The sequence below is a fragment of the Rhizobium sp. 01L410 genome, assembly GCF_056400165.1.
In genome coordinates this window covers 113494-170897 of sequence record NZ_JBFTST010000012.1, presented here as the reverse complement: position 1 = coordinate 170897, position 57404 = coordinate 113494, and the positions used below count along the sequence as shown (strand labels likewise).

General features: G+C 61.5%; 50 protein-coding genes (2 of these 50 only partly in view). 30 read left to right on the top strand and 20 right to left on the bottom strand.

Annotation, left to right across the window (positions count from 1 at the left end; translation table 11 throughout):
* The 12 genes from AC1DV9_RS23720 to AC1DV9_RS23665 form a co-directional block, all read left to right on the top strand.
* A protein-coding gene (locus AC1DV9_RS23720) for a transglutaminase family protein (RefSeq protein WP_477950260.1) crosses the window boundary here: on the top strand, window positions 1-850 show its end. The gene continues 2474 nt to the left of window position 1, outside the view; only the last 850 of its 3324 coding nucleotides appear in the window; its start codon lies beyond the left edge, outside the window; its stop codon occupies window positions 848-850.
* Between the two features lie 11 nt (window positions 851-861).
* The gene (locus AC1DV9_RS23715) at window positions 862-3276 is read left to right on the top strand and encodes a circularly permuted type 2 ATP-grasp protein (RefSeq protein ID WP_477950259.1); all 2415 of its coding nucleotides are present in this window, start codon (window positions 862-864) and stop codon (window positions 3274-3276) included.
* Between the two features lie 4 nt (window positions 3277-3280).
* On the top strand, window positions 3281-4162 hold the full coding sequence (locus tag AC1DV9_RS23710; protein ID WP_310296978.1) for a transglutaminase family protein: 882 nt from the start codon (window positions 3281-3283) through the stop codon (window positions 4160-4162).
* Window positions 4163-4184: 22 nt separating this feature from the next.
* Window positions 4185-5240 carry a pilus assembly protein gene (locus tag AC1DV9_RS23705; RefSeq protein ID WP_310296975.1) on the top strand — a complete coding sequence of 352 codons (1056 nt, stop codon included), beginning with the start codon at window positions 4185-4187 and terminating at the stop codon, window positions 5238-5240.
* Window positions 5241-5472: 232 nt separating this feature from the next.
* On the top strand, window positions 5473-6660 hold the full coding sequence (locus AC1DV9_RS23700; RefSeq protein ID WP_477950258.1) for a pilus assembly protein TadG-related protein: 1188 nt from the start codon (window positions 5473-5475) through the stop codon (window positions 6658-6660).
* Window positions 6661-6937: 277 nt separating this feature from the next.
* On the top strand, window positions 6938-9400 hold the full coding sequence (locus tag AC1DV9_RS23695) for a glycogen/starch/alpha-glucan phosphorylase (RefSeq protein WP_112516797.1): 2463 nt from the start codon (window positions 6938-6940) through the stop codon (window positions 9398-9400).
* On the top strand, window positions 9397-11604 hold the full coding sequence (glgB, locus tag AC1DV9_RS23690) for a 1,4-alpha-glucan branching protein GlgB (protein WP_112385565.1): 2208 nt from the start codon (window positions 9397-9399) through the stop codon (window positions 11602-11604). The genes AC1DV9_RS23695 and glgB overlap by 4 nt, the downstream gene beginning before the upstream one ends.
* Window positions 11605-11626: 22 nt before the next feature.
* On the top strand, window positions 11627-12889 hold the full coding sequence (gene glgC / locus AC1DV9_RS23685) for a glucose-1-phosphate adenylyltransferase (RefSeq protein ID WP_477950257.1): 1263 nt from the start codon (window positions 11627-11629) through the stop codon (window positions 12887-12889).
* Between the two features lie 4 nt (window positions 12890-12893).
* A complete protein-coding gene (glgA, locus tag AC1DV9_RS23680; RefSeq protein WP_477950256.1) occupies window positions 12894-14336 on the top strand; it encodes a glycogen synthase GlgA in 1443 nt (480 codons plus the stop codon).
* Window positions 14337-14342: 6 nt separating this feature from the next.
* Window positions 14343-15974 (top strand): alpha-D-glucose phosphate-specific phosphoglucomutase, encoded by a 1632-nt coding sequence (locus tag AC1DV9_RS23675; protein WP_112385568.1) that lies wholly within the window; start codon window positions 14343-14345, stop codon window positions 15972-15974.
* A gap of 10 nt (window positions 15975-15984) precedes the next feature.
* A complete protein-coding gene (gene glgX, locus AC1DV9_RS23670; protein WP_477950255.1) occupies window positions 15985-17955 on the top strand; it encodes a glycogen debranching protein GlgX in 1971 nt (656 codons plus the stop codon).
* A 90-nt stretch (window positions 17956-18045) separates the two neighbouring features.
* The gene (locus tag AC1DV9_RS23665; protein WP_477950254.1) at window positions 18046-18531 is read left to right on the top strand and encodes a MaoC family dehydratase; all 486 of its coding nucleotides are present in this window, start codon (window positions 18046-18048) and stop codon (window positions 18529-18531) included.
* A gap of 14 nt (window positions 18532-18545) precedes the next feature.
* Here AC1DV9_RS23665 and AC1DV9_RS23660 read toward each other — a convergent pair whose 3' ends face one another.
* The 6 genes from AC1DV9_RS23660 to AC1DV9_RS23635 are packed head-to-tail and all read right to left on the bottom strand — an operon-like array spanning window position 18546 to window position 24514.
* Complete coding sequence (locus AC1DV9_RS23660; RefSeq protein ID WP_477950253.1) at window positions 18546-18944, bottom strand: VOC family protein; 399 nt, start codon at window positions 18942-18944, stop codon at window positions 18546-18548.
* 12 nt (window positions 18945-18956) lie between these two features.
* Window positions 18957-19505, bottom strand: a complete 549-nt coding sequence (locus AC1DV9_RS23655; protein ID WP_477950252.1) for a sarcosine oxidase subunit gamma — start codon at window positions 19503-19505, stop codon at window positions 18957-18959.
* The gene (locus tag AC1DV9_RS23650; RefSeq protein WP_477950251.1) at window positions 19498-22491 is read right to left on the bottom strand and encodes a sarcosine oxidase subunit alpha; all 2994 of its coding nucleotides are present in this window, start codon (window positions 22489-22491) and stop codon (window positions 19498-19500) included. Before AC1DV9_RS23650 ends, AC1DV9_RS23655 begins: the two co-directional genes overlap by 8 nt.
* Window positions 22488-22847: a sarcosine oxidase subunit delta gene (locus tag AC1DV9_RS23645; RefSeq protein WP_477950250.1), complete on the bottom strand. Its 360-nt coding sequence runs from the start codon at window positions 22845-22847 to the stop codon at window positions 22488-22490. Before AC1DV9_RS23645 ends, AC1DV9_RS23650 begins: the two co-directional genes overlap by 4 nt.
* 12 nt (window positions 22848-22859) lie before the next feature.
* The gene (locus AC1DV9_RS23640; protein ID WP_477950249.1) at window positions 22860-23261 is read right to left on the bottom strand and encodes a hypothetical protein; all 402 of its coding nucleotides are present in this window, start codon (window positions 23259-23261) and stop codon (window positions 22860-22862) included.
* Complete coding sequence (locus AC1DV9_RS23635; RefSeq protein ID WP_477950248.1) at window positions 23261-24514, bottom strand: sarcosine oxidase subunit beta family protein; 1254 nt, start codon at window positions 24512-24514, stop codon at window positions 23261-23263. Before AC1DV9_RS23635 ends, AC1DV9_RS23640 begins: the two co-directional genes overlap by 1 nt.
* Before the next feature lie 244 nt (window positions 24515-24758).
* Between AC1DV9_RS23635 and AC1DV9_RS23630 the strand changes: the two genes are divergently transcribed.
* Window positions 24759-25808, top strand: coding sequence for a FecR family protein (locus AC1DV9_RS23630; protein WP_477950247.1), 1050 nt, complete (start codon window positions 24759-24761; stop codon window positions 25806-25808).
* On the opposite strand, the gene AC1DV9_RS23625 is transcribed toward AC1DV9_RS23630, so the two are convergent.
* On the bottom strand, window positions 25805-27982 hold the full coding sequence (locus tag AC1DV9_RS23625; RefSeq protein WP_477950276.1) for a CHASE2 domain-containing protein: 2178 nt from the start codon (window positions 27980-27982) through the stop codon (window positions 25805-25807). The two genes, AC1DV9_RS23630 and AC1DV9_RS23625, sit on opposite strands and share 4 nt — an antisense overlap.
* Before the next feature lie 278 nt (window positions 27983-28260).
* Here AC1DV9_RS23625 and rpsU point away from each other — a divergent pair, with 278 nt between their 5' ends.
* From rpsU to AC1DV9_RS23600, 5 genes are all read left to right on the top strand, one after another.
* Complete coding sequence (gene rpsU, locus AC1DV9_RS23620) at window positions 28261-28473, top strand: 30S ribosomal protein S21 (protein WP_003585885.1); 213 nt, start codon at window positions 28261-28263, stop codon at window positions 28471-28473.
* A gap of 137 nt (window positions 28474-28610) precedes the next feature.
* Entirely contained in the window at window positions 28611-29483 is an 873-nt protein-coding gene (locus AC1DV9_RS23615) for a tetratricopeptide repeat protein (protein ID WP_112385578.1), read from the top strand.
* Between the two features lie 24 nt (window positions 29484-29507).
* Entirely contained in the window at window positions 29508-30572 is a 1065-nt protein-coding gene (locus AC1DV9_RS23610) for an NAD(P)/FAD-dependent oxidoreductase (RefSeq protein ID WP_477950246.1), read from the top strand.
* Between the two features lie 209 nt (window positions 30573-30781).
* The gene (locus AC1DV9_RS23605; protein WP_477950245.1) at window positions 30782-32440 is read left to right on the top strand and encodes a sensor histidine kinase; all 1659 of its coding nucleotides are present in this window, start codon (window positions 30782-30784) and stop codon (window positions 32438-32440) included.
* A gap of 62 nt (window positions 32441-32502) precedes the next feature.
* Window positions 32503-32985, top strand: a complete 483-nt coding sequence (locus AC1DV9_RS23600; RefSeq protein WP_477950244.1) for a DUF992 domain-containing protein — start codon at window positions 32503-32505, stop codon at window positions 32983-32985.
* 118 nt (window positions 32986-33103) lie between these two features.
* Here AC1DV9_RS23600 and AC1DV9_RS23595 read toward each other — a convergent pair whose 3' ends face one another.
* The 6 genes from AC1DV9_RS23595 to AC1DV9_RS23570 form a co-directional block, all read right to left on the bottom strand.
* Window positions 33104-34498 carry an NAD(P)(+) transhydrogenase (Re/Si-specific) subunit beta gene (locus AC1DV9_RS23595; RefSeq protein ID WP_310296923.1) on the bottom strand — a complete coding sequence of 465 codons (1395 nt, stop codon included), beginning with the start codon at window positions 34496-34498 and terminating at the stop codon, window positions 33104-33106.
* Between the two features lie 10 nt (window positions 34499-34508).
* Window positions 34509-34907: a proton-translocating transhydrogenase family protein gene (locus AC1DV9_RS23590; RefSeq protein WP_112385583.1), complete on the bottom strand. Its 399-nt coding sequence runs from the start codon at window positions 34905-34907 to the stop codon at window positions 34509-34511.
* Entirely contained in the window at window positions 34907-36055 is a 1149-nt protein-coding gene (locus AC1DV9_RS23585) for a Re/Si-specific NAD(P)(+) transhydrogenase subunit alpha (protein WP_477950243.1), read from the bottom strand. Before AC1DV9_RS23585 ends, AC1DV9_RS23590 begins: the two co-directional genes overlap by 1 nt.
* A 96-nt stretch (window positions 36056-36151) precedes the next feature.
* Window positions 36152-36376, bottom strand: coding sequence for an aa3-type cytochrome c oxidase subunit IV (locus AC1DV9_RS23580; protein ID WP_112385585.1), 225 nt, complete (start codon window positions 36374-36376; stop codon window positions 36152-36154).
* Window positions 36377-36554: 178 nt separating this feature from the next.
* Window positions 36555-37307 (bottom strand): N-acyl amino acid synthase FeeM domain-containing protein, encoded by a 753-nt coding sequence (locus AC1DV9_RS23575; RefSeq protein WP_310296916.1) that lies wholly within the window; start codon window positions 37305-37307, stop codon window positions 36555-36557.
* Window positions 37308-37450: 143 nt separating this feature from the next.
* Window positions 37451-39748 (bottom strand): putative bifunctional diguanylate cyclase/phosphodiesterase, encoded by a 2298-nt coding sequence (locus AC1DV9_RS23570; protein WP_477950242.1) that lies wholly within the window; start codon window positions 39746-39748, stop codon window positions 37451-37453.
* Between the two features lie 321 nt (window positions 39749-40069).
* On the opposite strand from AC1DV9_RS23570, the gene AC1DV9_RS23565 reads away from it, so the two are divergent.
* Window positions 40070-40609, top strand: a complete 540-nt coding sequence (locus AC1DV9_RS23565) for a TRAP transporter small permease subunit (protein WP_112516815.1) — start codon at window positions 40070-40072, stop codon at window positions 40607-40609.
* Between the two features lie 21 nt (window positions 40610-40630).
* Window positions 40631-42169, top strand: coding sequence for a TRAP transporter large permease (locus tag AC1DV9_RS23560; RefSeq protein WP_477950241.1), 1539 nt, complete (start codon window positions 40631-40633; stop codon window positions 42167-42169).
* A 220-nt stretch (window positions 42170-42389) separates the two neighbouring features.
* Here AC1DV9_RS23560 and AC1DV9_RS23555 read toward each other — a convergent pair whose 3' ends face one another.
* Window positions 42390-43496: a TRAP transporter substrate-binding protein gene (locus AC1DV9_RS23555; RefSeq protein ID WP_112385590.1), complete on the bottom strand. Its 1107-nt coding sequence runs from the start codon at window positions 43494-43496 to the stop codon at window positions 42390-42392.
* Window positions 43497-43789: 293 nt separating this feature from the next.
* Here AC1DV9_RS23555 and AC1DV9_RS23550 point away from each other — a divergent pair, with 293 nt between their 5' ends.
* A complete protein-coding gene (locus tag AC1DV9_RS23550) occupies window positions 43790-44560 on the top strand; it encodes a gamma-glutamyl-gamma-aminobutyrate hydrolase family protein (protein ID WP_477950240.1) in 771 nt (256 codons plus the stop codon).
* Here the strand turns inward: AC1DV9_RS23550 and AC1DV9_RS23545 are convergent.
* The 3 genes from AC1DV9_RS23545 to AC1DV9_RS23535 all read right to left on the bottom strand — a co-directional run bounded on the left by AC1DV9_RS23545 (window position 44557) and on the right by AC1DV9_RS23535 (window position 47189).
* The gene (locus AC1DV9_RS23545) at window positions 44557-45519 is read right to left on the bottom strand and encodes a 2-hydroxyacid dehydrogenase (RefSeq protein ID WP_477950239.1); all 963 of its coding nucleotides are present in this window, start codon (window positions 45517-45519) and stop codon (window positions 44557-44559) included. The two genes, AC1DV9_RS23550 and AC1DV9_RS23545, sit on opposite strands and share 4 nt — an antisense overlap.
* Window positions 45520-45534: 15 nt before the next feature.
* Window positions 45535-46557, bottom strand: coding sequence for a LacI family DNA-binding transcriptional regulator (locus AC1DV9_RS23540; RefSeq protein WP_112385593.1), 1023 nt, complete (start codon window positions 46555-46557; stop codon window positions 45535-45537).
* 119 nt (window positions 46558-46676) lie between these two features.
* The gene (locus tag AC1DV9_RS23535) at window positions 46677-47189 is read right to left on the bottom strand and encodes a MarR family winged helix-turn-helix transcriptional regulator (protein WP_477950275.1); all 513 of its coding nucleotides are present in this window, start codon (window positions 47187-47189) and stop codon (window positions 46677-46679) included.
* A gap of 72 nt (window positions 47190-47261) precedes the next feature.
* On the opposite strand from AC1DV9_RS23535, the gene AC1DV9_RS23530 reads away from it, so the two are divergent.
* The 3 genes from AC1DV9_RS23530 to AC1DV9_RS23520 all read left to right on the top strand — a co-directional run bounded on the left by AC1DV9_RS23530 (window position 47262) and on the right by AC1DV9_RS23520 (window position 50285).
* Window positions 47262-48053, top strand: a complete 792-nt coding sequence (locus AC1DV9_RS23530; protein WP_477950238.1) for a creatininase family protein — start codon at window positions 47262-47264, stop codon at window positions 48051-48053.
* A gap of 127 nt (window positions 48054-48180) precedes the next feature.
* A complete protein-coding gene (locus AC1DV9_RS23525; protein WP_477950237.1) occupies window positions 48181-49296 on the top strand; it encodes a CobW family GTP-binding protein in 1116 nt (371 codons plus the stop codon).
* The gene (locus tag AC1DV9_RS23520; protein WP_477950236.1) at window positions 49296-50285 is read left to right on the top strand and encodes a WD40 repeat domain-containing protein; all 990 of its coding nucleotides are present in this window, start codon (window positions 49296-49298) and stop codon (window positions 50283-50285) included. Before AC1DV9_RS23525 ends, AC1DV9_RS23520 begins: the two co-directional genes overlap by 1 nt.
* 23 nt (window positions 50286-50308) lie before the next feature.
* On the opposite strand, the gene AC1DV9_RS23515 is transcribed toward AC1DV9_RS23520, so the two are convergent.
* Window positions 50309-51274, bottom strand: a complete 966-nt coding sequence (locus tag AC1DV9_RS23515; RefSeq protein WP_477950274.1) for a serine hydrolase domain-containing protein — start codon at window positions 51272-51274, stop codon at window positions 50309-50311.
* 179 nt (window positions 51275-51453) lie between these two features.
* Between AC1DV9_RS23515 and AC1DV9_RS23510 the strand changes: the two genes are divergently transcribed.
* Window positions 51454-52410: an NAD-dependent epimerase/dehydratase family protein gene (locus AC1DV9_RS23510; protein WP_477950235.1), complete on the top strand. Its 957-nt coding sequence runs from the start codon at window positions 51454-51456 to the stop codon at window positions 52408-52410.
* Window positions 52411-52453: 43 nt separating this feature from the next.
* Here AC1DV9_RS23510 and AC1DV9_RS23505 read toward each other — a convergent pair whose 3' ends face one another.
* Together AC1DV9_RS23505 and odc2 are read right to left on the bottom strand one after the other, a co-directional pair.
* Window positions 52454-53044, bottom strand: coding sequence for a GNAT family N-acetyltransferase (locus tag AC1DV9_RS23505; RefSeq protein WP_477950234.1), 591 nt, complete (start codon window positions 53042-53044; stop codon window positions 52454-52456).
* Window positions 53045-53132: 88 nt separating this feature from the next.
* Window positions 53133-54266 carry an ornithine/lysine decarboxylase gene (odc2, locus tag AC1DV9_RS23500; protein WP_477950233.1) on the bottom strand — a complete coding sequence of 378 codons (1134 nt, stop codon included), beginning with the start codon at window positions 54264-54266 and terminating at the stop codon, window positions 53133-53135.
* Window positions 54267-54818: 552 nt separating this feature from the next.
* On the opposite strand from odc2, the gene AC1DV9_RS23495 reads away from it, so the two are divergent.
* The 5 genes from AC1DV9_RS23495 to AC1DV9_RS23475 form a co-directional block, all read left to right on the top strand.
* Window positions 54819-55034, top strand: coding sequence for an antitoxin MazE-like protein (locus AC1DV9_RS23495; protein ID WP_310296888.1), 216 nt, complete (start codon window positions 54819-54821; stop codon window positions 55032-55034).
* Window positions 55031-55357, top strand: coding sequence for a type II toxin-antitoxin system PemK/MazF family toxin (locus tag AC1DV9_RS23490; protein WP_112385724.1), 327 nt, complete (start codon window positions 55031-55033; stop codon window positions 55355-55357). The genes AC1DV9_RS23495 and AC1DV9_RS23490 overlap by 4 nt, the downstream gene beginning before the upstream one ends.
* A gap of 26 nt (window positions 55358-55383) precedes the next feature.
* Window positions 55384-56277: a LysR family transcriptional regulator gene (locus AC1DV9_RS23485; RefSeq protein WP_477950232.1), complete on the top strand. Its 894-nt coding sequence runs from the start codon at window positions 55384-55386 to the stop codon at window positions 56275-56277.
* Between the two features lie 102 nt (window positions 56278-56379).
* Window positions 56380-57021 carry a DUF1007 family protein gene (locus AC1DV9_RS23480; RefSeq protein ID WP_112385601.1) on the top strand — a complete coding sequence of 214 codons (642 nt, stop codon included), beginning with the start codon at window positions 56380-56382 and terminating at the stop codon, window positions 57019-57021.
* Window positions 57022-57041: 20 nt separating this feature from the next.
* Window positions 57042-57404: the start of a nickel/cobalt transporter gene (locus AC1DV9_RS23475; protein WP_477950273.1), read on the top strand. The gene runs 684 nt beyond the window's last position; the window shows 363 of its 1047 coding nt (coding positions 1-363); the start codon lies at window positions 57042-57044; its stop codon lies beyond the right edge, outside the window.

Genomic DNA, 57404 nt, shown 5'->3' with positions numbered 1-57404 from the left:
CGACAAGATGTTTTCGCCCGACGGCCCGACGGGGCGGCTCGGCCTCGTCGAGTTCCGCGGTTTCGAGATGCCGCCGAACGCCCGCATGTCGCTTGCCCAGCAGCTGCTGGTCCGCGCCCTGATCGCCCGCTTCTGGAAGAACCCGGCCGATGGCAGCTTCGTACGCTGGGGCACCTCGCTGCACGATCGTTTCATGCTGCCGCATTTCGTCTGGGCCGACTTCATGGACGTGCTAGCGGATCTCCGAGAAAACGGCTTCGATCTCAGCCCGGAATGGTTCAAGGCGCTGCTCGAGTTCCGCTTCCCCTTCTGCGGCGAGGTGGAATACGAAGGCTCGAAGCTCGAAGTCCGCCAGGCGCTGGAGCCCTGGCATGTGATGGGTGAAGAAGGCGCGATCGGCGGCACGGTCCGCTATGTCGACAGCTCGGTCGAGCGTCTGCAGGTTCGTCTCGAAACCAGCAACAGCGCACGCTACGCCGTGACCTGCAACGGCCGCACCCTGCCGCTGACGCCAACCGGCACGTCGGGTGTTTCCGTCGCCGGCGTCCGCTACAAGGCCTGGCAGCCGTCGTCGGGCCTGCATCCGGTATTGCCGGTCAACACGCCGCTGACCTTCGACATTTATGATACATGGTCGAAGCGTTCGATCGGCGGCTGTATCTACCATGTTGCCCATCCGGGCGGCCGCAACTATGACACCTTCCCAGTCAACGGCAACGAAGCGGAAGCACGGCGGCTCGCCCGGTTCGAGCCGTGGGGACATACCGCAGGCGGCTTCATTCCGCGTGCCGAAACGGGTTCGCAAGAATTCCCTCTGACGCTGGATCTCCGGCGTCCGGCAGGGCTTTAGGCTAGGTTTTAATGGGCAAGAAACCGGCAACGGAACGCAAGGCAATCGATACCCGCAGCGCCAGCGATGCGGCTCTCGACTATGCGCCCTTGCCCGGCGTTGCCGACGAGATGGTCGACAACACCGGTGCGATCCGCCCCGTCTGGCAGCGCTTCCTCTCCGCCTTCGGCCGCGTACCCAAGCCCGAACTCGCCGAACGCTTCGCCCGCGCCGACCGCTATCTGCGCGATGCCGGCGTCTTCTATCGGGCCTATGGAAGCAAGGGCACCGGCGAACGCTCCTGGCCGCTGTCGCATATTCCTGTGCTCATCGACGAGCGCGAGTGGCAGCAACTATCCGCCGGGCTGGTCCAGCGCGCCGATCTGCTGGAAGCGATCGTGGCGGATATCTACGGCAAGAACACGCTGGTGCAGGAAGGTTTTCTGCCGCCCGGCCTGATTGCCTCGAACCCGGAATTCCAGCGGCCGCTGGCGGGCGTGAAGCCGGCGACCGGCCACTATCTGCATTTCTGCGCCTTCGAGATCGGCCGCGGCCCGGATGGAAACTGGTGGGTTCTGGCCGACCGGACGCAGGCGCCGTCAGGCGCCGGTTTTGCACTGGAGAACCGCGTCGCCACGACGCGCGCCTTCTCCGATGTTTATGCCGAAACACCGGTGCACCGGCTCGCCTCGTTTTTCGGCGCCTTCCGCGACACGTTGCAGACGATGAAGCACTCCGGCGACGACCGCATCGCGGTCCTGACGCCGGGCCCGGCAAACGAGACCTACTACGAGCACGCCTATATCGCCCGCTATCTCGGCTTCATGCTGCTTGAGGGCGAGGACCTGACCGTCGTCAACGGCCGCATCATGGTGCGCACCGTCGCCGGGCTGAAGCCGATCGGCGTGCTCTGGCGGCGCCTCGACAGCGCCTATGCCGACCCGCTCGAACTGAACCAGAATTCGCATATCGGCACGCCCGGTCTGCTCGATGCCCTACGCGCCGAAACAGTGACGATCGTCAACGGCCTCGGCACCGGCATTCTCGAAACCCGCGCGCTGCTGGCCTTCATGCCCACCATCTGTCGCCGGATCCTCGGTGAGGACCTGCAGCTGCCGTCGATCGCCACCTGGTGGTGCGGGCAGAAGAGCGAGCAGGAGCATGTGGCCAAGCATCTCGAAAAGATGGTCATCGGCCCTGCCTTCTCGCGCGCGCCCTTCTTCGACGACGACGGCGAATCCGTGCTGGGGTCATCCCTGCGCGCAACGGCAAAGGACTCGATCTCCGACTGGCTGAGCACCGATGGCCCGAAGCTCGTCGGCCAGGAAGTCGTCACGCTCTCCACCACGCCGGCCTGGGTCGGCGGCAAGCTGACGCCGCGGCCTATGTCGCTGCGCGTCTTTGCGGCACGCACCGCAAATGGCTGGCAGATCATGCCCGGCGGCTTCGCCCGCATCGGCGCAAGCGACGATGTCGCGGCGATCGCCATGCAGTCCGGCGGTGCCGCCGCCGACGTCTGGATCGTCAGCGACAAGCCGGTCGAGCGCCACACGCTGCTGCCCGCCGAAGGCAGCTTCACCCGCAACATGCCGGGCAGTCTGCCGAGCCGCGCCGCCGACAATCTTTTCTGGCTCGGACGCTACATCGAGCGCGCCGAAGGAGCGCTGCGCATCCTGCGCGCCTGGCACGCTCGCTACGCCGAAGCTGCCGACCCGGACCAGCCACTGCTCGCTGATGTTTCAGAATATCTGGCGGCGCTGGACATCGACACCGAGGAACCGGTGCCGGAAACGCTGCTGCGCAACATCGACAGCGCCGTCTATTCCGCCAGCAACATCCGCGACCGTTTCTCGCCGGACGGCTGGCTGGCGCTGAACGACCTCGCCAAGACCGCTCGCCGCTTCCGCATGACCGTTGCCGCCGGCGACGACGCCAGCCACGCGATGACCATCCTGCTGCGCAAGCTCGCGGGCTTTGCCGGTCTGGTGCACGAAAACATGTACCGCTTCACCGGTTGGCGCTTCCTGTCGCTTGGCCGCTACATCGAGCGCGGCCTGCATCTGACCCGGCTGCTCGGCCACATGTCCGGCCCCGAGGCGCCCGACGGCGCCCTCGACATGCTGCTTGAGATCGGCGACAGCGTCATGACCCACCGCCGCCGCTACAACGTCAACACCGCACGGCTGACCGTCACCGACCTTCTGGCGCTCGATCCACTCAACCCACGCTCGATCCTCTTCCAGGTGAACGAGATCCACCGTGAAGTGGAGCAGCTGCCGAATGCCTTCATCAACGGCCAGATGTCGCCTTTCTACCGCGAAGCGATGCGCCTCCATTCCGGTCTTGCCGTGATGACGCCGGAGACGATGAACGGCGACGTCTACAAGAAGCTCGAGCGCGAGCTCGAAGCGCTCTCCGATCTTCTCGCACAAACCTATCTGGGGTGACGCCGTGCTTTACGACCTCACGCTTCACATGGGCTACAGCTACGACAGCCCGGCCTCCGGCGCCCGCCACATCATGCGGCTGATGCCCTTGTCTCTGCCCGACCGGCAGCGTCTGATCGCCGGCTCGATCACCATCTCTCCGTCGCCGGACGAGCAATCGCATTTCACCGATTTCTTCCGCCATCCGTCGACCTCCTTCCTGCTGCGCTCGCCGCATGAGACGCTGGATATCCGAATGCAGGCCCGCGTGCAGGTGGAAAGCCATTCGATCTCGGCCGATTTCTCGCCGACGCTGTCGGGTCTGCCGGAAGAAGTTGCCGGCATCTGGTCTCTCGAACCGGAATCCCCCCATCATTTCCTGGGCGACAGCCCGCGCCTGACGGCAACCCGCGCAATCTCCGATTATGCCCGCGAGAGTGCAGCGCCAGAGCGCACCGTGCTGCAGATCGCCACCGCGCTCTGCGCCCGCATCAACAAGGATTTCACCTACGACACCGAAGCCACCACCGTCGACTCCACGCCGCTCGATGCCTTCAAGCTGAAACGCGGCGTCTGCCAGGATTTCTCCCATGTGATGATCCTGGCGCTCCGCAGCCTCGGCATCCCCGCAGGCTACGTTTCCGGCTTTCTGCGCACCATTCCTCCCGCAGGCAAGGAGAGGTTGGAAGGCGCAGACGCCATGCATGCCTGGGTGCGCGTCTGGTGCGGCGAAACGCTCGGCTGGGTCGAACTCGACCCCACCAACAACATCCCCGCCAGCACCGACCACATCGTCGTCGCCTACGGCCGCGATTACAGCGACGTGGCCCCCGTGATCGGCGTACTGAAGAGCTATGGCGGGCAGCGGGCGGTGCAGGCGGTCGATGTGGTGCCGCTGAAGCAATGAGATGCGCACAGAATAGAACGCTTTGCTCTATTTTTACCGAGTTCGTAAGGCAATTAACAACTTAATTGATGCAGAGATTTGCTACCACAACCTTTTTGGCAAGGTAGCAACCATGAAGCCGTCATCATATTTCAAGCATTCGAAGATCGACGAATTGCTCCACGACCGGGGTGGGAACTTCGCGATGATGACCGGTCTTCTCGCCGTCCCGCTTATACTCGCGGCCGGTGTGGCTGTCGATTATTCCATGGCCGCGATGGAACGAACAAATCTGCAACAGATCGCCGATGGAGCGGCACTGGCCGGCGGCAAGATTTTCGATGGTACCAACCTCTCCGATGCCCAGGCTGCGGCGAAATCTTTCATTACGTCCTACGCCGACAAACTTCCGAAGGACGTTGCCTTCAACATCACAGCTAACGGACGAACGCTGCAGGTCGCGATGACCGGGACGGCAGCAACTTCCTTCATGAAATTCGGCGGCTTTAATTCGACCGCAGTTGGCGTAACCTCGGCAGCGATCAGTCCATTGAAACCCGAAAAGGTGACGTTCACGCCGACAAAGGCCCAAGGCTATTGGTATAAGCAGGTATCGGTGCGCGTCGTCCGCGAGGGCAGTACCGCGGAAACCGTTCTTGCTACGGTGGAATATACAACGACGACCCATGCAAATAGTGGCAGTGGCACAATGGTTGTTAAGCCGTCGTCTCAAATCGACCTTGGAAAATACACCAAGCTGGTACTTCAGATGGATATCAAGAAAGACGGCTGCCCGCTAAAGAAGCGCGCGGTCGTCAATGGCAATGACGTCAAATGCGAAAGCGACAGCGCCCAGACCTACAACAAGTACGATGCGACCATGCGCACCGACAATCCGCAAACGACCAACTACCTTTTCGTCGATGGTAAACAGCTTCCGCAGGGAGTTACTCAACCGCTTGAGTCCTATTTCGGCTGCTCAAAACCGCAGAGCCATGCATGGGAGGACGGCGGCGGCTGGGAACGTCAGGATTTCTTTTATACCGTTTCATCCGAGTGCAAGGCCGCCGACGGAGACTATGTACGGCTGACGCAATAAAGGCTGCCATAAATATTAATGCGGCAAAGTTCAATCTGCCGCAATTTCGCGAAGAACAGACGTTTCATGAAGTAGCGAATGTATCGAAATCTTGAGATCGTTAGAATTCTAACGATCATCTTAGGGACTGTGGTAATAATTCGGCGATAAGCATGAGGTCAGCATAATTTTCCTCTTGCTTCTAGGTGACATGATGTCTCCCATTTCCTCAGTGCATGCGCGCGCAAAACGCATGCTGCGCGACCGCTCCGGCAATTTCGGCATGATGACCGCCATACTTGTTCCGGTTGCTCTTGGTGCGGCAGGTGTCGCGGTCGATGTATCCAACACCGTCAATTCTCAGCGTCAGCTTCAGGAAGCTGCCGATTCCGCTGCCCTGGCAACAGCTGCAGCCCTTGCTGATGGAACGCTTGCGATCACTGGCGCGAGCGCATTTGCCAAGGATTTCGTGGCCGGGCAGATGTCGAACTACTTGTTGAACAACAACGTCGCGGCGACCGGCATCAAGGACAGCGTCAAGGTTACAGTCGATCAGGCAACCTCCGGCAAATCGACGACCTATAACGTCAACATCACCACAACATACAATCAACCCCTGAGTGGCCTCGCCAACTTCTTCGGCGTAAAATCCACCAACATCGGGGCCGCCAGCGCCGCACAAAGCGGCTCCGGTCCGGACCAGAATGCTCGCAATGCGCTCTCCATGGTTTTGGCGCTCGACGAGTCTGGCTCCATGGCGCAGGACACCGACACCGTGGAAAGCAAGACCTGCACGCGCACCAACAAAAAGGGCGAATGCAAGGAGTACACGACGACCTATGTATCCAAGATAGCGGCTCTCAAATCTGCCGCAGGGGCGCTTTTTGACGCACTCGACGGGGCGGACAAGGACGGAGATCTGGTCCGAACGGGCGCCGTCTCATACACCCACATTGTCATGGGCCAAACGTCACCGATCATGTCCTGGGGCACGGCAGCTGCACGTAAATATGTAGCAGGCATGCCCTCCGTGCCCGCAGGCGGCACGGATGCCAACGGCGCGATGGTGATTGCCGACAACGCTGTCAGAAAGCCGACTGATGGAAGCGATGCCGAAACCAAGGCGCATGCCGCCAAAAAGAATATGACGTCAGACAGATATCTGGTTCTAATGAGCGATGGCGAGATGACAGGCTATAGCAACACTTGGAACTCGTCCCTTGATCAGAAAGTTCGCGACAAGTGCGATGCTGCCAAGTCTGATGGCATCACCATTTTCACTGTTGCATTCATGGCGCCCGATAAGGGCAAGAAGTTGCTACAGTACTGCGCATCGTCGGCTGGCAGCTACTATGAGCCAAACACGATGGAAAAACTCGTGAAAGACTTCCAAAATATCGCTCAGACCGCAATGAAGACGACCACCCGGTTGATCAACTAGATATTGCTGTCGCCCGAAATTACAAAAGCCGCTCCGGAACAAACCGGGGCGGCTTTTCGTTGTGTGCTAATCCCCTGTATCAAATCGGGAAAATCGATTGAAATCAAGTCCCGGGATGAGGGCGAAGGTGAAGGTTCCGCAAATTTTTGCTTTGGTTAAATCCTTTGTTGCAAGTGCTTGGTAACGGTGCATAAACTGACAGTATTCGTGTGTGCGACAAAGCGATTACCTCAGGCATAACATACTGAAATCAAATCAAAATTGGCGAGACCTGACGATGACAACAGCTTCCAAGCCGACCATCCCCTCCCCCGCTCCTCGCAGCTCCCGGCCTGAAATTCTTGCGGAAGAAATTATTGAGCGCCTCACCTACCGCATCGGCAAGGATGCCAAAGTTGCCAAGCCGCACGACTGGCTGACCGCCACGATCCTCGTCGTCCGTGACCGGATCATCGACAAGTGGATGGAATCCACGCGCAAGGTCTATTCCACCGGCGACAAGCGCGTTTACTATCTATCCCTGGAATTCCTGATCGGCCGCCTGATGCGCGATGCCATTTCCAACATGGGATTGATGGAGGAAGTCAGCGACGCGCTGACCTCGCTCGGCGTCGATGTCAACGTCATTGCAGGACTGGAACCGGATGCCGCACTCGGCAACGGCGGCCTCGGCCGTCTCGCTGCCTGTTTCATGGAAAGCATGGCAACGGTCGATGTCCCGGCCTATGGCTACGGCATTCGCTATGTCCACGGCCTGTTCCGCCAGCAGCTTGCAGACGGCTGGCAGGTCGAGCTTCCGGAAAGCTGGCTCGCCCACGGCAATCCGTGGGAATTCGAGCGCCGCGAAAGCGCTTACGAAATCGGCTTCGGCGGCACGGTCGACGTCGTCGGCGATCATGATGGCGAGCCGCGTTATGTCTGGAAGCCGGCAGAGCGCGTCATCGCCGCCGCCTTCGACACGCCTGTTGTCGGCTGGCGCGGCAAGCGCGTCAACACGCTGCGCCTCTGGTCGGCCCAGCCAATCGACCCGATCCTGCTCGATGCCTTCAACGCCGGCGATCACATCGGCGCGCTCCGCGAAAGCAACAAGGCTGAAAGCCTGACCCGCGTTCTCTACCCTGCCGACGGCACGCCGGCAGGGCAGGAGCTGCGCCTGCGCCAGGAGTTCTTCTTCTCCTCCGCTTCGCTGCAGGATATCCTGCGCCGCCATCTTCAGCAGTATGACGATTTCACATCGCTGCCGGACAAGGTGGCGATCCAGCTGAACGACACGCACCCTGCCGTCTCGGTGGCTGAGCTGACGCGTCTGCTTTGCGATGTGCATGGCCTCGATTTCGAGCAGGCTTTCGAGATCGTCCGCGGCACGATTTCCTACACCAACCACACGCTGCTGCCAGAAGCGCTGGAAACCTGGCCGATCCCGCTCTTCGAGCGCCTTCTGCCGCGCCACATGCAGCTGATCTACGCGATCAATGCCAAGGTTCTTCGCGAGGCCCGCCGCGAGAAGAATTTCTCCGACACGGAAATCCGCTCGATCTCGCTGATCGACGAAAGCGGCGATCGCCGCGTGCGCATGGGCAACCTCGCCTTCGTCGGCTCGCACTCGATCAACGGCGTCTCGGCCCTGCATACCGACCTGATGAAGGTCACGGTCTTCGCAGACCTGCACAAGCTCTACCCTGATCGTATCAACAACAAGACAAACGGCATCACGCCGCGCCGCTGGCTGCAGCAGTGCAATCCGGGGCTCACGGGTCTGATCCGCGAAGCGATCGGCGACGAGTTCCTCGATGATGCCGAAAAGCTGAAGCCACTCGAGAAGTTTGCCACCGATCCGGCATTCCAGCAGAAGTTCGCGGCCGTCAAGCGCGCCAACAAGGTGGCTCTGTCCAACCTCGTCGCCAGCCGGATGGGCGTGAAGCTCGACCCGTCTGCGATGTTCGACATCCAGATCAAGCGCATCCACGAATACAAGCGCCAGCTGCTCAACGTCATCGAAGCCGTGGCGCTCTACGACCAGATCCGCTCGCATCCCGAGATGGACTGGACCCCGCGCGTCAAGCTCTTCGCCGGCAAGGCGGCGCCGAGCTATCACAATGCCAAACTGATCATCAAGCTGATCAACGACGTCGCCCGCACGATCAACAATGACCCGGCAGTCCGCGGCCTGCTGAAGGTCGTGTTCGTGCCGAACTACAACGTCTCGCTGGCCGAAGTCATGGTTCCCGCAGCCGACCTGTCCGAGCAGATCTCCACCGCCGGCATGGAAGCCTCCGGCACCGGCAACATGAAGTTCGGCCTCAACGGAGCGCTGACGATCGGCACGCTCGACGGCGCCAATGTCGAGATGCGCGACAATGTCGGCGAAGACAACATCGTGATCTTCGGCCTGCAGGCCGACGAAGTGGCGAAGGTGCGCAGCGACGGCCACAATCCGCGCGCAATCATCGAAAGCTCGCGCGAGCTGTCGCAGGCGCTTGCCTCGATTGCCGGCGGCGTGTTCTCGCCGGACGATCGCAACCGATATGCCCAGTTGATCGACGGCATCTACTCGCACGACTGGTTCATGGTCGCTGCCGATTTTGATGCCTATGCCGCCGCTCAGCGCGAGGTGGACCAGATCTGGAACAACAAGTCCTCCTGGTACACCAAGACGATCAACAATACGGCGCGGATGGGTTGGTTCTCGTCTGACCGCACGATTCGGCAATATGCCGAGGAAATCTGGAGAGCTGGATGAAAACGCCGAAAACTGCCCCTGAGGTAAAGCGTCCCTGGGAAATTTCGGCAGACGAAATCGCGGCGATCCTCGCTGGTTCGCACGCAAATCCATTCGCCGCGCTCGGCGTCCATCAGGCCGGCGATGGTTTCGCGGCCCGTTGCTTCATTCCCGGTGCGGAAGAAGTGACGGCGATGACACTCGACGGCACCGCCGTCGGCGATCTCAAGCAGCTTCATCCGGACGGCTTCTTCGCCGGACCGGTGAAGCTCACCAAGCAGCAACCCGTCCGCTACCGCGCCCGCCGCGGCGATGCCGAATGGGCGGTGACCGATCCTTACAGCTTCGGTCCCGTGCTTGGGCCGATGGACGACTATTATGTGCGCGAAGGCTCGCATCTGAGACTTTTCGACAAGATGGGCGCGCATTGGATCAAGCATGAAGGCGCGCAGGGCATCCACTTCGCCGTCTGGGCGCCGAATGCGCAGCGCGTCTCCGTCGTCGGCGATTTCAACAACTGGGACGGCAGGCGCCACGTCATGCGCTTCCGCTCAGGCGCCGGCATCTGGGAAATCTTTGCGCCTGACGTACCGACAGGCGTTCCCTACAAGTTCGAAATCCGCGGCAACGACGGCGTATTGCTGCCGCTGAAAGCCGACCCCTTCGCACGCCGCAGCGAGCTGCGCCCGAAGACCGCCTCCGTCACCGCTCCCGAACTTCTTCAGGATTGGGACGATGAAGCCCATCTCAAGCACTGGCGCGAAACCGACAAGCGCCGCCAGCCGATCTCCATTTACGAGGTGCATGCCGGTTCATGGCAGCTTCGCCAGGACGGTACGTTCCTGTCCTGGGACGAGCTTGCCAACACACTGATCCCCTATGTCGTCGATATGGGCTTCACCCACATCGAATTCCTGCCGATCACCGAGCATCCGTACGACCCCTCCTGGGGCTACCAGACGACAGGTCTCTATGCGCCCAGCGCCCGCTTCGGCGAGCCCGAAGGCTTTGCCCGCTTCGTCAACGGCTGCCACAAGGTCGGCATCGGCGTCATCCTGGATTGGGTTCCGGCCCATTTCCCGACGGATGAGCACGGCCTTGGCTGGTTCGACGGCACGGCGCTCTACGAGCATGAGGATCCGCGCAAGGGCTTCCATCCGGACTGGAACACCGCGATCTACAATTTCGGCCGTACCGAAGTCCTGTCCTATCTCGTCAACAATGCGCTTTATTGGGCCGAGAAGTTCCATCTCGACGGCCTGCGCGTCGATGCGGTCGCGTCGATGCTGTACCTCGACTATTCGCGCAAGCATGGCGAATGGATTCCCAACGAATATGGTGGCAACGAAAACCTCGAGGCGGTTCGCTTCCTCCAGGATATGAACACCCGCATCTATGCCGAACATCCAGGCGTCATGACCATCGCCGAGGAGTCCACCTCCTGGCCAAAAGTCTCCCAGCCTGTCCATGAGGGCGGCCTCGGCTTCGGGTTCAAGTGGAACATGGGCTTCATGCACGACACGCTGAGCTACATGAAGCGCGAGCCGGTTCATCGCCAGTTCCACCACAACGAGCTGACCTTCGGCCTGCTCTATGCCTATTCCGAAAACTTCGTCCTGCCGCTGTCGCATGACGAAGTGGTGCACGGCAAAGGCTCGCTGATCGCCAAGATGCCGGGCGACGACTGGCAAAAGTTCGCGAACCTGCGCGCCTACTACGCTTTCATGTGGGGATATCCCGGCAAGAAGCTGTTGTTCATGGGCCAGGAATTCGCGCAGTGGAGCGAATGGAGCGAGGCGACGTCGCTCGACTGGAATCTCCTGCAATACCGCATGCACGAAGGCATGCGCCGCCTCGTCCGCGATCTCAACTTTACCTACCGCTCGAAGCCGGCGCTGCATGCCCGCGATTGCGAAGGCGAAGGTTTCGAATGGCTGATCGCCGACGACCAGGAAAATTCGGTCTTCGCCTGGCTGCGAAAGGCGCCGGGACAGAAGCCTGTTGCGGTGATCACCAACTTCACACCCGTTTATCGCGAGAACTACGCTATCCGCCTGCCGCTTGAGGGGCGCTGGCGGGAAGTTCTGAACACCGATGCCGACATCTACGGCGGCAGCGGCAAGGGCAATGGCGGGCGCGTGCAAGCCGTCAATGCCGGCGGCACAATTGCCGCCACGATTACCTTGCCGCCGCTGGCGACGATCATGCTTGAACCCGAGACTTGAAGACTGGTGGGAGGAGTAGACTATGGTAGAGAAGCGCATTCAGCCACTTGCCCGCGATGCAATGGCTTACGTTCTGGCAGGCGGTAGAGGAAGCCGTCTGAAGGAACTCACCGACCGCCGCGCCAAGCCCGCGGTGTATTTCGGCGGCAAGGCCCGTATCATCGACTTCGCGCTGTCCAATGCGCTGAATTCAGGTATTCGCCGCATCGGCGTGGCGACGCAGTACAAGGCGCACTCCCTGATCCGCCACATGCAGCGCGGCTGGAACTTCTTCCGTCCGGAACGCAACGAGAGCTTCGACATCCTGCCGGCCTCCCAGCGCGTTTCGGAAACGCAATGGTATGAAGGCACGGCGGACGCCGTCTACCAGAACATCGACATCATCCAGGACTACGGCGTCGAGTACATGGTTATCCTCGCCGGCGACCATATCTACAAGATGGACTATGAATACATGCTGCAGCAGCATGTGGATTCCGGTGCCGACGTCACCATCGGCTGCCTCGAAGTGCCGCGCATGGAAGCCACCGGTTTCGGCGTCGTGCATGTCGACGAGACAGACCGGATAATCGATTTCGTCGAAAAGCCTGCCGATCCGCCAGCCATTCCCGGCAAGCCGGACAGCTCGTTTGCCTCGATGGGCATCTATGTCTTCCACACGAAATTCCTGATCGATGCATTGAGGCGCGATGCGGCCGATCCGAATTCCAGCAAGGATTTCGGCAAGGACATCATCCCCTACATCGTCAAGAACGGTAAGGCCGTCGCCCATCGCTTCGCCAATTCTTGCGTCCGCTCAGACTTCGAGAACGAGCCCTACTGGCGTGACGTCGGAACGATCGAAGCCTACTGGCAGGCCAATATCGACCTGACGGCGATCGTTCCCGATCTCGATATCTACGACAAGTCCTGGCCGATCTGGACCTATGCGGAAATCACCCCGCCGGCGAAGTTCGTCCATGACGACGAAAACCGCCGCGGCTCGGCAACCTCCTCGGTGGTTGCCGGCGACTGCATCATCTCCGGTGCCAGTCTCAACAAGAGCCTTCTCTTCACAGGCGTGCGCGCTAACTCCTATTCGAAACTCGAAGGTGCCGTCGTTCTGCCGAGCGTCAAGATCGGCCGTCGCGCCCAGTTGAAGAATGTGGTGATCGACCATGGCGTCGTCATTCCGGAAGGCCTCATCGTCGGTGAGGATCCGATCCTGGATGCCAAGCGCTTCCGGCGCACCGAGAGCGGCATTTGCCTGATTACGCAGCCTATGATCGATAAGTTGGATCTTTAAACATATGAAAGTCCTTTCGGTTTCGTCCGAAGTCTTCCCTTTGATCAAGACAGGGGGGCTCGCCGATGTGGCGGGCGCCCTGCCCATCGCTCTCAAGCGGTACGGCGTCGAAACGAAAACCCTCATGCCCGGCTACCCCGCCGTCATGAAGGCCATTCGCGATCCCGTCGTCCGCCTGCAGTTCGATGATCTCCTGGGAGAGCCAGCGACGGTTCTGGAAGTGCAGCACGAGGGTCTCGATATCCTCGTGCTCGACGCTCCCGCTTATTACGATCGCCCGGGTGGTCCCTATCTGGACCAGACCGGCAAGGACTACGCTGACAACTGGCGGCGCTTCGCCGCTCTGTCTCTGGCCGGCGCCGAAATAGCCGCAGGACTGATGCCGGACTGGCGTCCGGATCTCGTCCACGCCCATGACTGGCAGGCGGCGCTGACGCCTGTCTATATGCGCTACTACCCGACACCCGAACTGCCGAGTGTCCTGACTGTTCACAACATCGCCTTCCAGGGCCAGTTCGGCGCAGAAGTCTTCCCCGGCCTCCGCCTGCCGCCCCATGCGTTCTCGACCGAGAGCATCGAGTATTACGGTCATCTCGGCTACCTGAAGGGCGGGCTGCAGACCGCCTGGGCGGTCACCACGGTGAGCCCGTCCTATGCCGACGAAATCCTCACGCCGGAATTCGGCATGGGGCTCGAGGGCGTCATCGCCAGCCGCCGCGATGCGCTGCACGGTATCGTCAATGGCATCGACGCCGACATCTGGAACCCCGCCACCGATCCCGTCGTCCACACCCACTATGGTCCGACGACGCTGAAGAACCGGGAAGAGAACCGCAAGTCGATCGCCGAATTCTTCTGGCTGCATGACGACGGCGCGCCGATCTTCTGCATCATCAGCCGCCTCACCTGGCAAAAGGGCATGGATCTCATCGCCGCAACGGCAGACGAAATCGTCGCACTCGGCGGCAAGCTCGCGATTCTCGGTTCCGGCGATCCGGCGCTTGAAGGCTCGCTTCTGGCCGCCGCCGCCCGCCATCCCGGCCGCATCGGCATCTCGATCGGCTATAATGAGCCAATGTCGCATCTCATGCAGGCCGGTTGCGACGCCATCATCATTCCGTCGCGATTCGAGCCCTGCGGCCTGACGCAGCTCTACGGCCTGCGCTACGGCTGCGTGCCGATCGTTGCGCGCACAGGCGGCCTCAACGACACGGTAATCGATGCTAACCATGCCGCGCTTGCGGCTAAAGCTGCGACAGGAATACAGTTTTCTCCCGTCACGGCTGAAGGTATGCTACAGGCCATCCGCCGCGCGATGACACTCTATGCGGATCAAAAAGTCTGGACCCAACTGCAAAAGCAGGGCATGAAATCGGATGTCTCGTGGGAGAAGAGCGCCGAACGCTACGCTGCCCTGTATTCAAGCCTCGCCCCGAAAGGCAAGTGACAGAAAATGAACAAGTCCGTATCCACCACGCCCTTCCAGGATCAGAAACCCGGCACCTCGGGTCTCCGCAAGAAGGTCCCGGTCTTCCAGCAGCCGAACTATGCTGAGAACTTCATCCAGTCGATCTTCGATTCGCTGGAGGGATACCAGGGCAAGAGCCTCGTCATCGGTGGTGACGGACGTTACTACAATCGCGAAGTCATCCAGAAGGCGATCAAGCTCGCTGCTGCCAATGGCTTCGGCAAAGTGATCGTCGGCAAGGGCGGCATTCTCTCGACACCTGCAGCGTCCCACATCATCCGCAAATACAAGGCTTTCGGCGGCATCATTCTCTCCGCCAGCCACAATCCCGGCGGTCCGACCGAAGACTTCGGCATCAAATACAACGTCAACAATGGTGGCCCGGCGCCCGAAAAGATCACCGACGCGATCTATGCCCGCACCAAGGTGATCGACAGCTACAAGATTGCCGACTTCGGCGACGTCAATATCGACCGCATCGGCAAGGAAGAGCTTCCGGGTGGCATGATTCTCTCGGTCATCGATTCGGTCGAAGACTACGCCGCGATGATGGAAGAGCTGTTCGATTTCGGCGCCATCCGCAATCTGATCAGCCTCGGTTTCCGGATCGCCTTCGATGCGATGAGCGCTGTCACCGGCCCCTATGCCAAAGAAATCTTCGAAAACCGTCTCGGCGCGCCGCTGGGCTCGGTCCGCAATTTCATGCCGCTTCCCGATTTCGGCGGCCACCATCCGGACCCGAACCCGGTTCACTGCAAGGAACTCTACGACGAGATGATGGGCGACGATGCGCCCGATTTCGGCGCGGCATCCGACGGTGACGGCGACCGCAACCTCATTGTCGGCCGCGGTATCTTCGTGACCCCATCAGACAGCCTGGCGATCCTCGCTGCCAACGCGCATCTGGCGCCCGGTTACTCCGGCGGCCTCGCCGGTATCGCCCGCTCGATGCCGACATCGGGCGCGGCTGACCGCGTTGCCGAAAAGCGCGGCATCGGCATGTATGAAACGCCGACCGGCTGGAAGTTCTTCGGCAACCTGCTCGACGCAGGCATGGCGACGATCTGCGGCGAAGAGAGCGCCGGCACCGGCTCCAACCATGTTCGCGAAAAGGATGGCCTGTGGGCCGTGCTGCTCTGGCTGAACATCCTCGCCGTGCGCGGCGAAAGCGTTCAGGACGTCGTCACCCAGCATTGGCAGACATACGGCCGCAACTACTATTCGCGCCACGACTATGAAGCCGTCGATACCGATGCCGCAAATGGCCTGATCGACAATCTGCGCGCCCAGCTTCCTACCTTGCCCGGCAAGGTCTTCGGCAGCCTGACTGCCGAGAAGGCCGACGATTTTGCCTATCACGATCCGGTCGACAAGTCGGTCAGCGAGCATCAGGGCATCCGTATCCTGTTCAAGGGCGGCTCCCGCGTCGTCTTCCGTCTCTCCGGCACTGGTACGTCTGGCGCAACCCTGCGCGTCTATATCGAACGTTACGAGCCGGATTCGAGCCGGCACAACATCGAAACGCAGGAGGCGCTGGCCGACCTGATCGCCGCCGCGGAAGCCATCGCAGACATCCGCAAACGCACGGGCCGGGACGCACCTTCCGTCATCACCTGACCGGGGGCACATGCGGGCGGACAACAGGGCAAAAGGCGGCGCCGTTCTTTTCGAGACCGGCGTCGAGTTTACAGTCTGGTCGCAACATGCCGCAGAGATCCAGCTCTGCCTCTTCGACAAGAGCGGCAACAAGCAGGTCGCGCGCCTGCCGATGGCGCGCGAGGATGGCTACATCCACCGCCTCTTCGTCGATAACCTGAAGGAAGGCGCACGCTACGGCCTGCGCGCCGACGGCATCTATGCGCCCGACAACGGCCTGTGGTTCGACCCGTCGAAGCTGCTCGTCGATCCCTACGCCAAGGAGCTCGACCGTCCGTTCCGCCATGATCCGCGCCTCGGCACCTTTGGTGAAGAGACCCAGGACTTGATGCCCAAGGCGATCGTCACCCGCGATCAGAAGGCAAAGCCCGGAAAACCGCTGTTCCGTCCCGGCGGCTTCATCTATGAGGTCGCGATCAAGCCCTTCACCATGCAGCATCCGGATGTGCCTGAGAAGCAGCGCGGCACCGTTGCCGCCCTCGCCCACCCGTCCATTATTGCGCATCTCAAGCGGATCGGCGTCGATGCGGTCGAGCTAATGCCGATCACCGCCTGGATCGACGAACGCCACCTGCCGCCGCTCGGACTGACCAACGGCTGGGGCTACAATCCCGTTGCCTTCATGGCGCTTGATCCCCGCCTCTGCCCCGGCGGCATGGCCGAGCTGCGCGATACTATCGCCAAGCTGCATGCCGAAGGCATCGCCGTCATCCTCGATCTCGTTTTCAATCACACCGGCGAAAGCGACCGCTACGGCACGACGCTGTCGATGCGCGGGCTCGACAACCTCTCCTTCTACCGCCACCTGCCGGGCCGCCCGGGCGAGCTCGTCAACGATACTGGAACCGGCAACACAGTCGCCTGCGATCACCCCTATATCCGCCAGCTGATCATCGACAGCCTCAGGCATTTCGTTCTCGGCGCTGCAATCGATGGCTTCCGCTTCGATCTCGCTCCCGTGCTCGGCCGCACGGCCTCCGGCTTCGAAGGTCAAGGTGAGACACTGTCGGCGATCCTAGCCGACGACGTGCTCGCTGATCGCGTCATGATCGCCGAGCCCTGGGATATCGGTCCCGGCGGCTACCAGCTCGGCAATTTTCCGGCACCCTTCCTCGAATGGAACGACCGCGTCCGCGACGATATCCGTTGCTACTGGCGTGGCGACGACTGGAAGACCGGGCCACTGGCAACCGCACTTGCAGGCTCGTCCGACATCTTCGGCCGCGACGGCCGTCAGGCAACCCGCAGCGTCAACTTCCTCGCCGCCCATGACGGCTTCACGCTGAAAGACCTCGTCTCCTATAATGGCAAGCACAACGAGGCAAACGGCGAGGACAATCGCGACGGGCACAACGAGAACCATTCCTGGAACAACGGCGTCGAAGGCGAGACGAAATATCCTGATATTATCGCAAGGCGCCGCGCCGACCTGATGGCGCTGATCGCAACGCTGTTTGCCAGCCGCGGCAGCATCATGCTGACCGCCGGTGACGAGGGCGGCCGCAGCCAGCGCGGCAACAACAACGCCTACTGCCAGGACAACGAGATCACCTGGGTGGATTGGAAGACGCTCGATGACGAGTTGATCGCCCACACTGCCTTTGTCTCCGCGCTCAGAAAGCGTTTCGCGGTCTTCTCCGAAAGCAGCTTTTTCACCGGCAACGGTGACGTCAGCTGGCTGTCTCCTTCAGGCCAGCCGATGACCACTGGCGAATGGGAAACACCCAACCTCTCTTCTTTCGGCATGATGCTGGCAACCCGCGACGGCACGGCGCGAAAGATCGTCCGGCTTTCCGTGCTGTTCAACCGTGCAAGCACACCCGTATCGTTCACACTTCCGGCTGGGGCCGCATGGCGCGAACTGACGCGTTCCGGCAGCAAAAAAGTCGATCAGACGGTATCGCTTCCGGCCCGTAGCGCTATGTTCTATCTGGAAAATTGAGCTGGCCGGTCATCAGGCGCGAATCCTTGTCGCAACCGTCACAAAGGCGCGATAAGGCTTGATGCTCGCGGCTGTTTTGACGAGGATTGTATGGGTAAGGAAATTGCGCTCGCCGACGTGAAAGGTCTCGTCGGCACCAAGACCGGGATCTCCGATTGGATCACGGTCGACCAGACGATGATCGATGCCTTTGCCGGCGCCACCAACGACCACCAGTTCATCCACACCGATCCCGAACGCGCAGCCGCCGAAAGTCCCTACGGCGGAACGGTCGCTCATGGCTTCCTGACGCTGTCGCTGCTCTCGGCGATGAACTTCGACGCTCTGCCAAAGATCCGCGAACAGACGATGGGCATCAACTACGGTTTCGACAAGGTCCGCTTCATGTCGCCGGTGAAGACAGGCGCGCGCATCCGCGGCCATTTCACCCTCGCCGACGCCCGCCTGCGCGGCGCGGCAATGATGATGACGACCTACGAAGTATCGGTCGAAATCGAAAACGAGAAGAAACCGGCGCTGACGGCCAACTGGATTACCATTGCCCAGTTCGACCCGAAGGACCGGCCGGCGGCGTAAGGCCGGCGCGGCTCTTACTCAGCTGAATTCAATACGGCTTCCAGATGATGGCCATCAGGGTCGACGATAAAGGCTGCATAGTAATGCTCGCCATAGTCGGGTCTGAGGCCAGGGCGTCCATTGTCGCTGCCTCCGTTCGCCAAGGCCGCCGCGTGAAATAGCGCGACGGCGTTGCGATCGGGTGCTGCAACCGCCAGGTGGAAGCCCGGACCGGGAGGACGCTGCCGTTCACAGACATGCTTCAGCGCCAGCTTGTCGCCACCACCCGGCACACCGTAGCCAACCGCCTGCCCGGTCTCCCCCGGCCGGAGATCTTCCCAAACCCGAACGTAGCCGAGCGGCTGAAGAACAGCATCATAAAATGCCGCCGAACGTTCGATGTCCGAAACGCCGAGGGAGATATGATGCAGCATCGGCAATCCGCCCTAGTGCCCAGCGTCCTCGGCACCTTCGCTGAGAAGACCGAAGACGAAGGTTGCGAAGGAGCGCCAGCATTCGACGCGGAACGTATCGTCTTCTGTGCGGAAGAGGATGATTTCGGCCTTGCCGAAGATGGTGCGCGAGCAGGCTCCGACCGGGAAGGTTGCGAGCGACAGATCCTGGGGGCAGCCGGAGGCGAGAGCCAGCTCGGCACCCGGACCCGAGACGATAATGCCGACATTGCGGTGCGAAACGTCGGTTGCCGAATGCATCTCAGAGACACCGGACAGAGCGGCCATCAGGTCGGCACCGCTTTCGTCAATGGCAAGCCATTCGTCCGGTCCGATCCACAGCACCGAGCGTCCACCGGAACGGCCGGATGTCTTCGGCACGTTCGGGATGGTCACGCCAAGCGCTGCCGACAGCGCCTGAAGCGAAGCCTGCGGTGCGCGCAGCGCTATCCGCGTTGCAGGTGCCGCCGAGGTCAGCCGGACGGCCGAGGAGCCGCCATGACGGCCGGCTAGAACGGATCTGCGAATTGCGGTCTCAGCCATTGATCCGGCCTCCTTCCTTGTCAAAGAACACCATATCCGTCACCTCGACGGCAATGGTCTTGTCGGGCATCGGTATGTAGAGCGTCTCGCCCATCCGCGCCCTGCCGCCGGCAACGAGCGCGAAGGCGATCGAGCGGCCGCAATTTTCCGACCAGTAGGACGAGGTGACATGCCCGAGCATGGTCATCGGCTTCGGTTCGTTCGGATTGGCAACAACCTGCGCACCTTCCTCGAGAACAACGTTCGGATCCTTTGTCACGAGGCCGACCAGCTGTTTGCGGCCTTCCTTCGTGAGGTCGATACGCTTCAGGCCGCGGATACCGACGAAGTCGGTCTTCTTCTTGGAAACCGCCCAGGAAAGACCGGCATCGTCAGGGGTGACAGTGCCGTCGGTATCCTGGCCGACGATGATGTAGCCCTTTTCGGCGCGCAGCACGTGCATGGTTTCCGTACCGTAGGCGCAGGCGCCGAGCGGCTCGGCATTGGCCCAGATGGCTTCGAGCACGGCCTGACCGTAATCGGCAGGAACGTTGATTTCGAAACCGGCCTCACCGGTGAACGAAACGCGGAACAGACGGGCCGGAACGCCCATGACCGTGCACTCGGCAACGCTCATATGCGGGAAGGCTTCGTTGGAGATATCGACGCCCTCGACGAGCGGCGCGATGATCTCGCGTGCCTTCGGGCCCTGAACCGCAATGACCGCCCACTGTTCGGTCACCGACGTCAGCCAGACGTTCAGATGCGGGAATTCCGTCTGCAGGTAGTCTTCCATATGGTTGAGAACGCGCGGCGCACCGCCCGTCGTCGTCGTCACATGGAAGCGATCCTCGCTCAGGCGGCCGACGACGCCGTCGTCGTAAACGAAGCCGTCTTCGCGGGTCATGATGCCATAGCGGCACTTGCCGGGCTTCAGCGTATCCCAGGCGTTGGTATACATCAGATTCATGAACTGGGCGGCATCGGGGCCGACAACCTCGATCTTGCCGAGGGTCGAAGCATCGAATATGCCCGCGACTTCACGTGCCGTCCTGCACTCGCGCGAAACGGCCTGATGCATGGTTTCGCCCGCACGCGGATAGAACCAGGCGCGTTTCCAGTTGCCGACATCCTCGAACACCGCACCCTGCGCCTCTTCCCACTGGTGAAGCGGCGTCTTGCGCGTAGGGTCAAACAGTTCGCCACGCGAATGCGCGATCAGCGTACCATAGGTGACAGGCGTATAGGGCGCGCGGAAGGTCGTGAGACCGACCTGCGGGATATCCTTGCCCAGCATTTCGGCGGCGATCGCCAGGCCGTGCATGTTGGACAGCTTGCCCTGGTCGGATGCCATGCCATTCGTCGTGAAGCGCTTGATATGCTCGATCGAATGCATGCCTTCGCGAACGGCAAGGCGGATGTCCTTGGCGCAAACGTCGTGCTGGAAATCAATGAAGGCCTTGGCACTGGTATCGGGGCCGGCACCTTCAGCGGCGCCGATCATTCCGCCGGTCCACTGGAAGGCCTGCTCGGCAGCGATGCTGATCTTGCCGCTGCCCTGCTTGCCGGATGCCTGTGCCATCAGTTCACCGGCGGCAAGCGATTCTTCGATCGTCTGCTGCAGATCGTCGGTGCCGTTGCAGGCGCCGACTGAGAGGCATTCCTGCGCATAGGTGCCCGGCAGGAACCGCTCGGTCTCCACGTCGAACTTCACCTTGCCGCGAGACTGCGAGAACAGATGCACCGAGGGCGTCCAGCCGGCGGACACCAGCAGCGCGTCGATGGCGATCTTGCGCGGCGAGCTGCCGCCATTGCGGGCAACGGTCATCGAGGAGACGCGCAGCTTGCCGGCGGTATCGAGCACCGCATGGCCTGCCAGAACCTCGATGCCGAGCGAACGGGCTTCGGCCAGAACGGCGGCGCCCGGCTGCGGGCGGCAATCGACGATCGCCGCGATCGCGACACCGGCGCGCTTCAGATCGAAGGCAGCCTCATAGGCCGAGTCATGCGCGGTGTAGACGCCAACCTTCGCACCGACAGCCACGCCGTACTGGTTGAGGTACATGCGCGCGGCAGATGCCAGCATGATGCCCGGGCGGTCGTTGTTCGGGAACACCATGTGGCGCTCGATCGCACCATTGGCGAGGATAACCCGCTTGGCACGCACCTGCCAGAGGCGCTCGCGCGGCAATTCGCGGCCGGGGTTGGAAACGTGGTCGGTAACGCGCTCGGCAAGCGCCACGAAATTGTGGTTGTAGTAGCCGAAAGCCGTCGTGCGGGTTAGCACCTGGACATTGTCCATCGCCCGGAGCTTGGCAGCCGTCTGCTGCGCCCAGGTATAGCCATCGACGCCATCGATCTTGACGCCGCTGTCATAACGCAGCGCGCCGCCGACATCCGCCTGCTCGTCGCAGAGGATGACGTTTGCGCCAGCTTCGGCCGCAGCAAGAGCTGCCGAAAGACCGGCAACGCCGGCACCGGCGACCAGCACGTCGCAATGCGCGTAGCGGCTGGCATAGTGATCGGGATCGGCCTCGGCCGGCGCGACGCCGAGACCGGCAGCCCGGCGGATCATCGGCTCGTAGACATGCTTCCAGGCAGCTTTCGGCCACATGAAGGTCTTGTAGTAGAAACCGGCCGCGAAGAACGGCGACATCAGATTGTTGACGCCGCCGATATCGAAGGCGAGCGACGGGAAGCGGTTCTGCGACTTGACGATCATGCCGTCGAAGACTTCCTGAACCGTGGCGCGCACGTTCGGCTGCTTGCGGGCACTGTCACGCGCAACGTCGATCAGCGCATTCGGCTCTTCCGCACCGGCAGACAGGATGCCGCGCGGACGGTGGTACTTGAAGGAACGGCCGACCAGATGCACGCCATTGGCAATCAGCGCCGAAGCGACGGTATCGCCCTCAAGCGCCGTGTAGCTCTTGCCGTCGAAGGTGAAGCGGGCGGTCTTGGCTGGCGTCAGACGCCCCTTGCCTGCAATACGGTTCGCGCCGCTCATTTTGCGTCTCCATCTCGGTTGTCTTCGACAACCACGGCTTCATAGGTTTCGACGGGGGCGTGCGGAACGGCGGCAGCGCCGATCTCAGGCTTCGGCTCGCCTGCCTTGTACGTCTTGATGAATTTGTCGCTGATCGTGTCGCGCGCCGCATTGAAGAAGCGGCCGCAACCGTTCATGTGCCGCCAGCGCTCGAAGATCAGTCCCTTCGGATTGCTGCGCAGGAAGAAATACTCTTCAAACGCCTCGTCGGAGATCGACGCGATGTCGGTTGGGCGGGCGATATGCGCATCGCCGGCGCCGCGGAATTCGAGCTCGGAGCGCTCTTCCTGACAGTAAGGGCAGTAGATCAGTAGCATGTGATACCTGTCTTAGAGTTCCGATCCGGAAACAATGGTTCCGGGAGGTTGATTGCAAAGCCGCCTGCCAAGCGCGACATAGGGGCCGATCCGTTTGAGCAGCTGCTCGAAATTCTCATAGGGCTTCAACACATCCGTTATGCCGATATTCGCGAAAGCCATTCCGTATAAGTCCGTATCGATCACGTAAGCCCTGTCTTTCGAACCGCCCTCTGACGGCAGGAAATAGACCGCCGGCTGGTGGAAAACGAAGGCGCAGGCCAGCATTCCGCTATCCGCCACAAAGGGCCAGTCCTTCTCGCCCCCTGCCCGCTCGATCTTCTGAAGCCGGAAATCCCCGGCTTCCGGCACGACATTGCCTGCGGGCACCGCCCCCATGACAAGTCCCGCCGAAAGGAGGACTTCCACAATCATCAGTGCGCCACGGCGGCAGCCGCTGCCTCGTCGATGAGGCGGCCGGTCCGGAAGCGGTCAAGCGTCAGCCCGGCATTGAACTTGTGCGCCTCGTCGCGGGCGATGAGATGCGCAAACAGGTTTGCCGAACCCGGCGTTGCCTTGAAGCCGCCCGTACCCCAGCCGCAGTTGACGTAGAGGCCCGGTACCGGCGTCTTCGACTGGATCGCCGAACGATCCGGCGTGTTGTCGACGATACCGCCCCACTGGCGCATCATCTTGACGCGGCGGAACATCGGGAAGAGTTCGCAGATGGCATCCAACGTATGGGTGATGATCTGCAGGCCACCGGTCTGCGAGTACGAATTGTATTGGTCCGTACCGGCGCCGATGACCAACTCGCCCTTGTCCGACTGCGAAATATAGGCATGCACGGTGTTCGACATGACGACGCAGGGGAAGATCGGCTTCAGCGGCTCGGACACCAAGGCCTGAAGCGGGCTGGACTGCAGTGGCACGCGCACGTCGGCCATGTTCATGACGACGGTGGAGTGGCCGGCGGCGGATACACCGATCTTCTTCGCACCGATGTAGCCACGGTTTGTCTCGACACCGGTGACACGGCCATCGGGGCCGCGGCGGATGCCGGTGACTTCGCAATTCTGGATGATGTGGACGCCGCGGTCCGAGGCGGCGCGTGCGTAGCCCCAGGCAACCGCATCGTGACGGGCCGTACCGCCGCGGCGCTGCAGGGCGGCGCCGTTGATCGGGTAGCGGGCGCTCGCGGAAATATCGAGCGGCGGGCAATAGGCCTTGGCCTGCTCCGGCGTCAGCCATTCATTGTCGATGCCGTAGAGACGGTTCGCATGAATATGCCGCTTGAAGGACTGCTGGTCGTGAACATTGTGCGAGAGCATCATCACGCCACGCGGCGAATACATCACATTGTAGTTGAGGTCCTGGGAGAGGTTCTCCCAGAGCTTCATCGAATGCTCGTAGATGTGCATGCTCTCTTCATAGAGATAGTTCGAGCGGATGATGGTCGTGTTGCGGCCGGTATTGCCGCCGCCGAGCCATCCCTTTTCGAGCACCGCGACATTGGTAATGCCGTGCTCCTTGGCAAGATAATAGGCGGCACCGAGACCATGACCGCCACCGCCGACGATGATGACGTCGTATTCCGCGCGCGGTTCAGGCGAAGTCCACTGCTTCTCCCAGCCCTTGTGGGCTCGGAGGGCTTCTCTCGCAACGGCAAAGACCGAGTATTTCCGCATCCGCCATCATCTCCTTAGGGACAGGCATTCTTCTTCGTGGCCATACAAATCGCAAATCCAAAAGCGGCACAACGTTTCTTTTGCGACGCGGAACGGCTTTTGTTTGACATGCGCGAGATCGTACCGCGTGCCTGAGACCGTCCGGTTCCGAGTAAATGCAGTCTCTGCCTGGGGTTAGCCCAAGAGGGCAGGCAGACCGTGCGGCGCAGAACATGCTAATATCCATATATGTGAGGGATATTTCATGTGGTTTTCGCGATGTGCTGCAATTGCGGCACTCGGTTTTGCGTCATTGATCCCGGTAACGGCCGCGGCGGCGGAAGCCGTGGGCGAAGCTGTGGAGATCAAGACCGCGGTAACCGGCGAACAGGGGCCACTCGAAGTCAACTCCGCCGTCTATCGCGACGATCGCATCCGCACGTCGCAATCGGGCCTGGGGCAGTTCGTCTTCCGCGACGGAACGAAACTTGCTGTCGGCTGGGGCTCATCCGTCGTCATCGACCGCTATGTCTTCGACGACAGCGATTCCGTAAAGCGTCTTAGTATCAAGGCTGCAAAGGGCACGTTCCGCTGGATCAGCGGCAGCTCCAAGTCCTCGGCCTACCAGATCCTAACCCCTGCCGGAACGATCGGCGTCAGGGGCACCGCCTTCGATTTCTTCGTCGGTCCGGATGGCACGACGGCCGTCGTGCTTCTGAACGGCGCGGCGCAATTCTGCGGACCTGGCGGCTGCCGGCAGCTGACGCGGCGCTGCGACTGCGTGATCGCCGATCGCAGCGGTGGCATGACCGACGTCAAGCATGTCGATCGCAGCGTGCTGCAGACGCTCGGCACCAATCGCGCCCTTCCGTTTCTGTCCGGCAGTCAACGTCTCTCGGGCATGCTCGGCACCAGCTGCGGCATGAGCGCCGCATTGCAGGACCGGCGCGACCCGGTGGCCCCCGCTCCCCGCCTGGCGCCGCCGCCACCGCCTCCGCCGGTTCCACCGGAGAAACCGTCAAACCCGGATAAGCCTCACAAGCCCCATAAGCCGGACAAGCCGGACAAACCGGATAGGCCCCACAAACCGGACAAGCCTGACAAACCGCACGGGCCGGACAGACCCGACAGACCGGATCGGCCAGACAGGCCTGACAGACCGGATCGACCGGATAGCCCGGGTGGTCACGATCACGGCGGCGATGATCACGACCATGGCCGCGGACACGGTACCCGCGACCACGATGGCGATCGCGGTGACAGGGGCGGCAACCGGGACGGAAGGGATCGCGGCAACTGGAGCCGCGGCCGTTAGGATTGGATGATCTGCCGTTTATGCGGCGCCGGTGGCGCATCACGGAAATGATCGGCACGGCGGGCGAGCTTGCGGTAGAAATCCGGCAGATGCGGCGACACGGCCCTGGCTTTCAGCCTGATCGCGCCGGCGATCCGCCGGAGCGCTGGCGAGCGGCTCCGCAACGCCGAGAGCAGTTCCGCATGCAGCAGACGCAATTCGGTGAACTCGGCCGACCCGGCAAGCGTCGGGCCGCCGACGACGGCGAAGAGTTCGGTCCGCGTGCTTTTCCCCTTCAGCCCCACCGCGCCAGCCTCCAGCAGCGCCATCTCGCGCTGGCGCTTGGCGGTTTCCTCCGAAATCAGAATGTCGAAACCGACCTCCTTGCAGGAGGATTCGATACGCGCCGCGACATTGACCGCGTCGCCGACTGCCGAATAGTTGAAACGCGTTTCCGCCCCCATGTTGCCGACGCAGGCGACACCGGTGTGGATGCCGATGCCGATGCCAACTTTCTGATCCGGGCCGAAACCGAAGGCATCCTCGGCGTTCAGCCGGGCCAGCGTCTCGCGCATCGCCAGCGCCGCACGCACCGCCTTCGCCTCGTGGTCGGCGACATCGACGGGCGCATTCCAGAAGGCCATGATCGAATCGCCAATGAACTTGTCGAGCGTGCCTTCGTTTGCGATCACGTGGTAGCTCAAGGCATCGAGCAGCGTATTCAGAAAGTGGACGACAGCGGTCGGCGGAAGCCGCTCGCTGATCTCAGTGAAGTCGCGGACATCGACGAACATCACGGTCAACTCCCGGTCGTCGCCACCGAGGCGCAGCGCATCACGCGTGTGCTCTATTCTATAAAGCAGCGACGGCGAGAGATAATGACCGAAGGCGCGGCGCACCTCCCGCCTCTCCCGGTCGATGACGAGATTACGGAACGATGTCGCCGCGAAATGCGTGATCGAGCCGCCGAGGATTGGCGCCAGCGGATCAAGCAGCAGGCCGAGCGCCGAGAAGCAAAACCAGGACGCGACCAGCGCCAACGCGGTGATCGCGAGCCCGCAGGCGAGCGCGACGGCCGGGCTGACAAACGTGGTTATGAATACCAGCAGCGTCCCGAGTACGGCGATCGCCAGAATCTCCAACCCATCAGCCCAATCCGGCCGCGACAGGAAGTGACCAGAGAGGATCTGCTCCACCGTCTGCGCATGCAGCGATACGCCGGGCACATTTTCGCCGAGTGCCGTGGTGCGGATATCCTGCAGGCCGGCAGCAGATGTGCCGATGAAGAGAATGCTGCCGTTGATCGCCTCGGCGACGGCGGGCGGCGGACCGGTGCCATCGAGGATCAGCCGCGCAGAGATATAGCGTTCCGCCCGGTCGGGCGTGACGTAAAGCCAGAGTTCGCCTGCGACCGTCACCGGCACGACGAAATCACCGATCTTCGCCGACGTCATGACCCCGGCAACCGCGGGAGCCCCGGCCAGCACATAGGTCGATGCGCCCTGCGCCACCCGCAACGCTTCCATTGCGAGATTGGGATAGAACTGGCTGCCATCGCTGAGGAACAGCGGGACGGCCCTCACCACCGGCGAAGGATTGCCCGGATTGAGGCTGATGTGGCCGATCCCGGCGGCATTCTTCTCCAGCCCCGGCCGAAGCGGCGTTGCCGCCGCAAGATGCGGAAGTGCCGCCGCCGGATCTTCACCGGTAAAGGCAAAACCAGCCTTCACCGGCGGACGGTAGTGACCTTCGTTCGAAAGACCGAAGCCAAGCACAACGGGCCTGGAAGCGATCGAAGCGGCGAAGATCTGGTCGTTGTCGGGCAATTTCGCGATCACGGCCGGGTCGATGCCTTCGGCGTCCGCGGCGATCGCCCGCGGTGAAAGCCGGTCCGGCTCGGCAAACAGCATGTCGAAAGCGATCGCGGCGGCACCCATTTCGGAAAGACGCTCGACCAGATGCGCGAGCCGGTCGCGCGGCCAGGGCCATTGCCCGAACTCCTTGAGCGACGCCTCGTCGATATCGATCACGTGCACAGGCACGGGCTCGAATGGCCGCGGCGCGATCCGCTGATACTCATCGAAAGTGACATCCCGCGCCTGCCGCAGCAGCGAAGGGTCGCCCGCCCGAAGGGCCGTCAGCGCCGCGACGATCAACAGACCGATGAGAACGCCGATTTGCTGCGTACGCGTCATGAACATGCAGCGCTCTTGAGATGGAGCCACGCGGCGGCAGCGAATTTACGACGCTTTCGCATCAATGGCCACTCGCCCTTATGGATGGGTAGGCGGTGCGGCTGGCGGCTCTATCCGCCATTTTTTCCACACCAGTCCACATCCCGGCTGGACTTCCAGAAAGCGATCTGATATCCCGCATCACCAATCGCAAGGCTCTCGCCGCGCGAACGTTATGTTTTTGCCTCTGGCGCTGCGTCGCCTCATGGCGCAACCAAAACCAAAGGAACGTGATTCTCGTGCAGGTACTCGTCCGCGATAACAATGTTGACCAGGCTCTCCGCGCTCTCAAGAAGAAGATGCAGCGCGAAGGTATTTTCCGCGAAATGAAGATGCGCGATTACTACGAAAAGCCGTCGCAGAAGCGCGCTCGCGAAAAGGCTGAAGCCGTTCGCCGCGTTCGCAAGCTGGCTCGCAAGCGGGCACAGCGCGAAGGTCTGGTTGCACGCTAAGGCGTGTCCGTCGTTATTTCGACGTTTTCAGATGCATGTTGGCGGGGGCGATTGGTGTCGCCGCCGCCTTTTTAATTTGCCGCTGAAGATCGCATGTCCGTTCGCCTTCGGACATGACGCATGGGGAAAGCGCACGAATGGCTGATTTCTTGTTCTCTTCGTCCCGGTCCTTGCGCGCGCCCAAGGCGCCGCTACTGCCGATGTTGGCGGTTCTTGCCGCGGTCGGCCTTGCCGGCTGCCAGACCGAAAACACCTCCGATGCCGTTATCCGCATCGACAAGGCCCAGGGCTCGGAAGGGAACATCGCCTCGTTGACTTCGGTCATCAACGCTAATCCACGCGATCCGGAAGGCTACAACGTCCGTGGTTCGGCCTATGGCCGCGCCGGCCAGTTCAAGGCTGCACTAAACGACTTCAACACGGCCCTGCAGATCAACCCGCGCTTCTTCCAGGCCTATGCCAACCGCGCGCTTGTCTATCGCAACATGGGCCAGCAGCAGCAGGCGATCGGCGACTACAATGCCGCCCTGCAGATCAACCCGAATTACGACGTCGCCTATATCGGCCGCGGCAATGTCTACCGCCAGGCAGGCCAGGATGATCCGGCTTTCAACGACTTCTCGAAGGCGATCCAGCTCGGCACCACCGACGGGCGCGCCTATCACAATCGCGGCCTGATCTTCCAGAAGCGCAATCAGCAGGACAAGGCGATCGACGACTTCTCGAAGGCGATCTCGCTTTCTCCGAATTCGCCCGAGCCGTATAACGGCCGCGGCATCTCCTATATCGCGCTGAACGACGACGATAACGCTTTCGCCGATTTCAACCACGCGATCGAGCTCAACGGCAACGTTGCCGAATCCTGGGCCAACCAGGCGCTGGTCTACGAACGCCGCGGCGACAAGGACAAGGCGATGCGCAGCTATCGCCACGCTGTCGGCCTCGACCCGAAATACCAGCCGGCGCGAGACGGCATGGCCCGGCTCGGCGCTCCCAGCAGCAACGGCTGATCCTGAAGCATCGGAGACGGCACCATGGCGGCGAAACAACATGTGATCGTCGCCGGTGCCGGCATCATCGGCGCCTCCATCGCCTGGCACCTTACCCGCGACGGCGCCGACGTCACTGTGATCGCCGAAGACACCGGCGGTGTTGCAACACCCAATTCCTTCGCCTGGATCAATGCCAGCTGGGGCAATCCCGAATTCTATTTCCGCTTCCGCCGCCGCTCGATGACAGAGTGGAAGCGTCTGGCCACCGAACTACCCGGCCTGCCGCTTTCCTGGTGTGGCGGCATATGCTGGGATCTGCCTGAAGACGAGCTGCTCGCCTACGAGACCCAGCATGCGCAGTGGGGCTATGGCATCGAGCGAATCGGCAAAGCCGGGATCGCCGCCCGCGAACCCTTTCTGACGCAAATCCCCGATACCGCGCTCAGCATCGCCGAAGAAGGCGCCGTCGAACCGGTCGCGGCCGCCCGCCTGATGCTGGCCGATGCCGGGGCGCGCGGCGCAAAATTCGTCACCGCCGCCGTCCGCGGCCTCCTGAGACGTGGTGAAGGCATTGCCGGCGTCGTCACATCTGCAGGGATCGTCGAGGCCGACCACGTGGTTCTGGCCGCCGGAGCAGGCGCTGTCCCGATTGCCGCTTCGGCAGGGATCACGCTGCCGATCGATGCACCTGCAGGATTGATCGTTCATTCCCGGCCATTCGAAAAGCGCCTGAACGGCCTGGTCATCGCGCCCGAGCTCCACATGCGCCAGACCGCCGAGGGCCGCATCATCGCCGGCAGCGACTTCGGCGGCAGCGAGCCCGGCGCGGATCACAAATCGACCGCCGCCACATTATTCGCCAAGGTGAAGGCCAATCTCGCAAGCAGCGAGAACCTGACCATGGAACTCTTCACCGTCGGCTACCGTCCGACGCCAAAGGATGGTTTTCCGATCATCGGCAACGGCGGCTGCCCGAGGCTTTATGTCGCCGTCATGCATTCGGGCGTGACCTTGGCACCGCTTGCCGGGCTGCTGGCAGCAAGCGAAATTCTCACCGGCGAGACCGAAAGCGACCTTGAGCCGTTCCGCCTGGCGCGTTTTGCGTGAGCGTTGGTACGAAATGCGACAAAGCCGTCACCTTCATTTAGGAGGTTGCAACCCCATCCCCCACCCCCTAACATGACCCTGCATCGATAGCAGGCTATCGGGAATCAGAACGCGTTCAGGGCGATGGCGGCAATGCAGTTTTCTGCTTTCCTATCTGTTGGAAAAAGTTCCGGATTCCGTCTGTGCCGGTCAGGTGGAAGAGCCTGCCGATGAGCCTGCGTTCCCGCATGTTTCCAAAGGCCACGATCGGCACCTATCTGGTTGCGATGGCCGTCGCCATCGCCGTGCCGATCTTCGCCTTCGTGACGCTTCTGCTGCTGCAGCTCGAGGACAACCAGCGCGACACGCTGCGCCGCGAGACAGCGCAGGATGCGCTTGCGCTTTCTCGCTCCGTCGACCGGCAATTGCAGGACATGGCCACCACGCTCCGCCTGCTCGCCACCTCGCCTGAGCTTGAGCACAGCGATTACGCATCCTTCCACCAGCGCACCGAAACGGCGCTGCGCGGCGATACGCTTTATGTCATCGCCACCGACAAGGACGGCCAGCAGCTGCTGAATACCCGTCGCGATTTCGGCACGCAGCTCGGCAAGATGAGCAATCTCACGGCGCTCAAATACGCCATGGATAGCGGCCGGATCGAGGCCTCCAACGTTTTCCAGGGCAGCACCAGCGGCGAGTGGGTCTACAACGTGACCATGCCGGTCCAGACCGGCAACGCAGCGGCGCTGATCATCACCCAGAACGCCAAGGACCTGGCGAAGATGCTGCAGCCGGAAGGCCTTGCGGCCGGATGGTCGGCAGCCGTCATCGACCAGTCCGGGCACGTCGTCGCCTCCGGCGGGCCATTCGCCATCGAACCAGGCACCGCCTTCGACCCCCGTATCCTGCCCTCGCTGATCGCGTCCCGCGGCGTCTTCGAGGACCGCAAGATCCTGCCCGACCAGTTGCTCGGCTACGCGCAGATCCCCGGCTGGTCATGGAAGACGGTAATCTGGGGGCCGATCTCCACAGCGCAGGCATCGATCCTGACGACCTGGCGCTTTCTGATCATAGGCGGCATTGCCCTCCTCGCCGTCGCCGTTTTCGCCGCCTATGCCGTGGCCCGCCAGGTGCGCACGACAATCCGCGATATCGCCGAGATGGCAAACCGCATGGGCGAGGGCCACATCGTCGCGCCGATCGACACCAGCGTCGTCGAAGCCAACCAGGTGGCCGTGGCGCTGTCCAACGCCTCCTTTGATCGCAGCCAGACCGAGGACCGCCTGCATTTCGTCATGAACGAGCTGGTTCATCGCACCAAGAACCTGCTAACGCTGGCCCAGGCGATGATGCGCCAGCTTGCGAAGCAGGCCGACAGCGTCGAGGGTTTCCAGGCAGCCGTTGCCGAGCGGTTGGATGGCTTGGTGCGGTCGATCGAGCTCCTGACCAGCGAACAATGGGCCGGCGCCTCGCTGCGGCGGGTGGTGGATATCCATCTCGACGCCTTCCCGCAGGCCGTCGAGCAGATCGAGATCGTTGGCAAGGACTTCATGCTGAAGCCCGAGGCAGTCCAGAATCTCGGCCTGACGCTGCATGAACTGGCGACCAACTCGGTGAAATACGGCGCATTGTCGATCCCCGAGGGACGCGTGACCTTCTCCTGGCAGGAGGTCGAAGTGGAAAACCAGACGGAACCGATGCTGCGGTTCATCTGGCGGGAATTGAGCGGACCTGCGGTGAAAGTGCCGGAGCGCTCCGGATTCGGCACGACCGTCATCAAGATGCATGCGGCAGCTGCCTTCCGCGGCACCGTTCAGGTCGATTACCTGGCGGAAGGACTGCTCTGGGTGCTGACGGCAACGCGCAGCACGCTGGCCCGCGATTAGAGCCGGCGGGAACAATCAAAAGCGCCGCCCGTTTCGAACAGGTCATTCAAGGGAGAAGGACCATGTTCAAGCAAACGATGATCGCAGCCGCCGCGCTGACCGCTGCAGCCTGCGCAACACCGGCGGCAGCTGCAGACTATGTCAGCCTCGGCCGCCTCGTCTGCGGTTCGGACGGCGGTCAAGGCCTCATCATCAAGTCCGAAAAGAACCTGATCTGCACCTACACGCCGGCAGGCGGCGGCGCGAAGGCCATCTATGCAGGCAAGATCGAGAAATACGGCATCGATATAGGCCAGACCGGCAAGAGCGTGATGATCTGGCAGGTGCTGGCCAAGACAGGCACAGACTTCCCGCAATTCGCGCTCGCCGGCGAATATTACGGCGTCGGTGCCGATGCCAGCTTCGGCGCTGGGGCCGGCGCCAAGGTGATCGCCGGTGGCACAAACCAATCCTTCATGCTGCAGCCGCTGAACGTCCAGGCCCAAGAGGGGCTCAATCTCGCTGTCGGTGTGGAGAAAATGACGCTGGCGCCCGCTGCGACCTGATCACGGGTTCAGCAGCGAGGAAAAGGCCTGCTCCGGCAGGCCTTTTCTGTGCGGTCATCCGCCAAAACAAAGAGCCCGGCGAAACCGGGCTCTTTCCGCATAGTCACGTTTAAATCAATCAATGCCCGATCGATTTGTTGATCTCTTCGGTAACCTTCTTGGCATCGCCGAGCAGCATCATCGTGCCGTCCTTGTAGAACAGCGTGTTGTCGATGCCGGCATAGCCGGAGCCGAGCGAGCGCTTGACGAAGATGCAGGTCTTGGCCTTGTCGACGTCGAGGATCGGCATGCCGTAGATCGGCGAGGTCTTGTCGTCGCGTGCCGCCGGGTTGGTGACGTCGTTGGCGCCGATGACATAGGCGACGTCGGCCTGTGCGAATTCCGAATTGATGTCCTCGAGCTCGAAGACTTCGTCATAGGGAACATTGGCTTCGGCAAGCAGCACGTTCATATGGCCGGGCATGCGGCCCGCCACCGGATGGATCGCGTACTTCACCTCGACGCCTGCCTTCTTGAGATTGTCGGCCAGCTCGCGCAGCGCATGCTGGGCCTGTGCCACCGCCATGCCGTAGCCCGGCACGATGATCACCTTCGAGGCATTGGCCATCAGATAGGCGGCGTCCTCGGCCGAGCCGAGCTTGACCGTCTTGTCGGAATTGTCGGCCGCACCGCCCGATGTCTCGCCGCCGAAGCCGCCGAGAATGACCGAGATGAAGGACCGGTTCATGCCCTTGCACATGATGTAGGAGAGGATCGCACCCGACGAGCCGACCAGCGCGCCGGTGATGATCAGCGCCAGATTGCCGAGCGTGAAACCAATGCCGGCCGCCGCCCAGCCCGAATAGGAATTCAGCATCGAGACGACGACGGGCATGTCGGCGCCGCCGATCGGCACGATCAGCAGCACGCCGAGCGCCAGTGCCAGCACGATGATCGCCCAGAAGTCGAAATGGCTTTCGGTGACCGCGAGACCGATGATGAAGAAGACAATCAGCACCAGCAGCGCGGCGTTGATGACGTGGCGGAATGGCAGCATGATCGGCTTGCCGGACATCCGCCCGTCGAGCTTCAGGAAGGCGATGATCGAGCCGGTGAAGGTCAGCGCGCCGATAGCCGCACCGATCGCCATCTCGACACGCGCTTCGGTATGGATCGAGCCGATATCACCGATACCGAAGGAGAGTGGCGTATAGAGCGCCGATGCTGCAACGAGCACGGCGGCGAGGCCGACCAGCGAGTGGAAGCCGGCAACCAGCTGCGGCATCGAAGTCATCGGAATGACGCGGGCGATATAGGCGCCGGCACCGCCGCCAATCGCCAGGCCGAGCACGATCAGCACGAAGCCGATGAAGGACGGCGTTGCCAGAACCAGCGTCGTGAGGATGGCGATCCCCATGCCGATCATGCCGTAGAGATTGCCCTTGCGGCTGGTGGCCGGATGGGAAAGACCGCGGAGCGCCAGGATGAACAGCACGCCGGAGACGAGGTAGAGGAAAGCTGCGATATTGGTCATGCGTCCGGCCTCACTTGTCCTTCTTGCGGTACATCGCCAGCATGCGCTGCGTGACGAGGAAGCCGCCGAAGATATTGACCGAGACGAGAACCAGCGCCACGAAGCCGAAGCCGGTTGCCAGACCGCTGGCCGAAATGCCGACTGCAAGCAGAGCGCCAACGACGATGACGGAGGAGATGGCGTTGGTCACCGCCATCAGCGGCGTGTGCAGCGCCGGTGTTACCGACCAGACGACATAGTAGCCGACGAAGATCGCCAGCACGAAGATCGCCAGCTGGAAGACGAAGGGATCGATCGCCCCGCCTGTCGCAGCACTCGCGACTTCAGGCGCATGCGCGGCAGCCGTTGCCACCGCCGTCACGGCCTGGTCGAGCTGCTCGAGGGCCTTGTCCATTGCTTCGCTGGCCATCAGTTATCCCCCTTCTTGGCGCCGCCGAATGCCGGATGCACGACATCGCCGGCATAGGTCAGCATCGTCGCCTTGATCAGCTCGTCGTCGAGATTGATGACCACTGTCTTCGTGTCCTTGTTGACCATGGTCTCCAGGAACGTCAGAAGGTTCTTGGCATAGAGCGCCGAGGCACTGGCCGCGACGCGGCCTGCCATGTTGGCATAGCCGATGACCTTGACGCCCTCGACCTCGGCCACCTGATCGGCCACAGCACCCTCGATATTGCCGCCGCGTTCGACCGCGAGATCGACGGCGATGGCGCCCGGCTTCATCGCCTTCAGCATCTCGCGCGTCACGAGGCGCGGTGCCGGACGGCCCGGGATCAGCGCCGTGGTGATGACGATGTCCTGCTTGGCGATATGCTCGGCAACCAGCGCTGCCTGCTTCGCCTGGTATTCTTTCGACATTTCCTTGGCATAGCCGCCAGCCGTTTCGGCAGCCTTGAACTCGTCGTCCTCGACGGCGATGAACTTGGCGCCGAGCGAGGCGACCTGTTCCTTGGCGGCCGGGCGAACGTCGGTGGCAGAAACGGCAGCGCCGAGACGGCGCGCCGTGGCGATCGCCTGCAGACCGGCAACACCGGCGCCCATGACGAAGACCTTGGCGGCCGGCACGGTGCCCGCCGCCGTCATCATCATCGGCATGGCGCGGTCATAGACCGCAGCTGCCTCGATGACCGCCTGATAACCGGCGAGATTAGCCTGGGAGGAGAGCACGTCCATCGACTGGGCGCGGGTGATGCGCGGCATCAGTTCCATGGCGAAGGCGGAAAGACCGGCACTTGCCATGCCGGCAATCGCCTCGTCACGGCCGTAGGGATCCATGATGGCGATGACGACAGCACCGCTCTTGTATCCGGTAATCTCGGCTGCAGCCGGGCGGCGCACCTTCAGGATAACGTCGGCCGAAGCGGCATCGGCAGCCGTGCCGATCCTGGCACCGGCAGCCTCGAATTCCCCGTCCGGGATACGCGACAGGCCACCCGCCCCCGCCTCGACGATCACGTCGAAGCCGAGGCCCTTCATCTTCTTGACGGTCTCGGGTGACGCCGATACGCGCGTCTCCAAGTCCGCCGCTTCACGCGCGACGAATACGATAGTGCCCAACTGCCCCCTCCTCCGGGTCAGCCAGACCGCCGCGGGTCTCCCCGCTTATGGCCAAGCGTCAGAAAATCTTTGGAAAATCGCCCCTCCCTGCCGCGATCAACGCAGCAGGACCAGACCGGCGACGAGAATGATAAGGAAAACCAGGATGCCGCCGAGCAGGCCGCCACCGGTGAAGAAACCAGCCGTCATACCGAGCAGCAGGGCGACGAGGAACATCGTGCCGTACTTTGCGGCGGCGATGAACGTATTGTACGTGGCCTCATGTTCCTTGTAGTCCATCGGCGCGCCAACTTCGACGGGTCCGGTGTGATGTTCGGCCATGAATATCGTCTCCCTCAAATGCCCGGTCCGCACAGTGCGGCAGACCGCCTGAATGCCATGATCAGCAGCGCTTGCAGCGGATCAATCCCTGTTCAGGGCTTACACAAAGCTTCGGGAAAGCGCAATGCATGACAATGCCGCATGCAGTACGCGGAAACGGCTTTCTTGCGCCATAGCCTCAGAGCGGCAGATCGGTGCCAAGCTCGCCCTCGGGCACGAAGCGCGCCGTTGGGATGATGGTCAGCGCCGGCGGCCCATGATCAGCGACCCGGCCGAACATCATGCGCTGCTCGCTGGCGCTCGACATAAAGAACGGATAACGCGTCAGCAGCTTGCGTCCGACTTCGAGCACATTGGTTGCCATCAGCGTCAGGTCGAAGCCGTAGATATCGGCCATCCGCGACGCGACGACGGTATCGGCATAGAAAACCCGCTTGTAGAAGGCAGCATGGGCCGGGCGCACATGCTGCAATACGCGGTCGGCGCGGAAATGCGCAGCCGCAACGATGTTCGGGCGCAGTGTCAGATAAGGCAGCCAGGGAAGCTCGGCGGCCGCTTCGGGGTCGGCCGCAAACCGGGCCGGATCGATCAGTGTCATTCCGGCATCGAGAAAGGCATCCATTTCGCCGGGAAAGATGCCGCCCGACTGCGACACGCGATGATCGGGCGTCACGTGATGAATGCGGATCGTGCTGACCAGTTCTTCATAATAATACAGCCCGAAAACATAGGCTTGACGGTCGAAATCGACGTCATCGATCAGCGTGGTGGCCGCGACCGGCAGCACTTCGCGCGCCTTATAGGCCCGGAAGCGCAGGCGCTCCACATCTTCCATGTCCTCGGTGCTTTCAATGCGCCGGTATTCGACATGGTCGAGTATTTCCATCAGCTTCCTGCTGAAATCGCTGGTCGTCGAAAAACCGTCTGCCATCGTGCTCACCGCTTGTTAACAGATCATTAAGCATACCGCCCGTTCTCGCGCAATGATTGCAGACAATGTCAATCACATTTGAATCGTTAAGGTTAACGGCCACGAGGAATCCGGCCGCTATACCCCTGAATTCTGAGGGGAAATCAGGCGGCGCCGGTCTTGCGGCGCGCTGCTGGACGCAGATTCGCGGAAAGAATGCCGATGTTCTGCGATGGAACAGGCTGCGAGAAGACGTAGCCCTGGATCAGATCGGCGCTGCGCTGCTTGTTGAGGATGGCAAGCTGATCTGCCGTCTCGACACCCTCGACAACGATCTTCAAACCAAGCTCGCGCGCCAGATTGACCGTGCCACGCAGCAGCTTCAGCCTGCGGGTATCCTGCACGATGTTGCGCACGAAGGAACGGTCGATCTTGACGATATCGAGCGGCAGCGTGTCGAGATAGCTGAGGCTGGAGAACCCGGTGCCGAAATCGTCGATGGCGATGGTGATGCCGCGCGAGCGCAGTTCCGCAAGGATGGCGCGCACCGCCGCCGGCTCGTCGATCAGGCAGCTTTCGGTCACTTCCAGATGTAGGCGCGCGGGTGGCAGCCCGGTTCGCGACAGCGCCTCGGAGACCAGCGAGAGAATATCGTTGTCACGCAGGTCACGCGCCGAAAGGTTGACGGAGACGGCGATATGCTCCGGCCAGGTCATGCAGTCGGCACAGGCGCGCAGCAGGATGAAGCGGGTGATATCGGAGATGATGCCCATCTCCTCGGCAAGCCGGATAAAGACATCGGGCGGGATCGAACCCCGTTCGGGATGCACCCAGCGCGCCAGCGCCTCGGCGCATTCGATCCGCGTTCCATCGGTCTTGTACATCGGCTGGTAGACGGCGTTCAACGCGCCCGCCGCGACGGCATCGCGAAGATCGGCCTTCAGCTTCTGCTGCTCGACATAGCGGCCATCCATCTCGTGCTCGAAGCCTGCGATGCCGCCACGTCCGCGCGACTTGCTCTCGAACAACGCCAGATCCGCCTTGATGCTCCATTCGTCCATTGCGAACGCATTGCCTTCCAGCACCGCGTAACCGGCGCTGAGCGAGATGAGGAAAGTCACCTCGTCGGCCTCGTAGTGGCCCTGGATTGCGGCATGCACTCCCCGCATTTCGCCTTCGAGCGAGTCGCGGCTCTTGGCATGCGGGAAGAAGATCACGAACTGGTCACCCATCAAGCGCCCGACGATCGCGCTTCCGGCCTTCTCCTTCACCCGTTCGGCGATGGCACAGAGCAGCTTGTCGCCAGTGATGTGGCCGCGCATGTCGTTGACATGCTTGAACTCGTCGATATCGATGACCATGAAGCCGAGCGGACCTTTGCGGCGCGGATGGCGGCCAAGATAATCCTGGACGAGCTGGCCGAAATATTCGCGGTTCGGCAGGCCACTCAACGCATCGAAGCGGACCATATGCAGGATCTTCTGCTCCGCCTTCACTCTGCTCGACACATCCTCGAAGATCAGCACCGCACCGCCATCGACGCGCCGCTTGGCCGAGAACTCCAGCGACAGATCCTCGGGCAAGTGGATCAGCACCCTCGACATGCTGCCCTCCGCCACCTGTGACAGCTGGCGCAGAATGAGATCGGGTTGCGAGGAATCCATGAAACTGTAGCGGGCGCCATAGCGCAGCACCGCACCGAGATCCCGATCCTTCAGTCTGTCAGGGTCGCCGATCTTCAGGAGCTCACAGGCCTTGCGGTTGATCACCTGGATCCGGTTGCCGGGATCGACCATCACAAGGCCATGCGGCATGTTATTGAGCGCCGTATCGAACCGGTCGGCAATCAGCGAGATCTGCCGGTGGGCGATGACATTTTCGTAGAGAAACTCGCGCACACCGTTTGCCATCGCCCGCGTCGTCAGGCCGAAAGGAATGAGGAAGGCCGAGAGGATAGCGCGGTAGAAATCCAGCGCCATCAGGCTGCAGACGATCATCGGCAGGCAACAGGCAAGCGTTTGCAGGTCGATCGCCCGCTGAGAACCATAGTTGCGCCCGACCACCGATACCATCGACGCCATCGTCACGGCGATACACGCGAGTTCGGCGAAAGGCTCCTTGAGGATGAAAATGGCGTAGCCGCTGCCGATGCCGAGAATGGCGGCAGTCGAGGTCGCTCCGGCGACGTAGATCGTCTCCCAGCGCTCGATATCGGCACGGGTCAGCGATTGCTTGTCCAGCTTGTCGAACTGGCGGAAGCTGAACATGCGTCCGGCGAAAATGATGAGAAATGCGAGCGCCAGCAGATAATAGAGCGGGGCATCGGCTTTTGCCGCCACTGCGGCGAAAGCGACAGCATGAACCACGACACCAGCCACAAGCGTCATGCGGTTCCCGAAGAGGGAACTCACGAACGACAGGTACACATCCTTCGGGACCCGGTTCGGGTTATGTGGCTTCATCCATATTTTCCCTGTGCGCGGGCACGATACTCAGAACCCTTTAAAATTTGATTGCATGAACCCTATGTATTTGGCTGGTTTTTCTAAAACTCCGGGGCGTATTTCAAAAGCGGAGTGCGAATACACATCCGGGAGATGCATTATTCTTGACTTATATTATGGCCAGCATCGACCGCATACCGGCGAGCCATCAGCGGCCACAACCATGGCGCCTACGACTAAACTCCTAGACGGGCCATTTCATCTTTCATTTTAGGGAACCCTCGTTTACACAAATTCCAACGAGGAGAACTTGCCGCAAAGGCAATACGGGGAGAAGAGATGGCGGCTCTGTTGAGTGTCAGCCGGCTGATCGATCGATTCAGCCAAGTCATCGGCAAGATTGCAGACTACATGGTGCTCTTCTGCTGCCTGATCAGCGCAGGCAATGCCATCGTCCGCTACACGTTCAATTACAGCTCGAATGGCTGGCTGGAGATCCAATGGTATCTCTTCGCCTATGTCGTCGTGCTCGGCGCCGCCCACACGCTGCGGAACAATGAGCATGTGCGCGTAGACCTGATCTACGGCTCGGTCTCGGATCGCGCGCGGCTCTGGATCGATATCATCGGCCTCGTCGTCTTCCTGATCCCGGCCTGCATCTTCCTCGCCATTCTCTGCTGGCCCTATTTCATGCATTCCTTCCAACAGGGCGAAGTCTCCGCCAATGCGGGCGGCCTGATCCGCTGGCCGGTGAAGTTCATGCTGTTTGCCGGTTTCACGCTTCTCAGCCTTCAGGGCATTTCGGAGCTGATCAAGAGGATCGCGGCACTCGCCGGCAGTATCCAGATCGACACGAAATACGAAAAGCCGCTGCAGTAAGACATCCGGGGGAGAAAGCACGTGTTCGATTACGGTATCATTCCGCCCGCCATGTTCGTCGGCATGATCATTTTCATGCTTTATGGCTTTCCGGTCGCCTTCTCGCTGGCCGCTGTCGGCCTGTTCTTCGGCATCATCGGCATTATCACCGGCCATTTCAGCGAAGTGTTCCTGCAAGCTCTGCCGTTGCGCTTCTTCGGCATCGTCTCCAACGATCTGCTGCTTGCCATTCCGTTCTTCACGCTGATGGGCGCCGTGCTCGAGCGATGCGGGCTGGCGGAAGACCTGCTTGAAGGTACCGGCAAGCTGTTCGGCGCCATCCCGGGCGGTCTTGCCTATGCCGTCATTCTGGTCGGCGCCGTGCTTGGCGCCATCACCGGCACGGTCGCGGCTTCCGTCATCACCATGGGCGTCATCTCGCTGCCGATCATGCTGCGCTACGGCTACAGCCCGCGGCTTGCGACCGGCGTCATCGCCGCCTCCGGCACGATCACCCAGGTCATTCCACCCTCGCTGGTTCTCGTGGTCCTCGCCGACCAGCTCGGACGCTCGGTCGGCGACATGTATCTCGGCGCCATCGGCCCCTCGATCCTGCAGGTGGCGATCTTCGTCGGCTACATTCTGATCCTGTCGATCATCAACCCGAAGTCGATGCCGCCGCTGCCGAAGGAAGTGCGCGGCGACTTTGACTGGAAGCTGCTGGCCACCGTTCTCTGGGGCATGATCCCGTCGATCGTGCTGATCTTCCTGGTGCTCGGCACCATCTTCATGGGACTCGCCACCCCGACAGAAGCCGGCGCCCTCGGCGTCGTCGGCGCCATTGCGCTTGCCGCCCTGCACCGCCGCCTCACCTGGCCGCTGATCCGCGAGGCGATGACCTCGACCATGCACATCACCTCGATGGTGGTGATGATCCTGATCGGCTCGACCTGCTTCAGCCTCGTCTTTCAGGGCATGGACGGCTCGCGCTGGATCGAGCACATGCTGTCGGGCATCCCGGGCGGTCCTGTCGGCTTCCTGATCTTCGTCAACATCTTCATCTTCATCCTCGCCTTCTTCCTGGATTTCTTCGAGATCGCCTTCATCGTCATCCCGATGCTGGCGCCGGTGGCCCACAGCCTCGGCATCGATCTGATCTGGTTCGGCGTCTTGATCTGCGTCAACATGCAGACGAGCTTCATGCACCCGCCGTTCGGCTTCGCGCTCTTCTATCTGCGCTCGATCGCCAGCAGGGACGTAAAGACCAAAGACATCTACATGGGCGCAATCCCCTGGGTCGGCATGCAGCTGATCCTCGTGGCGATCATTATCTTCTGGCCGCAGTCGGTCACCTACTGGCTGGACAAGGGCCCGCAGGTCGATCCGAACACCATCAAGATCGAAATACCCAGCTTCGGCGGCCAGCTCGGCCTGCCGCCGATGGGCGCTCCCGGTGGCGCATCGCCGCAGATCCCGGGCCTCACCCTGCCGCCATTGGGCACCCCCGGCCAACCGCCAGCAGTCCCTGCCCCGGCAGCACCGGCTCAGCCCGACCTCAGCCAGCCGCCGGTCATCAAGTAAGCAAACAAAAAGCCCCGGAGAAATCCGGGCTCTTTTGTCAGGCAGCGACCATTGCCGCCGTCATCCTCGGGCCTGTCCCGAGGATCTACCGTCGTATATTGGTGAGCACAACAGATCCTCGGCACAAGGCCGAGGATGACGCGCGGAGTGTATGTCAAAAACAAAAAAGCCCCGGACTTGCATCCGGGGCTTACTTTACTCGACGTCGAGGCCTGAAAGCTCAGAGCTTGCCGGCGCGCTGCTGGATCATCATGAACGTGTCGAAGGTGTATTCCGAGAGCTGCATCCACAGATAGGCATCACGCTTGAATGCGGCCTGATCCTCGTAGATCTTCTTGAAATACTGGTTCTTCGACGACAGGTCCTTGTAGAGATCCATCGACGCCTGGAAGCAGGCTTCCATGATTTCCTGGCTGAACGGACGCAGCGTCGCGCCCTCGGCGACGAGCTGCTTCAGCGAGCCCGGGTTCTTCATGTCGTACTTCGCCATCATATTGGTGTTGGCGTAGGCGCAGGCATCGGTCAGCGCCGCCTGATAGTGCTTCGGCAGGCTGTTCCACTTTTCGAGATTGAAGAAGGCGTGGACCGTCGGACCGCCTTCCCACCAACCCGGATAGTAGTAATACTTGGCAACCTTGTGCAGGCCGAGCTTCAGGTCGTCATAGGGGCCGACGAATTCAGCCGCATCGATCGTGCCCTTTTCCAGCGCCGGATAGATGTCGCCGCCGCCGATCTGCTGCGGGATGACGCCGACCTTGGACATGACCTGACCGGCGATGCCGGCGATGCGCATCTTGATGCCCTTGAGGTCATCAAGCGTGTTGATTTCCTTGCGGAACCAGCCACCCATCTGAGCGCCGGTATTGCCGGCGGGCAGCGCGTAGATGCCCTGCGTCGCGTAGAATTCGTTCATCAGCGTGTTGCCGTTGCCTTCGTAATACCAGGCATTGGTCAGGCGGCCGTTGAGACCGAAGGGGATCGCCGTGCCGATAGCGTAGGTCGGATCCTTGCCGACGAAATAATAGGAGCAGGTGTGCGCCGCTTCGACCGTTCCGGAGCTGACAGCATCGGCCGCTTCGAGCGCCGGGACGATTTCGGCCGCGGCAAAGGTCTGGATCTGGAAATTGCCATCCGTTGCAGCGGCAACATGCTTGGCGACATCATCGGCGCCGCCGAAGATCGTATCCAGGCTCTTTGGAAACGAAGACGTCATGCGCCACGAGATTTTCGGATTTTCCTGCGCGATCGCCGGTGCTGCCAATGCGCCAGCTGCGACGGCGCCTGCCCCCGTAGCACCCGCCTTCTTGATAAATGAACGACGATCCATCAAAAACCTCCCGTATAGATGGCAATGCGCGGCTAAACTCTTCCCTACCCGTCGCAATGGCGCCGAGCTAAGCATGCAGCCGTTCGCGTTTCAAGCTTTAGTCTATGAGACTTTGGCATCACGGCAGCAATGCGGCGCGACCGGCCTTTCCATCAAAATCAGCAGTTTAGCCTGTTCTTCGCGGCCGATATCGGCCACTGCCGCAATTTGGCCAGCCATTGCGCCGAGAAGTTGACTTTGAAGCCGTTCTCGGCTCTCAAATAGGCATCACCAAGAGATTTTCCGGACAGACCATGACCAAGCCGATCGTTGCCGTTCCCGCCGACATCCGAACTCTCGATGGCGCCGTCTGGCACGCCGCCCAGCATCAATATGTCCGCGCCGCACTGAACGCAGCCGGCGTGATGTCGCTGATCGTTCCGGCTTTCGAGAAGGGCTATGATATCGACGCCGTGCTCGACCGTGTCGATGGCGTGCTGGTTTCCGGCTCGGCGAGCAATGTCCACCCCACCCTCTATGGCGCCGAGGCGAAAGACAGCGATGGTCCGTTCGACCCGGCGCGCGATGCCACCAGCCTGCCGCTGATCCGTCGCGCCATCGACCGCGGCATCCCGCTGCTGGCCATCTGCCGCGGTATCCAGGAACTGAACGTCGCGCTCGGCGGCTCTCTCGCCAGCGAGATCCAGGAACAGCCAGGCATCTGGGATCACCGCAAGCCAGACGGCGTTGATCGCGACGGCATGTATGCGATCCGCCAGAGCGTCTTCGTCAAGGAAGGCTCCTGCATCGCCGGAATCATCGGTTCCGGCGAGGTTCAGGTGAATTCATTGCACCGCCAGGCGATCGCCAAGACGGCGCCGCGGCTGCAGGTCGAGGCATTGGCCGAAGACGGCACGGTCGAAGCCGTCTCGGTCATCGATGCCAAGGCTTTCGCCGTCGGCGTTCAGTGGCATCCGGAATATTGGGCTGAAACCGACAAGCCCTCGAACCAGATTTTCGCGGCCTTCGGCGATGCGGTGCGCGACTATGTCGCCGCGCGGACCGCATCAAAGGCCATCGCCTAAGATTTAACGGGCGTTTCCGGCACCGGCGTCAGCGGCTTGCCCTGCTGGAACCAGCTGATCAGATTATCGGCCACCAGATCGGCCATGGCGTTGCGCGTCGGCACCGAGCCGGAGGCCAGATGCGGCAGCAGCACGGTGTTCGGCAGCGCGATCAGTCCGGCGGGCACATTCGGCTCGTCGTAGAAGACGTCGAGACCGGCTGCGCCGATCGTGCCGTTCTTCAGCGCCGAGATCAGCGCGTCCTCATCCACACTCCAGCCGCGGCCGACATTGATGAAGATCCCGTCGGGCCCAAGCGCTGAAAGGATATCGGCATCGATGATCTTGTGCGTCGAAGGCGTTTTCGGAACGATGGCGATCAGCGTATCGACGGCAGACGCCAGCTCCTTCAGCGACGGGTAATAGTCATAGGCGACGTCAGAATTGCGCGTACGCGTGTGATAGCTGATCTTGACCTTGAACGGCTCGAGCCGCGCGGCAATCTCCTGGCCGATGCGGCCAAGGCCGAACATGCCGACATGCCTGCCTTTCAGCGAAAAGCGCGACAGCGGATAGTTCACGCCGGGCTTCCAGTTGCCGTCGCGCAGCCAGTTTTCGGCGCGCGGAAATTCACGGGCGGCGTTGAGAAGCAGCGCCAGCGCCGTATCGGCAACTTCGTCGTTCAACACATCCGGCGTGTTGGTCACGACGATATTCTTCGACGCCGCGTGCTTCACATCGACGCCATCATAGCCGACGCCAAAGCTCGAGATCACCTCGACCGCAGGCAGCAGGTCGATGTCTTCAGCCTTGATCAAACCCGATACCGCCACGCCGCGAATGCGCGCCGCCGTCTCCGCATCGATCGCGAGCGCGCCATTCGCATCGCGTTCAGCGGTGATCAGCTCGAAATGCTCCCGCAGCCTGGCTGGAACGCGTTCGTGTATCTTCCCGGGAACGAGAATGGCGATGCGGGACATGGCTTTTCCTCTTGATTACGTGCGGGGTCTGTAGGGGCTGGTCGACTGGCGGATCCGCATCTCAGGCTTGATGAGATGGATGCCATCGGGTTCGTGACTGCCGGCAAGACGGTCAAGCAGCGCGCGCGCCGCAAGCCGGCCGACTTCGGCCTGGCCGTTCCAGACGGTGGTCAGCGCCGGCGTTGCAATCGATGCTTCCTCGAGGTCGTCATAGCCGGTCACCGAAATGTCGCCGCCGGGGACGAGTCCGGCGCGGGCGATGCCGTTCATCAGGCCGATGGCGACGAGGTCGTTCCAGCAGACGGCAGCAGTCGGCTTCTGCGGCAGCGACAGGAAGTGAACGGCGGCTTCGAAGCCACCCTGCTTCGAGCGCGGGCCTGGAATGCGCAGGTTCGGATCGACCTCGATCCCTGCCTTGCGCAGCGCGTTGACATAGCCCTGATAGCGGTCTCGCCCGGTCGAGGTCTGGTCCGTACCGCCGATCATCGCGATCGAGCGATGGCCGAGTCCGATCAGATGGTTGGTGGCAAGCGAGATGCCGTAGCTGTCGTCGCCGCGATAGGTCGGCAGGTCCATCACGTCCATCGAGCGGGCGACGAGGATCGCCGGCATGCCGTTGTCCTCGGTCAGCTGCAGGTCTTCGGGTGGCGTGCCGATCGCCGGCGACATGATGACGCCATCGCCGCCGAGCTGCAGCAGCGTCTCGATGAAGGTTCGCTGCTTCTCGACCGAGTCATAGTGATTGGAGAGAATGAAGGTGTGGCGGCTGCGGTCGAGCTCGCTCTCGATCGCCTTCAGGATTTCCCCGTAGAACGGGTTCATGATGTCGTGGACGACAACACCGATGATGCCCGATCGCGAGGTGCGAAGGCTGGCGGCGCGGCGGTTATAGATATAGCCGAGCGCTCGCGCCTGTTCCTTGATCTTGTCCCGGGTGCTGCCCGCAACGAGCGGGCTATCGCGTAAGGCGAGAGAGACGGTTGCCGTTGAAATACCGAGTGTTTCGGCAATCGTCGAAAGCTTGATCTTCTGAGCCACGCATCCTCCCCAGGCAACGCGCTAGATATGGAGCGCTTGTGCGAACGGGTAGGCGCGCCCCTTAAAATATTTAATTAAAAGATTAAACGCAGGGAGGCAAACCTAAATTTCAATGGATCTCAGTTTTCGTCCGGCTCTTCGAAATGCGCCGCTTCAGCCTGCAGATTGCTGTCGATCGCCTTCAGCAGCCGCACGAGGTTGCGGATCTCCTTGTCGGAAAAGGCCTGCGTCGCCATCCCGTCGCAGCGCGATGCGGCGGTCTCGATCGACTGGACGCTGCCGCGGCCGAGCTCCGTCAGATAGACCTTGGTCAGACGCGCGTCCTCGGCATCCGGCTTGCGCTCGACGAAACCCTGCGCCTCCATGCGCCCGATCGTCCGCGTCATCGTCGGCGCCTTGACGCCGAGGCTCTGGGCAAGCCCGCCGGCGGTCATGCCATCCGTTTCCGAAAGCGAAAGAATGACGCCGTCCTGCCCGGCATAGAGGCCGCTCTCCAGAAGATTACGGGACAGCACGGTGCGCATCGAGCGCGCCGCCTGCGTCAGGGCTGGCGAGAGATCGGCAAGCGTATATTCGGTCTGGTCCTTCTTCTTGGACTTGTTTTTCTTACCGTCTTTGTGCTTCTTGCCCATCGCCATCCCTTTGATCTTCTGCATTATGACATTGCGCAGCTTCACGTCATAAACAAGGGGCATTGAAACCGCATGACAGTCCCCTCTCTAAACTTCGCGGAAAACGATCCGTCGCTCACGCCTGACGAAAGAAAGAGCTGGATTGCGGTGCTGCCGCTCGGCGCCCATGAGCAACACGGGCCGCATCTGCCTTTCGACACGGATACGCTGATCGCCGAAGGCATCGTCGAGCGCCTGAAAGCGGCGCTGCCGGCGGGCTTGCCCGTGACCTTTCTTCCGGCCGAGCCGATCGGCTATTCGATCGAGCATATGGATGTCGAGGGCACGAAGACGCTGACCTATGGCGAGGCTATCCATCGCTGGCTGGGCATATCGGGGATGCTGCATGATCTTGGCATCCGCAAGCTGGTTCTGCTCAACGCCCATGGCGGCAACTCGCCGCTGACGGCAATCGTTTCGACCGAAGCCCGCGTCCATTTCAACATGCTCGCGGTGACAACCAGCTGGACGCGCTTCGGTGTGCCCGATGGCATGATTGCGCCGGAGGCGAAGGCAATCGACATTCATGGCGGCGATATCGAGACATCGGTCATGCTCGCTCTGCACCCGGGCAAGGTGAAGATGCAGAAAGCGGCGGATTTCCCATCGCGGCAAAGTGAATTCGCAGAACGCTTCAAGCATCTGCGCGCCTATGGCCCGCACGCTTTCGGCTGGAAGATGTCCGATCTCAGCGCGAAAGGCGTGGCGGGCAATGCTTCGGCCGCCACGGCAGAAAAAGGCGAGGCACTGGTCGCCCACGCCGTTAAAGGCCTGATCGAGCTGCTGCAGGATATCGATGCCTTCGACGCATCCGAACTTGGCTGAGGCGCAGCAGCGGCAGAATGTGATCTTATAACATTATAAAACCCTTTGAACTGCCGCTCCCAACTCCTTATATGAAACCGACCGTTTTTAGCCCCCGCGGCCGCACGCCCATTTCTTCGAGGTTCTCATGACCGACGCAATCTCCACCCAGCAGAAGCCCATTCCCGTCACCGTGCTCACCGGTTATCTCGGTGCCGGCAAGACGACGCTGCTGAACCGCATCCTGTCCGAAAATCACGGCAAGAAATATGCTGTCATCGTCAACGAATTCGGCGAGATCGGCATCGACAATGACCTCATCGTCGAGTCCGACGAAGAGATCTACGAGATGAACAACGGCTGTGTCTGCTGCACGGTGCGCGGCGACCTGATCCGCGTCGTCGAAGGCCTGATGCGCCGCCCCGGCCGTTTCGACGGCATCATCGTCGAAACGACGGGCCTTGCTGATCCGGTTCCGGTCGCCCAGACTTTCTTCATGGATGACGACGTCCGCGCCAAGACCGAGCTCGATGCCGTGGTCGCCCTAGTCGATGCCAAGCATCTGCCGCTGCGCCTGAAGGACAGCCGCGAAGCCGAAGACCAGATCGCCTTCGCCGACGTTATCCTCATCAACAAGACCGACCTCGTGACCGCCGAAGAGCTGGCGCAGATCGAGGACATCGTCCGCGCCATCAACCCATCGGCCCGCGTCTACAAGACCAACCGCTCCGGCGTCGATCTCGCCCGCGTGCTCGATCAGGGCGCCTTCAATCTTGAGCGTGCGCTGGAAAATGACCCGCATTTCCTCGAGCATGGCCATGACGACCACGTCTGCGGCCCGGACTGCGATCACGATCACCATCATCACGCGCATGGTCATGACCATGACCACGATCATCACCACCATGATCACGACCACGGACACGACCATCATCACCATGGCGCCGTATCGCCGATCCATGACGTGACGGTGCAGTCAGTGTCGCTGCGCGGCGGCGAAATGATTGCCGAGCGCTTCTTCCCCTGGATCCAGAAGATCACCCAGACGCAGGGCCCGAATATCCTGCGCTTGAAGGGGATCATCGCGTTCAAGGACGATGCCGAGCGCTATGTCGTTCAGGGCGTCCATATGATCGTAGAAGGCGATCACCAGCGTCCGTGGAAGGACGGCGAGAAGCACGAGACACGTCTCGTCTTCATCGGCCGCGAACTCGACCGCGAAAAGCTCGAAGCCTCCTTCAAGGCATGCGAGGCCGCGGCCTGATGCCAACAGTTGCTCCGCTTGATCTCGACGGCCATATTCTGGCCGTCGAATTTTTAGGTGACACCCCCTTCTTTGCCAGTGCCAATGGCACGTTCCACCGGCTGGATGGCGCCGAGAAGGTCTCCGAAGCCCACCAGGGCATGCTCACCTGCATCCGCGACCCCTATAGCGAAAGCCTGATTTCAGGCGGCGAAGACGGCAAGGTGCTGCGCATCGGCGCCGATGCCTCCGTGACCGAAATTGCCAGTGCGCCGCGCAAGTGGATTTCGCAGCTTGCCGCCGGCCCGCAGGGCGCCATTGCCTATTCCTATGGCAAGAGCGCCTTCGTGCGTCTCGCCAATGGCGAGACCAAGGAATTCACCGAAGAACGCACCGTCGAAGGCCTGGCCTTTGCGCCGAAAGGCCTGCGCATTGCCGCTGCCCGCTATAACGGTGTGTCGCTGCACTGGGTTTCGACAACGGCCAAGCCTGTCGATCTCGAATGGAAGGGCGCCCACACAGGCGTCACCTTCTCGCCCGATGGCAACTTCCTCGTCACCTCGATGCAGGAAAACGCCCTGCACGGCTGGAAGCTGGATATCAAGCCCGGCACCGAGGCCCGCCACATGCGCATGACCGGCTATCCGGCCAAGGTGAAGTCGCTATCCTGGTCCGCCAAGGGCAAGTGGCTTGCCTCGTCAGGTGCCCCCGCCGCCATCGTCTGGCCCTTCCAGGGCAAGGACGGCCCGATGGGCAAGTCGCCGCTGGAACTCGGCACACGCGCCAACATCATGGCAACTGCGGTCAAGTTTCACCCGGCCGAGGATATCCTGGCGATCGGCTTCATCGACGGCATGATCCTGGCCGTTCGTCTTGCCGACAATAAGGAAGCCCTGATCCGCCGCCCCGGCAAGGGTGCGATCACCGCCATGAGCTGGAGCAAGAACGGCAAGCTGCTGGCCTTCGCATCCGAAGCCGGCGATTGCGGCGTGGTCGATATCTCGGCCTGAGTTGATGGCGGCGCCAGCCGCCTTCACGACGTCTTCGCCGTCTCGATAATATCCGCCAGCAGGTCATGCAGCGCGTCACGATAACCGTTGCGCGCTGACGGGCCGCTTTCCGCGGAAGTCATCGCCACCGTCAGGTTCAGCGACGGAACGATGTAAAGCATCTGCCCGCCATAGCCCCAGGCAAAATGCACGGTTTCGCCGCCAATCTGCCGCTCGAACCAGCCATAGCCGTAACCGTCTCCCGAGAAGCGCGAATTGGTTCGATGCTGCCAAGACTGGACGATCCAGTCTGCGGGCACGACCTGCACACCATCAGCCGTCTTGCCGCCATTGCGGTACAGTTCGCCGAAGGCCAGCAGCGATCGGGCACTCATCGCCATCTGGTTTCCGCCGAGATAGATGCCTTGAGGATCGCGCTCCCATGCACCGATGCGGAAACCTTGAACGGGCTCCAGCCATTCGCGCGCCAAGGCTAAAGTCGATTTGCCACCAACTTTCGTGAGGATCGCCGAGAGCAGGTGCGTCGATGCCGTGGAATAGAGCATCTGGCCGCCCGGCTCGTCATCGAAAGACTGGGCGAGCGCGAAGCGGACCCAGTTGCGGCTGGAGACCCAGCGCCCATAGTTCGGCCCCGACATGCGCCCAAGCCCTGCCTGCATCGAGAGCAGGTTGCCGATTGTGATGTCATTGAGCCGCGGATCGGGATTATCAGGGAGATCGGCCTTGAGGATCGGCGTGATCTTCTGATCCGGCCCTTCCAGCAGGCCCTTCGAGATGGCGATCCCGACCAGAGCCGAGATGATCGACTTCGAAGCCGATTTGATATTCGCGGATTCGGAGGTCGTGTGGCCACGATATCCCTGCTCGGCAACGATCTCACCATTCCTGGCAATCACGACCGTCTTCAGCGGCACCAACTCCTCCCGGTTGCCAAGACTGTCGAGTAATCCAGCCAGCGGCTTGTCCTCCGCGAAAGCGGCAAGCGGCATGGCGATGACAATGAGGGCGGCGGCGATAATTCTGAGCATGCCCCTCACCTAGGGCCATCGCGACAGAAAATCACCACCGAGCCGGACCGTCTCACGTGGACGTGAAACGTTATGAAGCCCCTTGCCCCCAGCATGCCCGGCACGACATAGTCCCGGCCGGACGGATGGAGGAGAAGTTCATGGCACGCGTCGTCGTTATCGGAGCAACGGGTCACGTCGGCACCTATCTGGTGCCGCGGCTTGTCGAGGCGGGCCACGAGGTCATCGCCGTCAGCCGCGGCGCCGCCGAGCCCTACCTGCCGCACGCGGCCTGGAAGAGTGTCGAGACCAGGCAGATGGACCGCGCTGCGATGGAGCGCGACAGCAGCTTCGGCCGGGCAATCCGTGCGCTGAAGGCGGATATCGTCATCGACAAGATTTGCTTCACCCCTGATAGCGCCCGCGAACTCGGCGAAGCGCTGAACGGCCATATCGGCCATCTGCTGCACACCGGCACGATCTGGACGCATGGCCATTCGCTTGCCGTGCCGACACGCGAAGACGCGCCGAAAGCTCCCTTCGGCGAATACGGCATCCAGAAGAAGGCGATCGAAGACTATCTGCTGGAAGCGGCGAAGCTCCGCGGTTTGCCCGTGACGCTCATTCATCCGGGCCATATCGTCGGCCGCGGCTGGGCGCCACTTAATCCGGCCGGGCATTTCAACCTCGCAGCCTTCCAGACCATCGCCCGCGGCGAGCAGCTGACGCTCGCCAATTTCGGCCTTGAAACGGTGCACCATGTTCACGCCGATGACATCGCGGCACTCTTCATGGCGGCGATCGGCAATTGGCGCGCTTCGACCGGCGAGGCTTTCCATGCCGTTTCCGAACAGGCGCTGACACTGCGCGGCTATGCCGAAGCGATGTATCGCTGGTTCGGCCATGAGCCGAACCTGGCCTACAAACCGTATGATGCGTGGAAGGCAGATGAGACGCCCGAAGATGCCAAGGCGACATGGGAACATATCGCCCGCAGCCCGAACTGCTCGATGGCAAAGGCCCGGCATACTCTGGATTTCCGGCCGCGCTACAGCTCGCTTGAAGCCGTCCAGGAGTCAGTCGGTTGGCTGATCGACAAGGGCAAGATCAAGGGCTGAAGCAAAAAAGACCCTCTCCATCAGGAGAGAGGCTCGTTTCCGGTCAGGCCGCCTTCCGGACCGGCGCGCTCGTCAGCGCGCGCCCCGTGGGAACGATCATGCCGGCTGCGCCGTCAAGCCAGCCTTCGACGAGTTCAAGCGCCAGAAAGCGCGAACGTTCGAACGGACCTGGCATGACGAGATGGCAGGCGCCCTCGGCAAAGAAGCCGAAGCGCTCGTAATAGGCCGCATCGCCGACCAGCAGGATTGCGCCGTGCTGACGGTTCTTCGCTTCGAGAATCGCAGCGCGCATCAGCGCCGCACCAATGCCCTTGCCTTCAAAGGCGGCATCGACGGCGAGCGGGCCGAGCAGCAGCGCATTGATCGGCGTGCCCTCGCTGTTGACGCCGGCTTCGACATTCCAGAGACGGACAGTGCCGATGACATGGCCGTCGCCATCGCGGGCGACCAAAGCCAGGCCTTCGGCCGGAATACGGCCGCGGCGGATCTTTTCCGACGACTTCTTCCGGCGGTTCGGACCCATGGCGCGATCGAGCAAATTCTCGCGGGCCACGACATCCGAGGGATTTTCGGCGTCGATGGTGAAGACAGAGGGCGCAAAGAATGCGCGGACAGAATCAAGAACAGCGGCCATCGTGGCCTCCCGTACCCAATACCGTAGTTAGCGGCGATGAAAAGGAATTGTGAGTTTGCCGCCCCGGCTGGCTACGGGGCGAGCTAGATCAGATAATGTAGGCCTTCAGCGGCTCGAAGCCGTTGAACGCGACCGCCGAATAGGTCGTCGTGTAGGCGCCGGTGCCTTCGATCAGGATCTCGTCGCCGATCGAAAGAGTGAGCGGCAGCGGGTAGAGATTCTTTTCGTACAGCACGTCAGCGGAATCGCAGGTCGGGCCGGCAATCACGCAGGGCTCCATCTCGTCGCCGTCGCGCTCGGTGCGGATCGGGTAGCGGATGGCTTCGTCCATCGTTTCGGCCAGACCGCCGAACTTGCCGATGTCGAGGAACACCCAGCGGGCAGCGTCGTTGTCCGACTTCTTCGAGATCAGCACGACTTCGGTCTTGATGACGCCTGCATTGCCGACCATGCCGCGGCCTGGCTCGATGATCGTCTTCGGCAGGTTGTTGCCGAAGTGGTCACGAAGGCTCTGGTAGATCGCACGGCCATAGGCTTCCGCCGTCGGAACGTCACGCAGGTACTTGGTCGGGAAGCCGCCGCCCATGTTGACCATCTGCAGGTGGATACCCTGCTTGGCCAGCTGAACGAAGACGCGCTTGGCATCGGCAAGAGCCGAATCCCAGGCGTCGACCTTGGTCATCTGCGAACCGACGTGGAACGAAACGCCATAGGATTCAAGACCGAGCTGATGAGCGTAGACGAGAACATCGACGGCCATCTGCGGGACGCAGCCGAACTTGCGCGACAGCGGCCATTCGGCGCCTTCGCCATCGGTCAGAACGCGGCAGAACACGCGGGCACCGGGAGCGGCACGCGAGATCTTCTCGACTTCCTCGTGGCTGTCGACGGCGAACAGGCTGATGCCGAGCGCATGCGCGCGGGCAACGTCACGTTCCTTCTTGATCGTGTTGCCGTAGGAAATACGGGCGGCGGTCGCACCGGCATTCAGCGCCATTTCGATTTCGGCGACGGACGCGCAATCGAAGTTGGAGCCCATGTCGGCGAGCAGCTTCAGGACTTCAGGAGCCGGGTTTGCCTTGACGGCGTAGTAGATGGCGCTGTCCGGCATGGCGTGACGGAAAGCGGAGAAGTTGTCGCGCACGACGTCGAGGTCGACCACGAGGCAGGGACCGTCGGGACGTCGGGTTGCGAGAAAGTCGCGGATGCGCTGAGTGGTCATGTCAATCCCTTTTCAATTCCAGAGCTCCGGCAAAAACCGGAGGACAAAGGGCATACGGGAACTCGCATTGGAACCAGCCGGTGGAGACCCCGGAACCATAGCAAGCGCTCGATGCGCAAATGATGAATCGACGCCGCATACGCGACATGGATTCGGCTTTGTCTGCCATGGATTGGAGGGGGTTCCCTACCGCACTTCCGGCAATGAAGGTGTGCCTCTTCAGTAACCCCCGCTGATGGAAAGCAGGGAGAGAACAAAAAGGCCCGCACCGTCGTTGCTTCAGGCGTCCTCGCATTTTCCGGTTGGCCGGAATAGCGACTGGAGGGGTTAATTCCAGGTACCTTACCGATTTCCTCACCAATTCGAGGGTTCGGCGGACACCCATGGGCACGTGCGACTTTGGGCTGAGGACGAGATAAGAATATTCGTCGTCATAATCAAGAATTTTTTTGACCCCTGCCGCAAAAAATCAAAGCCGCGGAAAATGCGCAGAATTGCGTGTAGAGGCGTCACGCGTTACACTTATCCTTGGAAAAATCGGAGGAAGTGCCAATGTCGGCCGCCGCAGAGCGTATGAAGGCGATGAGGGAGCGGCGGAAGGCCAACCACCTTCGCGAAGTGCGCATCGTTGCGCTCGATGCCCGCTCTCCCGAAGTGAGAAGGCGCATTGCAAAGCAGGTCGCCGCTCTTAACAAGGATGATGAGCGGGAAGTTCTGGAGTGGATTGAGGCAGCTGCCGACCTCCGTGGCTGGACATGGCCGGAATGAAACGTGGCGACATCGTCACGATCGCGATATCCGGCGACTATGGAAAGCCTAGGCCCGCTGTCGTTGTGCAAACCAACGCCATTTCCCAGGAACATGCCTCTGTCGTCGTCTGTCCGATCAGTTCAACAATCGTGGAATCTGATTTCCGGCCGATTCTGGATGTGGCCGAAGGAACGGGTTTGCGAATTCGTTCTCAGATTATGACCGACAAGGTTATCGGCGTGCCGCGAGAGAAAGTCGGAAAGATCATCGGACACATGACCGAAACCGAGCTGCGCCAGCTCGATGCCGCGCTTGCATTCCTTCTCGGTCTCGTAGATTGACCTCCTAGAACCTGGATAAAAGACATATGGACACGCTCACCCGCATACGTGCCTTCATCGATGTCGTCGAAGCCGAGGGCTTTTCCGCCGCCGCGCGCCGGACCGGCCGCTCCAAGGCGCTGCTGTCCAAATATGTCCGGGAACTGGAAGACGAGCTCGGCGCTCTGCTGCTGAACCGCACCACCCGCCAGTTCTCGATGACCGAGGCCGGTCATACCTATTACCGGACGGCATCAGACATCCTGAAGGAGATCGACAATCTCGCCGATCTCGTCCGCGAGAATAACGCGCAGCTGAAGGGGCGCCTGAAGATCTCGGTCCCGCGCACTTTCGTCGATGCCGATGTCGGCCAGTGCCTGATTGATTTCGCCAAGGAGAACCCGGATCTGCAGCTAGAGATCGCCGCCGATGACCGCTTCGTCGATCTGATCGAGGAAGGCTTCGATCTGGCGATCCGCGTCACCAAACTCGAAGACTCCGGGATGATCGCCCGCAAGATCTCCGATTTTCGCGTCCATATCTGCGCGACGCCGGAATTTCTGGAGCGCTATCCTGATATCGAGCATCCGTCCGATCTCGCCAATGTACCCTTTATCGTCGATCGGAATTCACGCACGCAGGCGAGCATCCACTTCTACAATCCAGACAGCACGACATTTACCGTCGCCGTCTCCGGACCGATGGAGGTGAACAGCCCGCATGCGACATTACGCGCAGCGCTGTCAGGCCTCGGCATCGCGCTGATCCCTGATTTCATCGCCCGCAAGCCGATCGGGGACGGCCGTCTGGTGACGCTGTTCAACGACTATATCCCCACCGATCGCGGCATTTACGCCGTCTATCCGCACCGGCGTTATCTCCCGGCCAAGGTCCGCATCTTCGTCGATTACCTGCACGGCTGGTTCAAGAAGCATAGCTGAGCCACGGCTGATTCACTTTGCCACCTTGAGACCGGTCCCAATTCCGTCCCATTGTCAGGCAAGAAAACTGCAACCGATTTGGGCAGAGCGATAAGCCGACGCATGAAAAAATCCACGCTTCCGATCGCCGGCCTGCTGGCACTCGCGCCCGTCGCAGCCATGGCGCATCCGCACATCTTCGTGGAAGCCCGGCTTGAGGTGGTCGCAGCACCGGATGGCACGATCCAGGAGCTGAGAAACATCTGGCGTTTCGACGAGGTCTTCTCATCGTCCGTCGTCATGGATTTCGACAAGAACACCGACCTGAAGCTTGAGCCAAACGAACTTGCCGAAGTCGGCAAGACGGTGCGGGATTCACTGGCCGACTACGACTACTACATGAACATGACCGTCGACGGGAAAAACGTCACAGTCGAGAAGCCCGACATCATCCATGTCGACTACAAGGAGGGCCAGCTGCTGATGTTCTTTGCAGTCAAGCCTTCGCAGCCGATGCCGCTGAAAAGCAAGTTGACCTTCGGCGTCTACGATCCAACGCTCTACACCTCGATCGACTTTCCGTCCGACAACGAACTCGTGCTGGTCGGCGATGGCTTCAAGGGCTGCAAGCATGACGTTCTGCGCCCCGACCCCGACCAGGTCATTTCAGAAAACAAGCAATCCCTGACCGACGCGTTCTTTAACGACCCGACCGGCACCAACATGTCGAAACTCTTTGCCACCAGGCTTGAGATCTCATGCTGAAACGATCCGTCCCGTTCCTCATGCCCGCGGCGGCCCTGATGATGGCCGTGGCCGTCAGCGCCGCGCACGCGCAGTCTCCACTCGGGATTGGAACCGCAGAGCCGAGCTTCCAGCCTATCGGCGGCCCGCTTGCACCTCTTCTTGCCTATGTGAACTATGAACAGCAGGCCTTCTACCGGGCGCTGACCGGCGCCCTGAAGGCGATGCGTCAGGACCCCTGGCAGTTGACGTCGCTGATCGGCCTGTCCTTTGCCTATGGCGTCTTTCACGCCGCCGGCCCCGGTCACGGCAAGGCGGTCATCTCGTCCTACATGATCGCCAATGAAGTCGAGCTTCGCCGCGGCGTCGTCATCTCCTTCATCTCGGCCTTCATCCAGGGCATC

What these genes read in the sequence shown, in the direction of transcription:
- AC1DV9_RS23715 (WP_477950259.1), top strand. Translation starts at nt 862, where the DNA reads ATGGGCAAGAAACCGGCAACGGAACGCAAGGCAATCGATACCCGCAGC.
- AC1DV9_RS23700 (WP_477950258.1), top strand. Translation starts at nt 5,473, where the DNA reads ATGCTGCGCGACCGCTCCGGCAATTTCGGCATGATGACCGCCATACTT.
- AC1DV9_RS23695 (WP_112516797.1), top strand. Translation starts at nt 6,938, where the DNA reads ATGACAACAGCTTCCAAGCCGACCATCCCCTCCCCCGCTCCTCGCAGC.
- glgB (WP_112385565.1), top strand. Translation starts at nt 9,397, where the DNA reads ATGAAAACGCCGAAAACTGCCCCTGAGGTAAAGCGTCCCTGGGAAATT.
- glgC (WP_477950257.1), top strand. Translation starts at nt 11,627, where the DNA reads ATGGTAGAGAAGCGCATTCAGCCACTTGCCCGCGATGCAATGGCTTAC.
- glgA (WP_477950256.1), top strand. Translation starts at nt 12,894, where the DNA reads ATGAAAGTCCTTTCGGTTTCGTCCGAAGTCTTCCCTTTGATCAAGACA.
- AC1DV9_RS23675 (WP_112385568.1), top strand. Translation starts at nt 14,343, where the DNA reads ATGAACAAGTCCGTATCCACCACGCCCTTCCAGGATCAGAAACCCGGC.
- glgX (WP_477950255.1), top strand. Translation starts at nt 15,985, where the DNA reads ATGCGGGCGGACAACAGGGCAAAAGGCGGCGCCGTTCTTTTCGAGACC.
- AC1DV9_RS23665 (WP_477950254.1), top strand. Translation starts at nt 18,046, where the DNA reads ATGGGTAAGGAAATTGCGCTCGCCGACGTGAAAGGTCTCGTCGGCACC.
- AC1DV9_RS23660 (WP_477950253.1), bottom strand. Translation starts at nt 18,944, where the DNA reads ATGCTGCATCATATCTCCCTCGGCGTTTCGGACATCGAACGTTCGGCG.
- AC1DV9_RS23655 (WP_477950252.1), bottom strand. Translation starts at nt 19,505, where the DNA reads ATGGCTGAGACCGCAATTCGCAGATCCGTTCTAGCCGGCCGTCATGGC.
- AC1DV9_RS23650 (WP_477950251.1), bottom strand. Translation starts at nt 22,491, where the DNA reads ATGAGCGGCGCGAACCGTATTGCAGGCAAGGGGCGTCTGACGCCAGCC.
- AC1DV9_RS23645 (WP_477950250.1), bottom strand. Translation starts at nt 22,847, where the DNA reads ATGCTACTGATCTACTGCCCTTACTGTCAGGAAGAGCGCTCCGAGCTC.
- AC1DV9_RS23640 (WP_477950249.1), bottom strand. Translation starts at nt 23,261, where the DNA reads ATGATTGTGGAAGTCCTCCTTTCGGCGGGACTTGTCATGGGGGCGGTG.
- AC1DV9_RS23635 (WP_477950248.1), bottom strand. Translation starts at nt 24,514, where the DNA reads ATGCGGAAATACTCGGTCTTTGCCGTTGCGAGAGAAGCCCTCCGAGCC.
- AC1DV9_RS23630 (WP_477950247.1), top strand. Translation starts at nt 24,759, where the DNA reads ATGTGGTTTTCGCGATGTGCTGCAATTGCGGCACTCGGTTTTGCGTCA.
- AC1DV9_RS23625 (WP_477950276.1), bottom strand. Translation starts at nt 27,982, where the DNA reads ATGACGCGTACGCAGCAAATCGGCGTTCTCATCGGTCTGTTGATCGTC.
- AC1DV9_RS23615 (WP_112385578.1), top strand. Translation starts at nt 28,611, where the DNA reads ATGGCTGATTTCTTGTTCTCTTCGTCCCGGTCCTTGCGCGCGCCCAAG.
- AC1DV9_RS23610 (WP_477950246.1), top strand. Translation starts at nt 29,508, where the DNA reads ATGGCGGCGAAACAACATGTGATCGTCGCCGGTGCCGGCATCATCGGC.
- AC1DV9_RS23605 (WP_477950245.1), top strand. Translation starts at nt 30,782, where the DNA reads ATGAGCCTGCGTTCCCGCATGTTTCCAAAGGCCACGATCGGCACCTAT.
- AC1DV9_RS23600 (WP_477950244.1), top strand. Translation starts at nt 32,503, where the DNA reads ATGTTCAAGCAAACGATGATCGCAGCCGCCGCGCTGACCGCTGCAGCC.
- AC1DV9_RS23595 (WP_310296923.1), bottom strand. Translation starts at nt 34,498, where the DNA reads ATGACCAATATCGCAGCTTTCCTCTACCTCGTCTCCGGCGTGCTGTTC.
- AC1DV9_RS23590 (WP_112385583.1), bottom strand. Translation starts at nt 34,907, where the DNA reads ATGGCCAGCGAAGCAATGGACAAGGCCCTCGAGCAGCTCGACCAGGCC.
- AC1DV9_RS23580 (WP_112385585.1), bottom strand. Translation starts at nt 36,376, where the DNA reads ATGGCCGAACATCACACCGGACCCGTCGAAGTTGGCGCGCCGATGGAC.
- AC1DV9_RS23575 (WP_310296916.1), bottom strand. Translation starts at nt 37,307, where the DNA reads ATGGCAGACGGTTTTTCGACGACCAGCGATTTCAGCAGGAAGCTGATG.
- AC1DV9_RS23570 (WP_477950242.1), bottom strand. Translation starts at nt 39,748, where the DNA reads ATGAAGCCACATAACCCGAACCGGGTCCCGAAGGATGTGTACCTGTCG.
- AC1DV9_RS23565 (WP_112516815.1), top strand. Translation starts at nt 40,070, where the DNA reads ATGGCGGCTCTGTTGAGTGTCAGCCGGCTGATCGATCGATTCAGCCAA.
- AC1DV9_RS23555 (WP_112385590.1), bottom strand. Translation starts at nt 43,496, where the DNA reads ATGGATCGTCGTTCATTTATCAAGAAGGCGGGTGCTACGGGGGCAGGC.
- AC1DV9_RS23550 (WP_477950240.1), top strand. Translation starts at nt 43,790, where the DNA reads ATGACCAAGCCGATCGTTGCCGTTCCCGCCGACATCCGAACTCTCGAT.
- AC1DV9_RS23545 (WP_477950239.1), bottom strand. Translation starts at nt 45,519, where the DNA reads ATGTCCCGCATCGCCATTCTCGTTCCCGGGAAGATACACGAACGCGTT.
- AC1DV9_RS23535 (WP_477950275.1), bottom strand. Translation starts at nt 47,189, where the DNA reads ATGGGCAAGAAGCACAAAGACGGTAAGAAAAACAAGTCCAAGAAGAAG.
- AC1DV9_RS23530 (WP_477950238.1), top strand. Translation starts at nt 47,262, where the DNA reads ATGACAGTCCCCTCTCTAAACTTCGCGGAAAACGATCCGTCGCTCACG.
- AC1DV9_RS23525 (WP_477950237.1), top strand. Translation starts at nt 48,181, where the DNA reads ATGACCGACGCAATCTCCACCCAGCAGAAGCCCATTCCCGTCACCGTG.
- AC1DV9_RS23520 (WP_477950236.1), top strand. Translation starts at nt 49,296, where the DNA reads ATGCCAACAGTTGCTCCGCTTGATCTCGACGGCCATATTCTGGCCGTC.
- AC1DV9_RS23515 (WP_477950274.1), bottom strand. Translation starts at nt 51,274, where the DNA reads ATGCCGCTTGCCGCTTTCGCGGAGGACAAGCCGCTGGCTGGATTACTC.
- AC1DV9_RS23510 (WP_477950235.1), top strand. Translation starts at nt 51,454, where the DNA reads ATGGCACGCGTCGTCGTTATCGGAGCAACGGGTCACGTCGGCACCTAT.
- AC1DV9_RS23505 (WP_477950234.1), bottom strand. Translation starts at nt 53,044, where the DNA reads ATGGCCGCTGTTCTTGATTCTGTCCGCGCATTCTTTGCGCCCTCTGTC.
- odc2 (WP_477950233.1), bottom strand. Translation starts at nt 54,266, where the DNA reads ATGACCACTCAGCGCATCCGCGACTTTCTCGCAACCCGACGTCCCGAC.
- AC1DV9_RS23495 (WP_310296888.1), top strand. Translation starts at nt 54,819, where the DNA reads ATGTCGGCCGCCGCAGAGCGTATGAAGGCGATGAGGGAGCGGCGGAAG.
- AC1DV9_RS23490 (WP_112385724.1), top strand. Translation starts at nt 55,031, where the DNA reads ATGAAACGTGGCGACATCGTCACGATCGCGATATCCGGCGACTATGGA.
- AC1DV9_RS23485 (WP_477950232.1), top strand. Translation starts at nt 55,384, where the DNA reads ATGGACACGCTCACCCGCATACGTGCCTTCATCGATGTCGTCGAAGCC.
- AC1DV9_RS23480 (WP_112385601.1), top strand. Translation starts at nt 56,380, where the DNA reads ATGAAAAAATCCACGCTTCCGATCGCCGGCCTGCTGGCACTCGCGCCC.